This is a genomic window from Dyadobacter flavalbus (genome assembly GCF_006149045.1).
Taxonomy (GTDB): domain Bacteria; phylum Bacteroidota; class Bacteroidia; order Cytophagales; family Spirosomataceae; genus Dyadobacter; species Dyadobacter flavalbus.
Genome location: NZ_VBSN01000069.1, coordinates 1 through 57,671 on the forward strand (window position 1 = coordinate 1; position 57,671 = coordinate 57,671).

General features: G+C 44.9%; 46 protein-coding genes and 1 pseudogene (1 of these 47 running past the window's edge). 14 read left to right on the forward strand and 33 right to left on the reverse strand.

Going from position 1 to position 57,671, the window contains the following annotated elements:
- Positions 1-126 precede the first annotated feature (126 nt).
- From FEM33_RS21895 to FEM33_RS21905, 3 genes and pseudogenes are all read right to left on the reverse strand, one after another.
- Positions 127-744 (reverse strand): annotated as a pseudogene (locus tag FEM33_RS21895) (response regulator transcription factor); the annotation flags it as partial.
- A 9-nt stretch (positions 745-753) separates the two neighbouring features.
- Positions 754-1,914 carry a trans-sulfuration enzyme family protein gene (locus tag FEM33_RS21900; protein WP_139014122.1) on the reverse strand — a complete coding sequence of 387 codons (1,161 nt, stop codon included), beginning with the start codon at positions 1,912-1,914 and terminating at the stop codon, positions 754-756.
- A gap of 27 nt (positions 1,915-1,941) precedes the next feature.
- Entirely contained in the window at positions 1,942-2,979 is a 1,038-nt protein-coding gene (locus FEM33_RS21905) for an App1 family protein phosphatidate phosphatase (RefSeq protein WP_139014123.1), read from the reverse strand.
- Positions 2,980-3,024: 45 nt separating this feature from the next.
- On the opposite strand from FEM33_RS21905, the gene FEM33_RS21910 reads away from it, so the two are divergent.
- From FEM33_RS21910 to FEM33_RS21920, 3 genes are all read left to right on the forward strand, one after another.
- Positions 3,025-3,900 (forward strand): diacylglycerol/lipid kinase family protein, encoded by an 876-nt coding sequence (locus tag FEM33_RS21910; protein ID WP_139014124.1) that lies wholly within the window; start codon positions 3,025-3,027, stop codon positions 3,898-3,900.
- Positions 3,901-4,004: 104 nt separating this feature from the next.
- Positions 4,005-5,156, forward strand: a complete 1,152-nt coding sequence (locus FEM33_RS21915; protein ID WP_139014125.1) for an alpha/beta hydrolase family protein — start codon at positions 4,005-4,007, stop codon at positions 5,154-5,156.
- 14 nt (positions 5,157-5,170) lie between these two features.
- Positions 5,171-6,505 carry a GntP family permease gene (locus FEM33_RS21920; protein ID WP_139014126.1) on the forward strand — a complete coding sequence of 445 codons (1,335 nt, stop codon included), beginning with the start codon at positions 5,171-5,173 and terminating at the stop codon, positions 6,503-6,505.
- A 95-nt stretch (positions 6,506-6,600) separates the two neighbouring features.
- Here the strand turns inward: FEM33_RS21920 and sucC are convergent, their stop codons facing one another.
- A complete protein-coding gene (gene sucC / locus FEM33_RS21925; RefSeq protein ID WP_139014127.1) occupies positions 6,601-7,827 on the reverse strand; it encodes an ADP-forming succinate--CoA ligase subunit beta in 1,227 nt (408 codons plus the stop codon).
- A gap of 88 nt (positions 7,828-7,915) precedes the next feature.
- Between sucC and FEM33_RS21930 the strand changes: the two genes are divergently transcribed.
- Positions 7,916-8,578: an ABC transporter ATP-binding protein gene (locus FEM33_RS21930; protein WP_139014128.1), complete on the forward strand. Its 663-nt coding sequence runs from the start codon at positions 7,916-7,918 to the stop codon at positions 8,576-8,578.
- A 210-nt stretch (positions 8,579-8,788) separates the two neighbouring features.
- Here the strand turns inward: FEM33_RS21930 and groL are convergent, their stop codons facing one another.
- Both groL and FEM33_RS21940 read right to left on the reverse strand, forming a co-directional pair.
- The gene (gene groL / locus FEM33_RS21935; protein ID WP_139014129.1) at positions 8,789-10,420 is read right to left on the reverse strand and encodes a chaperonin GroEL; all 1,632 of its coding nucleotides are present in this window, start codon (positions 10,418-10,420) and stop codon (positions 8,789-8,791) included.
- Between the two features lie 56 nt (positions 10,421-10,476).
- Entirely contained in the window at positions 10,477-10,773 is a 297-nt protein-coding gene (locus FEM33_RS21940; protein ID WP_031526862.1) for a co-chaperone GroES, read from the reverse strand.
- Between the two features lie 228 nt (positions 10,774-11,001).
- Between FEM33_RS21940 and FEM33_RS21945 the strand changes: the two genes are divergently transcribed.
- Complete coding sequence (locus tag FEM33_RS21945; protein ID WP_139014130.1) at positions 11,002-11,709, forward strand: hypothetical protein; 708 nt, start codon at positions 11,002-11,004, stop codon at positions 11,707-11,709.
- A gap of 144 nt (positions 11,710-11,853) precedes the next feature.
- Here FEM33_RS21945 and secG read toward each other — a convergent pair whose 3' ends face one another.
- From secG to tamL, 6 genes are all read right to left on the reverse strand, one after another.
- Complete coding sequence (secG, locus tag FEM33_RS21950) at positions 11,854-12,234, reverse strand: preprotein translocase subunit SecG (RefSeq protein ID WP_139014131.1); 381 nt, start codon at positions 12,232-12,234, stop codon at positions 11,854-11,856.
- Positions 12,235-12,298: 64 nt separating this feature from the next.
- Positions 12,299-12,961, reverse strand: a complete 663-nt coding sequence (locus tag FEM33_RS21955) for a DUF8458 domain-containing protein (RefSeq protein ID WP_139014132.1) — start codon at positions 12,959-12,961, stop codon at positions 12,299-12,301.
- 60 nt (positions 12,962-13,021) lie between these two features.
- Positions 13,022-13,582 (reverse strand): LptE family protein, encoded by a 561-nt coding sequence (locus FEM33_RS21960; RefSeq protein ID WP_310588832.1) that lies wholly within the window; start codon positions 13,580-13,582, stop codon positions 13,022-13,024.
- Positions 13,572-14,867, reverse strand: coding sequence for a sigma-54 interaction domain-containing protein (locus FEM33_RS21965; protein WP_139014133.1), 1,296 nt, complete (start codon positions 14,865-14,867; stop codon positions 13,572-13,574). The genes FEM33_RS21960 and FEM33_RS21965 overlap by 11 nt, the downstream gene beginning before the upstream one ends.
- A 74-nt stretch (positions 14,868-14,941) precedes the next feature.
- On the reverse strand, positions 14,942-16,432 hold the full coding sequence (gene miaB / locus FEM33_RS21970; protein ID WP_139014134.1) for a tRNA (N6-isopentenyl adenosine(37)-C2)-methylthiotransferase MiaB: 1,491 nt from the start codon (positions 16,430-16,432) through the stop codon (positions 14,942-14,944).
- Positions 16,433-16,578: 146 nt separating this feature from the next.
- Positions 16,579-19,059, reverse strand: a complete 2,481-nt coding sequence (tamL, locus tag FEM33_RS21975) for a translocation and assembly module lipoprotein TamL (RefSeq protein WP_229214361.1) — start codon at positions 19,057-19,059, stop codon at positions 16,579-16,581.
- Here tamL and FEM33_RS21980 point away from each other — a divergent pair.
- Positions 19,050-19,814: a TrmH family RNA methyltransferase gene (locus tag FEM33_RS21980; protein WP_139014135.1), complete on the forward strand. Its 765-nt coding sequence runs from the start codon at positions 19,050-19,052 to the stop codon at positions 19,812-19,814. The genes tamL and FEM33_RS21980 overlap by 10 nt on opposite strands.
- 7 nt (positions 19,815-19,821) lie before the next feature.
- On the opposite strand, the gene FEM33_RS21985 is transcribed toward FEM33_RS21980, so the two are convergent.
- The 4 genes from FEM33_RS21985 to FEM33_RS22000 all read right to left on the reverse strand — a co-directional run bounded on the left by FEM33_RS21985 (position 19,822) and on the right by FEM33_RS22000 (position 26,742).
- Positions 19,822-20,610 carry a queuosine precursor transporter gene (locus tag FEM33_RS21985; protein ID WP_139014136.1) on the reverse strand — a complete coding sequence of 263 codons (789 nt, stop codon included), beginning with the start codon at positions 20,608-20,610 and terminating at the stop codon, positions 19,822-19,824.
- A 51-nt stretch (positions 20,611-20,661) separates the two neighbouring features.
- Entirely contained in the window at positions 20,662-21,906 is a 1,245-nt protein-coding gene (locus tag FEM33_RS21990) for a pyridoxal phosphate-dependent aminotransferase (protein ID WP_139014137.1), read from the reverse strand.
- A 139-nt stretch (positions 21,907-22,045) separates the two neighbouring features.
- A complete protein-coding gene (locus tag FEM33_RS21995; protein ID WP_139014138.1) occupies positions 22,046-23,485 on the reverse strand; it encodes a SusD/RagB family nutrient-binding outer membrane lipoprotein in 1,440 nt (479 codons plus the stop codon).
- Between the two features lie 8 nt (positions 23,486-23,493).
- Positions 23,494-26,742 carry a SusC/RagA family TonB-linked outer membrane protein gene (locus tag FEM33_RS22000; RefSeq protein WP_139014139.1) on the reverse strand — a complete coding sequence of 1,083 codons (3,249 nt, stop codon included), beginning with the start codon at positions 26,740-26,742 and terminating at the stop codon, positions 23,494-23,496.
- A gap of 437 nt (positions 26,743-27,179) precedes the next feature.
- Here FEM33_RS22000 and FEM33_RS22005 point away from each other — a divergent pair, with 437 nt between their 5' ends.
- Positions 27,180-28,490: an amidohydrolase gene (locus FEM33_RS22005; RefSeq protein ID WP_139014140.1), complete on the forward strand. Its 1,311-nt coding sequence runs from the start codon at positions 27,180-27,182 to the stop codon at positions 28,488-28,490.
- Positions 28,491-28,502: 12 nt separating this feature from the next.
- Here FEM33_RS22005 and FEM33_RS22010 read toward each other — a convergent pair whose 3' ends face one another.
- The 7 genes from FEM33_RS22010 to FEM33_RS22040 form a co-directional block, all read right to left on the reverse strand.
- The gene (locus FEM33_RS22010; RefSeq protein WP_139014141.1) at positions 28,503-29,303 is read right to left on the reverse strand and encodes an SDR family oxidoreductase; all 801 of its coding nucleotides are present in this window, start codon (positions 29,301-29,303) and stop codon (positions 28,503-28,505) included.
- Positions 29,304-29,314: 11 nt separating this feature from the next.
- Entirely contained in the window at positions 29,315-30,250 is a 936-nt protein-coding gene (locus FEM33_RS22015; RefSeq protein WP_139014142.1) for a S66 peptidase family protein, read from the reverse strand.
- Between the two features lie 40 nt (positions 30,251-30,290).
- Positions 30,291-30,617 carry a DciA family protein gene (locus FEM33_RS22020; protein ID WP_138281172.1) on the reverse strand — a complete coding sequence of 109 codons (327 nt, stop codon included), beginning with the start codon at positions 30,615-30,617 and terminating at the stop codon, positions 30,291-30,293.
- A gap of 50 nt (positions 30,618-30,667) precedes the next feature.
- Complete coding sequence (locus FEM33_RS22025) at positions 30,668-33,637, reverse strand: serine hydrolase domain-containing protein (protein WP_139014143.1); 2,970 nt, start codon at positions 33,635-33,637, stop codon at positions 30,668-30,670.
- 111 nt (positions 33,638-33,748) lie between these two features.
- The gene (chrA, locus tag FEM33_RS22030) at positions 33,749-34,891 is read right to left on the reverse strand and encodes a chromate efflux transporter (protein ID WP_139014335.1); all 1,143 of its coding nucleotides are present in this window, start codon (positions 34,889-34,891) and stop codon (positions 33,749-33,751) included.
- A 51-nt stretch (positions 34,892-34,942) separates the two neighbouring features.
- The gene (locus tag FEM33_RS22035; RefSeq protein ID WP_139014144.1) at positions 34,943-35,899 is read right to left on the reverse strand and encodes an isopenicillin N synthase family dioxygenase; all 957 of its coding nucleotides are present in this window, start codon (positions 35,897-35,899) and stop codon (positions 34,943-34,945) included.
- A gap of 127 nt (positions 35,900-36,026) precedes the next feature.
- The gene (locus FEM33_RS22040) at positions 36,027-36,884 is read right to left on the reverse strand and encodes a sugar phosphate isomerase/epimerase family protein (RefSeq protein ID WP_139014145.1); all 858 of its coding nucleotides are present in this window, start codon (positions 36,882-36,884) and stop codon (positions 36,027-36,029) included.
- Between the two features lie 362 nt (positions 36,885-37,246).
- Here FEM33_RS22040 and FEM33_RS22045 point away from each other — a divergent pair, with 362 nt between their 5' ends.
- A complete protein-coding gene (locus FEM33_RS22045; protein WP_139014146.1) occupies positions 37,247-38,062 on the forward strand; it encodes an endonuclease/exonuclease/phosphatase family protein in 816 nt (271 codons plus the stop codon).
- A gap of 11 nt (positions 38,063-38,073) precedes the next feature.
- On the opposite strand, the gene FEM33_RS22050 is transcribed toward FEM33_RS22045, so the two are convergent.
- A complete protein-coding gene (locus tag FEM33_RS22050; RefSeq protein WP_229214362.1) occupies positions 38,074-39,759 on the reverse strand; it encodes a VRR-NUC domain-containing protein in 1,686 nt (561 codons plus the stop codon).
- 318 nt (positions 39,760-40,077) lie between these two features.
- Between FEM33_RS22050 and FEM33_RS22055 the strand changes: the two genes are divergently transcribed.
- Entirely contained in the window at positions 40,078-41,268 is a 1,191-nt protein-coding gene (locus FEM33_RS22055) for a phosphoglycerate kinase (protein ID WP_139014148.1), read from the forward strand.
- Positions 41,269-41,389: 121 nt separating this feature from the next.
- Here FEM33_RS22055 and FEM33_RS22060 read toward each other — a convergent pair whose 3' ends face one another.
- Positions 41,390-43,834: a TonB-dependent receptor gene (locus FEM33_RS22060; protein ID WP_139014149.1), complete on the reverse strand. Its 2,445-nt coding sequence runs from the start codon at positions 43,832-43,834 to the stop codon at positions 41,390-41,392.
- Positions 43,835-44,189: 355 nt separating this feature from the next.
- Positions 44,190-44,381 (reverse strand): cold-shock protein, encoded by a 192-nt coding sequence (locus FEM33_RS22065; RefSeq protein WP_026628253.1) that lies wholly within the window; start codon positions 44,379-44,381, stop codon positions 44,190-44,192.
- A gap of 179 nt (positions 44,382-44,560) precedes the next feature.
- Between FEM33_RS22065 and guaA the strand changes: the two genes are divergently transcribed.
- A complete protein-coding gene (gene guaA / locus FEM33_RS22070; RefSeq protein ID WP_139014150.1) occupies positions 44,561-46,090 on the forward strand; it encodes a glutamine-hydrolyzing GMP synthase in 1,530 nt (509 codons plus the stop codon).
- Positions 46,091-46,167: 77 nt separating this feature from the next.
- Here guaA and FEM33_RS22075 read toward each other — a convergent pair whose 3' ends face one another.
- Positions 46,168-46,332: a DUF1328 family protein gene (locus tag FEM33_RS22075; RefSeq protein ID WP_138281181.1), complete on the reverse strand. Its 165-nt coding sequence runs from the start codon at positions 46,330-46,332 to the stop codon at positions 46,168-46,170.
- A gap of 281 nt (positions 46,333-46,613) precedes the next feature.
- On the opposite strand from FEM33_RS22075, the gene FEM33_RS22080 reads away from it, so the two are divergent.
- Entirely contained in the window at positions 46,614-48,470 is a 1,857-nt protein-coding gene (locus tag FEM33_RS22080) for a M1 family metallopeptidase (protein ID WP_139014151.1), read from the forward strand.
- 12 nt (positions 48,471-48,482) lie between these two features.
- Here FEM33_RS22080 and FEM33_RS22085 read toward each other — a convergent pair whose 3' ends face one another.
- The 3 genes from FEM33_RS22085 to FEM33_RS22095 all read right to left on the reverse strand — a co-directional run bounded on the left by FEM33_RS22085 (position 48,483) and on the right by FEM33_RS22095 (position 52,609).
- Positions 48,483-51,047 (reverse strand): DUF5686 and carboxypeptidase regulatory-like domain-containing protein, encoded by a 2,565-nt coding sequence (locus FEM33_RS22085; protein ID WP_139014152.1) that lies wholly within the window; start codon positions 51,045-51,047, stop codon positions 48,483-48,485.
- Between the two features lie 185 nt (positions 51,048-51,232).
- Positions 51,233-51,940 (reverse strand): DsbA family oxidoreductase, encoded by a 708-nt coding sequence (locus FEM33_RS22090; RefSeq protein WP_139014153.1) that lies wholly within the window; start codon positions 51,938-51,940, stop codon positions 51,233-51,235.
- Between the two features lie 36 nt (positions 51,941-51,976).
- Positions 51,977-52,609, reverse strand: a complete 633-nt coding sequence (locus tag FEM33_RS22095) for an NAD(P)H-dependent oxidoreductase (protein ID WP_139014154.1) — start codon at positions 52,607-52,609, stop codon at positions 51,977-51,979.
- A 95-nt stretch (positions 52,610-52,704) separates the two neighbouring features.
- Between FEM33_RS22095 and FEM33_RS22100 the strand changes: the two genes are divergently transcribed.
- Entirely contained in the window at positions 52,705-53,112 is a 408-nt protein-coding gene (locus FEM33_RS22100; RefSeq protein ID WP_229214363.1) for a winged helix-turn-helix transcriptional regulator, read from the forward strand.
- A 74-nt stretch (positions 53,113-53,186) separates the two neighbouring features.
- On the opposite strand, the gene FEM33_RS22105 is transcribed toward FEM33_RS22100, so the two are convergent.
- From FEM33_RS22105 to fbaA, 3 genes are all read right to left on the reverse strand, one after another.
- On the reverse strand, positions 53,187-53,411 hold the full coding sequence (locus FEM33_RS22105) for a carbohydrate binding domain-containing protein (protein ID WP_139014155.1): 225 nt from the start codon (positions 53,409-53,411) through the stop codon (positions 53,187-53,189).
- Positions 53,412-53,597: 186 nt separating this feature from the next.
- A complete protein-coding gene (locus tag FEM33_RS22110; protein WP_139014156.1) occupies positions 53,598-53,942 on the reverse strand; it encodes a hypothetical protein in 345 nt (114 codons plus the stop codon).
- 286 nt (positions 53,943-54,228) lie between these two features.
- Positions 54,229-55,308 carry a class II fructose-bisphosphate aldolase gene (gene fbaA / locus FEM33_RS22115; RefSeq protein WP_139014157.1) on the reverse strand — a complete coding sequence of 360 codons (1,080 nt, stop codon included), beginning with the start codon at positions 55,306-55,308 and terminating at the stop codon, positions 54,229-54,231.
- A gap of 468 nt (positions 55,309-55,776) precedes the next feature.
- Here fbaA and FEM33_RS22120 point away from each other — a divergent pair, with 468 nt between their 5' ends.
- Positions 55,777-56,982, forward strand: a complete 1,206-nt coding sequence (locus FEM33_RS22120; RefSeq protein WP_139014158.1) for a hemolysin family protein — start codon at positions 55,777-55,779, stop codon at positions 56,980-56,982.
- A gap of 206 nt (positions 56,983-57,188) precedes the next feature.
- On the forward strand, positions 57,189-57,671 hold the 5' portion of the coding sequence (bla, locus tag FEM33_RS22125) for a class A beta-lactamase, subclass A2 (RefSeq protein ID WP_139014159.1). The gene runs 423 nt beyond the window's last position; 483 of the gene's 906 nt are visible here — the first part of the coding sequence; the start codon lies at positions 57,189-57,191; its stop codon lies beyond the right edge, outside the window.

A 57,671-nucleotide genomic window follows, 5' to 3' on the forward strand; every position in this document is an offset into this window, starting at 1 on the left:
CCTGTGGAAGGCAATGTTAATAAACTAAAGACTATAAAAAGGCAGATGTATGGAAGAGCAAGCTTTGAATTGCTCAGAAAAAGATTGGTACTTGCTCCTGCTTAACCACCAAAAGTGGGGAAGAACCACTTTCTTCCGGAGATAATTGATATATACTTCCACGACGTTCGTGCCGGGATCAAAATTCAGGTGCCAAACATGCTCGGCCAGATCCATTTTGGATACCACGCGGCCTCTGTGCAGCATGAAATATTCAAGCAGCGCAAATTCCTTGGCAGTAAGGTCAATGATGTTCCCGCCCCGGCTTACCTGTTTGGTGCCGAGGTTCATTTCCAGATCGGCAATTCTCAGGATTTTATCCGGCAATTCGGGATTAAGCAGTTCCGAAACCCGCAGTGCAGCATGAATACGGGCCAGCAGTTCCCGGAAATCGAACGGTTTTACAATGTAGTCGTTGGCTCCGCGGCTCAGTCCTTCCACTTTGTCTTCAATTTCGCCGTAAGCCGTCAGCATGATAATGGGCAGTGAAGGCTTGTAAGCCCTTACCTGCTCGCAAACGTCGTACCCTTTCATGCCCGGAAGATTTACGTCCAGCAGCAGCAGATCAAATTTCTTTTCCAGCGCCAGCTGTTTTCCGGTAATGCCGTCGTAAGCAATTTCAGCTTCCATGTTTTCCGACGCAAGTCCGCGAAAAATATTCTGAGCAATACGGCGGTCATCTTCTACAATCAGGATCTTTTTCATTTTTACAAATCATAAAACGGCAAGTGCCTGATCCAGATCACGGATAAGATAATCGGCATTTTCAAGACCAACATAAACGCGGGCCATACGGTGTTTTTCGATAGCCGGATCAAACAACTCCGGTGCCATGCCGGCTGCCTGCGGAAGTATTAAAGACTCGTGCCCGCCCCATGAAACAGCCACCAGAAAATGTTTCAATGAATAGGTAAACCGTTCAATCTGCTCATGCGAACCGGCTTTCAGTACAATGGTAAAAAGGCCGCAAGCGCCTGTCATCTGCTTTTTTGCCAGTGAAATCTGCGCAAAGTCGTCGTCAAAAGGAAAAATAACCCTTTCAATCTTCGGATGGTTTTTCAGAAATTCAATAACCTTCACCGTTGTTGCCGAAATATGTTCCAGCCTCAGCGGCAGCGTACGGATTCCGCGGAGAATCAGCCATGCATTAAACGGCGAAATCCCCGAACCGTTGTTCAGCAGCTGTTCATTAAAGATTTTGTTCAGCATGGCTTTGGAGCCCGTCAGCACGCCGGCAACCGTATCGCTGTGTCCGCCGAGGTATTTGGTCGCTGACTGCAGGCTCAGGTCTATGCCGAAAGCATGCGGTTTCTGGTGCAGCGGCGTGGAGTAGCTGTTGTCGATAATGGTCAGAATGCCGCGTTCCCTGGCCAGCTTTGCAACCGCTTCCAGATCCTGCAGTTCGAACGTATTCGAATTGGGCGATTCCAGATAAATGATCCGCGTTTCCGGCCTGAGTGCCTTTTCGAAATTTTCAATCCGGGTGCCGTCCACATAAGTGGTTTTTACATGGAAACGCGGTAGCATGTTGTCAAACATCCGCCATGCCCAGCTGTATGGTTTGTCCACGGAAACGATATGATCGCCTGCACCGACATTGGCAAGCACGGCGGCAAATATGGCAGAAGCGCCGCTGTTAAAAACCAGTGCATCTTCCGCGTCGTCCAGCGCAGCCAGTTTTTTGCGGAGAATTTCAATCGTCGGGTTTTTTCCGCGTGAGTAAAGGAAAGCCGAATCTTCATCTTCAAAAGCTTTCCTGATTTCTTCAAAGGAATCAAAAACAAAATTGCTCGTCTGAACGATCGGAGGCGCTACTGCATTAAAATAAAGGCTGCGGTCTTCGCCAAGTTCGTTCAGTATATGGGAAATATCCATTGGTTGTTTTAATGTAACAAAGATTGGTTACTGGTTTTCAACCGGCGGAGCAACTGCTTCCAGTATTTCCACAGGCGCTTCAAATACAAGTCCTTTTTCAAGCGAATGCATGATGGCTTTGTTGCTGTGCGCAAAATAGCACGTATCAATGCCCATATCCTGAATGTTTTTTATTAATGCAGTTGCTTCGGGTTTGCTTCTTCTGGTGGTTTGCCGAAGGTAAACTGCGCGTACTTTGTCCGGATAAGTCCTGCATATTTCCTCATAAATCTGCGGATCTTTCTGCGCATCATCGCCTAAGAGAATGAACTGAAGTTCAGGATAAAACTGGATGATATTCTGGATTTTTCTCAACTTGTGATCGTGAGAACCGGCTCCGGTCATGACAAAATCGTCCAGGCCGGACTTGATCTTTTTCAGCTTCAGAACGGCTTTGGGCAAGCCGTTGAGTTCGGCGAAGCGTACAATCATATCATACAGATTCCATTCACTGCTGGAAACGTAAAAAAAGATATTGCTTTCTTTCTGCGGATGCGTGCGGCTTGCAAACGAAAGCAGCTGATAATGCTTCACCACGTCATCAAACGGTTTGCGCGCCTGAACGTTTCTGGACAGCAGTGTAAAAAGCTTTTTGAACGAACGGCGGCTGTGCGAAATCAGGAACGTATCGTCTATATCCGAAATAATGCCGTACGACGTTTTATACGGAAGAAAAAACTCCTCCTTGCTGGAAGCATGATACTTTTTTCCGTCCACTTCATCGTCAACAGTAACTTCATACGTATGCCAGCCGCTTGCCATAGCTTCCTTGAACGGAACCTGAAAACGGAAATAACCATCTTCCTCGGCCCGCGTTTCCACCGTAAGATCGCCGATGCGCAAAACCACTTTCAGAAAAGGAAGCGTCTTGATCGAAAAAAGTTCAATGATCGTTTTTGCATATCTGAAACCGGTACGCGTGTATTTACGGTCGCCTGAAGGGTATTTTTTTACAACATGCCCGAATACGACCAGTTCTTTTTTATTCGCATAACCGCGATACAATTTTAAGTCACAACGTTTCATAACTATCTTTATCCACTTAGACTTCAAGTCCCTAATTTAGACAATATGTTTCCAGAACGAAAAGTTTTGTTGGTAGTAAATCCCATATCCGGCGATGTGGATAAGGATATTGTTTTTGAAAAAGTAATTGAAATTTCAGAAGCAGAAGGATATGACCTCCGCATTTATTCTACTACGGGTAAAAATGACATGGAAACAGTACGGGAAATGGTTGAGAATATTAATCCGGAAAGAGTACTTGTAGCGGGTGGTGACGGCACCATTTCACTGGTTGCACAGGCTATTCATGGTACTGACGTCATTATGGGAATCATTCCGGTGGGTTCTGCCAACGGACTTGCAATGGATTTTGGCGTTTCCGGTTCTGTGGCACAGGCTACGGAGGTTGCATTTGGCGGCAATTTCGTGGAAATAGATGCCGTTTCCATTAACGGTGAAATCAGCCTGCACCTGAGCGATATCGGCCTGAATGCTTTGCTGGTAAAAAATTATGAAAACAGTGACATCCGCGGCAAGCTGGGTTATGCGCGCGAAATGCTCAAAACGCTCAGCGAACATGAAAATTTCCGGGTCCAGATTAAAACGGATCAGGAAATCATTGAAACAGACGCGCTGATCGTGATTATTGCCAATGCGCAGAAATACGGAACCGGCGTTACCATAAATCCTGCAGGCGACATGTCAGACGGCTTTTTTGAACTCGTCATTGCCAAAAAACTGGACTTTATTGAAACGGCCAAAATACTGGCGGGAAATACCGATTTCAATCCGGAAATCATGCAGGTCATTTCTGTTCAGAAGGCGGAAATAAGCTGTCCGGACAAAGAAGCGCATTTTCAGATTGACGGAGAATACAAGGGTTTGGTCAGGAACCTGGAAGCGCATATCATCAGTAAATACATTAAAGTAGCAATTCCGTAAGGCTTTGTTGTTTGTATATATTTTTTTGAAAAATTGGCTGAACAAGTAGTAGCAGCGGTTTTTGTCCTTTTGTCAGAAACTTGTTTATCTTATTACTGTTCAAGATGAAGACGATTTCTCTGTTGCTGATCCATACTTTTTGCCTGGCCGCAGCGGCTTTCGGGCAGCAAGCCGAATTATGTCAGGGCGCTTATTTTACTGAAGCGCAAGGAAAAGAATTTCTGGAAAAACATGCGGTTTCATCCAGACTGGAATGGGAAACGCGGGCAGCAAAAATAAGAAAGCAGATCCGCGAAGGCATGGATCTGCAGAGTTTGCCTGCAAAACCAGCTTCTGCTCCGATCATACACAGCAAAAAGGAAATGGACGGCTACACAATCGAGAATGTCGCTTTTGAAAGCATGCCGGGCGTTTATGTCACAGGAAATTTGTATAAACCTTCCAAAAAACAAAAATCTTATGCCGGGATTCTATGTCCGCACGGCCACGGTGAGAACCCGCACGGAAGGTTCCGGGAACAGACTCAGAAACGCTGCGCAACGCTGGCCAGAATGGGCGCCGTTGTTTTTGTCTGGGATATGGTCGGGCAAGGCGATTCGCGCCAGTGTGAGCACAAAATGCCGAAAGCATTGAAATTACAGACGATCAACAGCATCCGTTCACTGGACTTTTTACTTTCGGTTCCCGGCGTTGATCCGGAAAGAATTGCTGTTACCGGCGAGTCGGGCGGAGGAACGCAGACCTTTCTGCTGACAGCATTGGACGATCGTATAAAGATATCAGTACCGGTGGTGATGGTTTCTGCGTATTTCTTTGGCGGCTGTGTTTGCGAAAGCGGCATGCCGATTCATAAAAACGGAGACTTTCAGACCAATAATGTAGAAATCGCCGCACTTGCTGCGCCAAAGCCCATGATCATGATTTCGGACGGCGGCGACTGGACCAAAAATACGCCGGAAGTGGAGTTTCCTTTTATTCAGAAAATTTACGGTTTGTATGGGAAAAAGGATATGCTGGAGAGTTTGCACCTTGCAGATGAACAGCATGATTTCGGCCCTTCCAAAAGAAAAGCGATGTACGCGTTCATGGCAAAACATGCCGGATTAGACCTGAAAGCAGTAACGGACGCTCAGGGAAACATAAATGAAGCGCCTTCAAAAGTACTGGAAATAAAAGATCTGGAAGTTTTTAATGCTGCACATCCACGCCCGGCAAATGCGGTGATCGGAGATGAGGCGATACTTGGGCTGTTGTAGCAAAACCGGAATCCATGATTATTCTAATTGTTCTGGCTGCTGTTGTCTTTATTGTACTCAGTTCCACGGTTCTGAAAATGCATCCGCTGACCGGATTGCTTCTGGCTGCCCTGGGCGTAGGTATTTTTGCCGGCCTGCCGATTGACAAACTGGCCGAAACCATTGGCAAAGGCTTTGGTGAACTGATGTCCAAAATTGGTCTGATGGTGATTCTGGGCTGTGTGATCGGTGCCATTCTGGACAAATCCGGAGCTGCGATCAAGGTGGCCGACGTTATTTTAAAACTGTTCGGGGAAAAAAGGCCTGCGCTTGCCATGTCCGTGATCGGCGGGATTGTCGGGATTCCGGTGTTTTGTGATTCCGGTTTTATAATCCTTCACAAGCTGAACCAGATCGTAGCCAAGAGAACCGGAAAGCCATTGGGAACCATTGCTTTGTCGCTTTCCGGCGGACTTTTTGCGACGCATACGCTGGTACCGCCAACACCCGGGCCGCTTTCGGCAGCAGGAAACCTTGGCATTGCCGATTCCGTCGGACTTGTAATTCTGATCGGTCTTGTTGTATCCGTTCTCAGTCTTTTTCTTTCCACGTGGTTTGCCGGAAAATATGCCCGCCATGTTGAAATAGCTGAAAGTTCAGCAGTTGAGGAACCGGTTATCATTCCCGAACGGCAGCTTCCTTCCGCCTTGAAATCCTTTATGCCCATTCTGCTGCCCATTGTTTTGATTACGCTTGCATCTTTTGCAAGAATCCTGAACTTTCCTGAAGTATGGATAAAATGGCTGGGATTTTTTGGCAGTCCCCTGGTTTCGTTTCTTCTGGCTATATTTTTCAGTTATTCATTATTTCCGGAACATCCGGCAGAAAAAATGACAGCCTGTTTTAAAAGCGGTATTGAGCATTGCGGTACCACGCTGGTTCTGGTAGGAGCGGGGGGCGCTTTCGGAGCGATACTGAAAGAAACGAGCCTGAAGGAAATGGTCAGTTTGTGGCTGATCAACAATGAAATGTCCGGAAGCTATTTGCTGCTGATTGCTTTCGTCATTGCCGCTTTTTTCAAAACAGCGCAGGGATCAACGACTTCTTCCATGGTTTTGACGACAAGCATTCTGGCACCGCTACTCGGAACACTGGGATTTGTAACGCCGGTACAGATTACATTAATTGTCATGGCCGTTGGCAGTGGTGCCATGATTGTTTCGCACACCAACGACGCATGGTTCTGGGTTGTGTCGCAGTTTACTGGAATTTCAACCAGAGATACTTACCGCACGCACACCATCCTGACCGGTTTGCAGGGACTTGCAAGTTTTGCCGTAACGATGATGCTATGGTTTCTGCTAAGCTGATTTTACTTGATTGAAAAGCAAAAAATCAGCCTGAGCAAACGGACTGCTCAGGCTGACAAAGCTGATTTATATTAATCTGGTCTGGCTTCAGGACATTATGAAAGTCCCAGATCTGCCAAAACTTCTGAAACTTTCGCAGCTGCTTCCTTGAATTCAATAGCAGAATAAACTTTAAGTCCGGATTCGTTGATGATACGGGCACCTTCCTCAGCATTTGTACCCTGCAGACGAACGATAATCGGAACAGGAATTTCGCCGATTGCCTTATATGCTTCCACAACACCCGCAGCAACACGGTCGCATCGAACGATACCGCCAAAAATGTTGATCAGGATTGCCTTTACATTAGGATCTTTCAGAATGATACGGAAACCGGCTTCCACCGTACGTGCGTTGGCACCGCCTCCAACATCCAGGAAGTTGGCAGGCTCACCGCCAGAAAGCTTGATAAGGTCCATGGTTGCCATGGCAAGCCCGGCACCGTTCACCATACAGCCTACGTTTCCGTCCAGCTTTACATAGTTCAGGTTATTGGCTCCGGCTTCTACTTCCAGAGGATCTTCTTCGTTGGTATCGCGCATTTCTGCAAGTTCGGGATGACGGTACAATGCGTTATCATCCAGATCCACTTTTGCATCAACGGCAAGGATTTTATTGTCAGATGTTTTTAAAACCGGGTTGATTTCAAACATGGACGAATCGCTTTCGACGTAAGCCTTGTAAAGGGAAGTGATGAATTTCACCATTTCCTTGAAAGCGTCGCCTTCCAGACCCAAAGCAAAAGCTACTTTACGCGCCTGAAAAGGCTGTAAGCCCACTTTCGGGTCAATCCACTCCTTCATGATTTTTTCCGGCGTGTGCTCGGCCACTTCTTCAATGTCCATACCGCCTTCTGTACTCGCCATAATCACGTTACAGTTTCTGGCACGGTCCAGCAGAATGGAAAGGTAATATTCTTTCGGCTCGCTCGGACCCGGATAGTATACGTCTTCTGCAATAAGGACTTTGTTTACGCGCTTTCCGTCTGCGCCGGTCTGATGCGTAACCAGTACTTTGCCCAGAATGTTATTGGATATTGTACGTACATCTTCAACCGATTTTGCAAGGGCAACGCCACGTTGTTCTGTTCCGACAATCCGGCCTTTTCCACGTCCGCCGGCATGGATCTGTGATTTTACAACATACCATTTGGTACCAGTCTGCTGGCTAAGCTCACGTGCAACTTCTACCGCCTTGTCCGGCGTGTCGGCTACGAGTCCTTCCTGAATACGCACACCGTATTTTTTTAGGACGCTTTTGCCTTGATATTCGTGAATATTCATGAGTATAAAAGTAAATTGGTATTTTCACGGCAAATTAAGGAATTATTCAAAACGGGCGTAGGTTTCCGTCCAATTATCTTTTCGGATCATGAATTTACTTCGGGCGCATGGGATCAGGCGTACATACGGGTCTTTACAAGTATTGAAAGGCATTGATCTGGAAGTTGAAAAAGGTGAAGTTGTGGCCATTGTAGGCGCTTCCGGAGCAGGAAAAAGTACTTTTCTTCATATACTCGGCACGCTGGACAGGCCGGAAGAAGGACAGGTTTTTATTGAAGATACAAATGTTTTTACACAGAAAGACAAAGACCTTGCCCGGTTCAGAAATGAAAAAATCGGGTTTATATTCCAGTTCCATAATCTGCTTGCCGAATTTACAGCTTTGGAAAATGCATGCATGCCCGGCTATATCAACGGTTATATGAAGGAAGCGGACATTCTGAAAAGAGGGAAGGAGCTCCTGGAAATGCTCGGGCTTTCGGGAAGAGCGGATCATTTGCCGTCACAGCTTTCCGGCGGTGAACAGCAGCGTGTTGCCGTTGCAAGGGCTTTGCTGAACAAGCCGTCGATTGTACTGGCGGATGAGCCCAGCGGAAACCTAGACTCCCATAACGCACTGGAACTGCATCAGCTTTTCTTTAAACTGAGAGATGAATTCGGGCAGACTTTCATAATTGTTACGCACAATGAAGACCTTGCCGAAATGGCCGACAGGCGGCTTGTCATGCAGGATGGGCTGATGCTGGGATAAAATGAAAAATATTTTTTACTTCATGTGTGACCTGAGTAAACTTCTGCGTCTAAACAATGAAGTTTTTCATAACGTTGAGTAAAGCAAATAGCCGCCCGGATTTTCTGAGCGGCTATTTTTTATAATAATGATTTGATATTCAGTATAAGTTCAAAAGCCGTCCGGAGTTCCGGACGGCTTTTGAACTATATAAAATGGAAAGAGCAATTATTACATCATTCCACCCATTCCGCCGCCGTGTCCGTGACCGGCAGGAGCTGCATTTTCTTCAGGCTCGTCAGCAATTACGCATTCTGTTGTTAACAGAAGACCTGCAATAGATGCTGCGTTTTCAAGCGCCAGACGGGATACTTTCTTAGGGTCAATGATACCAGCTTCCAGAAGGTCTGTGTATACATTGTCTTTTGCGTTGTAACCGTAAGCACCTGCTCCTTCTTTTACTTTCTGAACAACTACGGATGGTTCCTGACCAGAGTTGGAAACGATTGTTCTCAACGGAGCTTCCAGTGCAACACGGATGATGTTGATACCGGTTTTTTCGTCTTCGTTTGAGCCTTCAACACCGTCAAGAGCAGCAGTAGCGCGGATGTAAGCAACACCACCACCTGCTACGATACCTTCTTCAACAGCAGCGCGGGTTGCATGCAATGCATCATCCACACGGTCTTTTTTCTCTTTCATTTCAACCTCCGTTGCTGCACCGATGTAAAGGATTGCAACACCGCCAGACAATTTGGCAAGGCGTTCCTGAAGTTTCTCACGATCGTAGTCAGAAGTTGTATTTTCGATCTGCGATTTGATCTGGTTAACGCGGCCGCTGATTTCTTCAGGAGATCCGCTACCGTTTACAATCGTCGTGTTATCCTTGTCGATAATCACTTTTTCAGCAGTTCCAAGGTACTCCAGCGTAGCATTTTCCAGTTTGTATCCTTGCTCTTCGCTGATTACTGTTCCGCCAGTTACTTTGGCGATATCTTCCAGCATGGCTTTACGACGGTCACCGAAACCTGGCGCTTTAACAGCCGCTACTTTCAATGCACCACGGATTTTGTTCACTACCAATGTAGCAAGTGCTTCTCCGTCAACATCTTCTGCAAGAATAAGCAAAGGACGGCCAGTCTGAGCAACTGCTTCCAGTACAGGAAGAAGCTCTTTCATAGAAGAAACTTTTTTCTCAGAGATCAGGATGTATGGACGTTCCAGTTCTGCTTCCATTTTCTCTGTATTGGTAACGAAGTATGGAGAAAGGTATCCACGGTCAAACTGCATACCTTCTACAGTTTTAACTTCTGTTTCGGTACCGCGTGCTTCTTCCACAGTAATTACGCCTTCTTTACCTACTTTTTCCATTGCCTCAGCAATCATCTGGCCGATTTCCTCATCGTGGTTGGCCGAGATCGTTGCAACCTGTGCAATTTCTTTTGAAGTAGAGATATTTTTTTTCTGCGATTCAAGGTCTTTAACGATGATGTTAACCGCCTTGTCAATTCCGCGTTTCAGATCCATCGGGTTTGCACCGGCTGCTACGTTTTTAACACCGATCGAGTAGATAGCCTGAGCAAGAACAGTTGCAGTTGTAGTACCGTCACCCGCTGAATCAGCCGTTTTGGAAGCTACTTCTTTAACCAGCTGAGCACCCATGTTTTCGATAGGGTCTTTCAGTTCAATTTCTTTTGCTACGGTAACACCGTCTTTTGTGATGCTTGGAGAACCGAATTTCTTGTCGATTACAACGTTACGGCCACGAGGCCCCAATGTAACCTTAACGGCGTCAGCCAATGTGTCCACACCGCGTTTTACCTTGTCGCGTGCTTCGGTATCAAAAAATATTTTCTTAGACATAACAATTAATGATTTGAATTAACTTTAAGAGAAACTATGAATTAAGATCAGACAGATTAGCCGATTATTGCATAAATGTCTGACTCACGCATGATCAGGATATCTTTTCCTTCGTATGCTAATTCAGTACCTGAATATTTACCGTACAAAACGGTATCACCTACTTTTACTGTAAGCGGCTCATCTTTTTTACCGGGACCAACGGCTACCACGGTTCCACGCTGAGGCTTTTCCTTTGCAGTATCAGGGATAATGATACCAAATGCTGTTTTTTCTTCGGCTGGGGCTGGTTCTACAAGAACACGATCAGCCAGAGGTTGTACGTTCACTTGTATTTCTGCTAAAGTTGACATAAATATTAAACGTTTGTTTTTTGATTGTCAGTAATTGATTTGACTGATTAGAGCTAAGCACAATCTGTGCCAGCAGATTCTTTCTGACATTTTTTCCGGCAAGTGTGACAAATTTGTATCTAAACCTGCCGTTATATAATTATAAAAGCTTTTGCATGACAGTAAAGCAAATAATTGTTTTCGGCTTTGAAAATGCTTAAATTATACCGGCACCAAACCTGAATTCTTATGACACACCTGCAGAAAAACTGGTTAACGGAAGGAACTTTTGATTTTGAGTACAAGAAATATACCTTGCTCGCTTACCTGCAGCATATTGATAACCAGTTTAAAATGAACCGGCTGCATCCGCACTTGCCGGATCTGGAATTACACCGCAATGCATGTCTGGCCATTCGGAGTAACAAAAGTCAGATCAGAACTTCGTTTCCCAAAAACCTGACAGGCATCAATCCCAGAACCTGGACGCTGGAGTATGAAGAGCTGCATCAGGACGATCCGTATCTGGAGGAGCTGAATTATATTCTGGATTTTTCCATTCCCCGTCTTACCAGATCGCTTGAATCCGGAACCGAGCGGTTCAGTGAAGTAAAGGAAAATATACAGATTTCGCCGGTCGGAATTGTGCCTTTACGGCTGGAAGAAGGCTATCTGCTGTTTTTGCATACCTTTCAGCCGATGGTCAGTGTGTTTGCCTATCAGCTGGCTTTGTACAATGAAATGAAGGAAAGGTATCTCAAAACTACTTTTCTGGAAACAGTCCGTGTTGGCATCGGAAACACGGTATCGCAGATCAAAGTGGATCTTACCAGAAAAAACAGGTCACTTCCGAATCCCGCCACTTATGTCGTGGAATCCAAATACGATTATCCTTTGCATGAGGCATTGCTGCCAGTTGCCAAAAAACTGATGCTGAAGGAAATGAATATTGCCTGAAAGTATTTTACTGAATTGTCTTATACTAAAAAAGCGTCTCCAACGAATTGCAGACGCTTTTTTTAGTGTAACATACATTTAAATCCGGCCCGGAGCCAATCGCTAAAAGCCAATGGCTAACAGCTGCTTAAACGCTTTCAATATTTATTTTGCACTGTCAGCAGGAGCTGCTGCAGGTGCAGCCGGCGTAGTTGCTGCGCCGCCCGGAGCAGGTGCCGGTGCAATGTTTCCACCCGGAATAACGGTGTTTTGGGCTTTTTCTACGTTAACGCTGTTAATGCCGCCACCTTGATTGCCGCCGCCGACAATGACATAAGACGCAAGTGAAATGAAGATAACAGCGCCTGCCAGTCCCCACGTGATTTGTTCCAGCAAATCCGTGGTTTTCTTTACACCAAACATCTGTGTAGTTCCTGCGCCGCTAAATTCGCTTGAAAGTCCTCCGCCTTTTGAATTTTGGACCAGCACCACCAGAATCAACAATACTGCGACAATCGCAACCAGAATAATCAAACCCAAATACATGCCTTAGAATAATATAGAATGAATGAATGTGAGAGTTAACGCGTTTGACAACCTTTGAATCTGGTTACTTTACATCCGAATAAAGCTCACTTAATTTTTTCGCAAAGTAATTGCTTTTTTCCGGTTTTTTCAAGATCAATTTTTGATAGAGATCAATTGCTTTCTCAATTTTGCCCTGACGCAGCAGAATTTTTGCAAAAGCTTCGGTTTCAATGCTTCCCGAACCCGATTCCGCCACTCTTCCGCTCAGATCGATGGATACTGCTTCCAGGTTATTTTCCTGACGAATGATCCTCGGGTTTTTCTTCATAAAACCCTCGATGATCTGCTGCTGCTTTTTCTGCTCCTCTGATTTCTGCTGCTGTGCCGGAACAATTTCCTCTGTAACAAGCTCGGTAAGAACAACTTCATTATTATGTTCGGCAAGCGGCTTTTCCAGCGCTTCAATGGCTTCTTCTATATTTACAGTAGCATCGTAACGCTCCGTATTGCTTTCGACCAGTTGCTGCAGGGCAATGCGGCTCAGCGCATAAGCCGCAGCACGCGGGCGTGTTTCTTCCAGTTTTTCAGTTCCTGCCAGGCTGGATGCCTTGGCCAGCAAAGAATAGGAAATCTGGCAGTAAGGAAATGCCTTGATCGTAGCTTCCAACTGCGGAATGATGTCTGCATTGATTCCGCTCGGACGTTTTACCAATTGGCTGAATGCTTCTTTTTCAATAATGGCCATGACTTGCTTTTGTTATTTTTACCGGAACCGGGGATTGAAATTAGATAAAAATAAATTCTTCTACCAGTCCGCAGCCGATTTATTAAAGATCTGCTGTACTAAATTTTCCCGGATTGTAGGCAAAAGCCGCGCTTCGTTCTGGTTAAGCGTTTGATCCTGTGGAAAGTCTGCGTAATAGGTAAATGACTGGTCAAAATTCTTGGTTTCATCCTTTGCATTCGTAAAACGCACCTGTACGGTTACATTCAAACGGTTTAATCCGGCCTGATCGTTTGCCGTCGGCGCAGCTGCCAGTACGTCGTATCCGGTAATGGAACCTTCCAGAATCAGGTCTCCGCCGCCCGGCTGACTGATCAGACTTGTGTTTCTCTGAAAATATTCTTTCAGTTCTTCCGTAAGCCGGAGCGGAAGATCGGCCGGGCCGCCGGCTGTTCCGGTTGTAAAATTAAGAACACTGAAAGTCTTGATGTCCGGCGACAAGCTGGTGCCGGTAAATGAGTACACGCCGCATCCTGAGATAAAAACGGTGCAATGCAGGAAAAAGAGTATAAGCACAAACTTTTTCGCGAATGTCGCCATGCTGTTTTTCAGATACGGATCTGCTTTTAATTTATTCTTCAATGTCGTATTGCTTGATCTTTCTGTATAACGTTCTTTCCGATATGCCCAATGCACTGGCTGCGTACTTTCGTTTATTGTTGTTTTTTCTCAATGCCTTAATGATCATTTCCTTTTCCTTGTCTTCCAGAGAAAGCGATTCTTCTTCTGCCGTTACATGCACAACATCTTCTATTTCACTTCTTTCGTCTGAATACCGGTCAAGATCCACCGTTCTGGAAATGGGCGGAGGCAGTAAGCGTGCGGGCTCGGTTGCCGGCGCAGTAACAGTTGGTTCCGCATTGGTGAGGGAGCTGAAAAGTTCCTGATGATCTTTCAGGATATCGCCTCCGTATTTTTCATTTTCAAGTACATTGCGGACCAGTTTTTTCAGTTCCGTCATATCCCTGCGCATGTCAAACAGAACCTTGTAAAGCAGTTCTCTTTCGGAAAAGGATTCGGCCGTATTTTCTCCCTGGCGCAGCGTGACCAGTGCTTTTCTGCTGGAAGGCTGTACGGGATTAAGGTAATTGTTCAGTGTATCATGACTGATCGGCAGATCTTTGTCGGTTTCAAGAATGGTGATCTGTTCGGCGATGTTTTTCAACTGGCGGATATTTCCCGGAAATGCATACTGCATCAGCAGATCGCGTGCCTCCACATCCAGCCTGACCGGTTTTGTACGGTATCTTTCGGAAAAATCATTTGTAAACTTTCTGAAAAGCAGCAGAATATCTTCGCCGCGGTCGCGCAATGGCGGAACGTAAATGGGAACGGTATTAAGCCGGTAATAAAGATCTTCCCGGAACTTGCCGTTATTTACTGCATCCAGCAAATTTACATTGGTCGCAGCCACTACGCGGACATTGGTTTTGAGCACTTTGGAAGATCCTACACGGATGTATTCCCCGTTTTCCAGAACACGCAGCAGCCTTGCCTGCGTACCGATGGGCATTTCACCGACTTCATCCAGAAAAATTGTTCCGCTGTTGGTGGTTTCAAAATAACCTTTCCTGGCGTCCAGCGCACCTGTAAAAGAACCTTTTTCATGTCCGAAAAGCTCTGAATCAATAGTGCCTTCCGGAATGGCGCCGCAGTTGATGGCAATGAACGGTCCGTGTTTACGGGAGCTGAGGCTGTGTATGATTTTGGAAAATGATTCTTTTCCGCTGCCACTTTCTCCGGTAATCAGAACGGTAAGATCGGTTGCTGCCACTTGTACGGCTACATTGATCGCATGGTTCAATCCGGGTGAATTGCCGATAATGCCGAAACGGTTCTTTATTGCTTGTATTTCCGCTGAATTCATGAAAATGGCTGTTGGCCTTACTGTAAGCCTTTAATACATTTTTAAAATAATAGGGTCTGAATTCTCATTTCAGATCACTGCAATACTTCTGTGGCGACAACAGCATGGCCGCGTAGCGTTGCAGCAGTACAGTCCGTGATCATGACATCAACATAATCACCGACTTTGAAATTTTCTCTTGGGAAAACCACTCTTTTGTTCTGATCATTTCTGCCGCTGAAATCTTCATCCGAACGTTTGGATGTGCCTTCAACCAATACTTTCTGAACCTTTCCGACAAGCCTCTGATTGCGTTCCAGAGAAATACGCTGCTGTAAATCTATAATTTCAGCCAGTCTTCTTTGCTTTACATCCGCCGGGATGTCATCGATGAATTTTTTGGCAGCCAGCGTTCCGGGGCGTTCGGAATAGGCAAACATATAACCAAAATCAAATTTTACGTATTCCAGCAATGAAAGGGAATCCTGATGTTCTTCTTCGGTTTCTGTACAAAATCCGGCGATCATATCCTGAGAAATACCGCAATCGTCGCCAAGTATGCGGCGTATGCTGTCAATTCTTTCCAGGTACCATTCTCTGTTATAAGTCCGGTTCATGATTTCCAGAACCCGGCTGTTGCCGCTTTGTGCGGGTAAGTGAATGTATTTACAGATATTATCGTGTTTTTTCATCGTATAAAGCACTTCATCCGTAATGTCTTTTGGATGAGAAGTGCTGAAACGTACACGGAGTTCAGGACTGACAAGCGCAACCATTTCCAGAAGCTGTGCAAAATTGACCTGAGTCTGCGCAGAGACATTTTCGGTATGTTCTTCTGTTACAGCAGAAATTCCGGGTTGTCCAAGCCATTTATAGCTGTCCACATTCTGTCCGAGCAGCGTCACTTCTTTATATCCGTCGTTAAATAATCCCTGCGCTTCTTTTACGATGGAATACGGGTCCCGGCTGCGTTCGCGGCCGCGTGTAAACGGGACTACGCAGAAGCTGCACATGTTGTCACAGCCGCGCATGATGGAAATAAATGCAGTTACGCCGTTGGAATTCAGGCGTATCGGTGAAATATCGGCATAGGTTTCTTCACGGGATAAAAACACGTTGACTCCTTTCTGCCCGGTTTCGGCTTCCTCAACAAGCCGCGGAAGATCGCGGTAAGCGTCCGGCCCGGTTACGATATCGACCATTTTTTCTTCTTCCAGCAACTTGGCTTTCAAACGCTCGGCCATGCAGCCCAGCACGCCGATAAGTGTGCCCGGCCGTTTTTTCTTGAGAACGTTCAGCTGCCGCAGACGTGTTCTTACGCGCTGTTCGGCATTGTCGCGTATGGCGCAGGTGTTCAGAAATATCAGATCAGCATTTTCTGCTTCCGACGTTGTTGCAAATCCGGCTTCACGCATGACAGACGCCACGATTTCACTGTCCGCAAAATTCATCTGGCAGCCATAGCTTTCAATAAAGAGCCTTTTCTTTTGGGAAACAGGTTCGTTTTCTGTTATATGGACCGTTTCACAGGCTTCCTTGTCTGCATCGGTCAGTATTTTTAAAGTCTCGGTAATTCTGTTTTCCATCTTGAAGGGAAAGTCTTAAACCCGTATTATAAATGACAAAGCCGAAGGAAAATAGATGGATCCGGCCTCTGCAATGAATTACAAATATAAAAAGAAATCGGTGAAAACTGACAAACTGTCATAGCATGATCGCCAAAATGCAATTACTAGAACGGATATCCGACACCTAAGTTGATATTCAGGAAATTGGACTGGGTACGGTTGAAAAGTTTGTTGAATTCCAGTTCATCCAGTACAAAACGTTGCAGGGCCGGATCGTAAACTTTTATCCCGAAGTCAAATCTCAGAATGAAGAAAGAAAGGTCATAACGTATTCCGAAGCCGGTCCCGACTGCGATTTCGCTGAGAAAATTACTGGTTTTCAGTTTTTGTTCCACCGGCGCATTGCTGTTCAGGTTCCAGACATTTCCGGCATCAATAAAAAGAGCGTAATTGATATCCCCGAAAAACTTGGCCAGAAATCCCCGCCATTCCAGATTTCCTTCCATTAAAAATTCGCCCGGCGACTCAAAAGACAGATTGTTGGAAGTCCGTCTTGGCTCTGAGCGGCCCGGTCCGAGCCTGCGCGGAAGCCATGCGCGCAAGCTGTTTGACCCTCCGGCGAAAAAGTACTTTTCATACGGCGGAACCTTGTTGTTTCCGTAACTGTAAATAGCACCCGAATTTATCCTTGCCACAAACGCTGAACGTCTGCCGACCGGCCAGTAACGGCGATAATCGGCATTCCAGCGCAGGTATTTGTAAAACTGCAGATCTTTGTCATTAAATACATCTTTGATAACCCGCTCCTGATTTGGCAGAATATTCAGGGAAGTTCCGCCGGATTCCAGTGCAATGCGCAGGTAACGGGCATTTTTTGGCGGACCGATGAGCGTATTGGTATTGTAAACGAAGTTGAAATTAATATCCGACACAAAGGATTTGTTGAAACTGTTGATCAGGTTATTTCCCTGATCTCGCAGTGTATCGAGCAAACTCGCAAAATCAGCCCGGATATTCTGCGTGTTCAAAACGTTAAGGTCAATCAGGGAAAGATTGAACAAGGTTGTGTTGCTCGGCTGCCAGGAATACGTCATTGCAGCTTTAAGGTTTGTACGCGTGTATTCCGGTCTGTTTACATAGTTATAGCCCAGCCCGAGCTGTGTTCTCGGGTTATATGCCGCCGTTTGCTTTTGTAACAGGCTGCCGGGCGTCAGCAATCTTGGAAAAATGAGCGAAGTATTCAGTCCGACTTCCTCACTGCGGTAGATGGGATTGTTACCGCCCAGAAAACCCGGAACCAGTTCAATGCCGCCGCGCAGGTTGGCCTCAAAATTTTCAAGTCCGTTGAAAACATTTCTGATTTTATACGAAAGATTGGCAAAAGGCCCCGGTGCGCCCTGAAGCTGGATAACGTTCAGACCGAGATCGGTTGAAATCTGATATTTTTCCAGAGGAATAACCTTGAAAAAACTGTTGATTCCTTTTCCGGTAGAATCAAGCGTGTAGCTGTAATTGACAAAACGGAACTGATCCGTAAGCGACAATTGCTGCTGCGTATCCCTTTCTTTCTTCTGGCTGTAAAAAGCGCCCGGACGAACCTGAATCTTGCTGTCAAGGATTTTTGTGGCAAATCTTTTATCCGAAAAAACATACTGAATGCCCTGATAACGAACTGTGTCTTTTCTGAAAAGCGAATCGGGTAATCCGGACGGCGGCAAAACTTCAAAATGGATCGAATTGATCTTGTAACGATCCGGCTTGTTGGCCGGGCCGGGCAAATCCACACGGACCTGCACGTCAACTGACTTGAAAAAAGTGTCCGTAGCTGCGTTGGTTATCGTGTCATTGATAAGGTAAGATACATTCTGTCTGGAAAAACCGAAGTAACCTTCATTTCTGAGCAAAGTTTCCAGCCGGATCCTTTCTTCTTCAAAGGAATCACCGTCGTACCTTTTTTTGCTGACCAGCGCGGCACCTTTTCCGTTTGCGTTGATGATGCTGTCGACAAGCACATTTTTGATTTTGTACTGAATATCCTTGATCATCGTCGGCCGGTTTTCCGTCACCAGATAATTAACCCTGACTCTGTTAAAAGTCGTATCCGGCTTGAAAGTGACAACGGATTCAAAGAAACCGTTGTTATAAAGGTATTTCTGCATTTTTTCTGCATTCTGCAGAACCTCGTTTATGTTGAAATAAACCGGCGCTTCACCCAGAACACGCATGAAAAAATTTCCCTGATTTACTTTTACCTGCGCCCGTTTGAGTTTTTTTGCATACTTGCGCTGAATTTTGTCGAGCTTTCGTGGCGAATTTTCTTTATTAAGGCTTTCTTTCTGATAATTTTGCGTGATTTCAATGACATTCCGCTGTTTTTCTTCCTTGTTATAAAACAGCTCCCCGAATCGGTACAATCCGACATACGGGAAAAACGGCAGGCCGAGAAGCCGCCGGTTCGGTTTTTGAGGAATCAGCGCATCCAGTTCGGAATCATTGATAACATGATTTCCTTTGATGGAAGAATTTCCTAGGTAATAGCTTCTTGAACTGGAAGGTGTTTTAGGCGCACAGGAAAATGATCCCGACAAAATCAGGAAAACAAACCAGCTATATATAATCCTGTAATTACTGTTCAATGCTGTCAAAAAGTCGTATTAAATATATTAATGCTCTTAAAATCAAAAAGTACCGGCAACTGCACCAGTCTTTTATCGTAGAAGGTGCCAAGAGTGTGCTGGAACTGCTTGATTCGGATTTTAAGATAGAGTTTGTTTTATCAACATCAGAGTTCCGGCAAAAATACTCAAGTAATTTATCCCGGCATAATGCTGTGACAGAAACCGTGACTTTACAGGAACTCAAGGGTTTGGGTTCATTTCAGACCAACGATTCCTGCCTGGCCGTTGCTAAAACAAAGGATAACGTTTTTTTGTCTCCGGATGCGGCTGAATATGTGCTTATTCTGGACGATGTGCGCGATCCGGGCAATCTCGGAACGATCATACGTGTTGCCGACTGGTACGGAATCAGTAAAATAATCTGTTCTGAAGATACAACGGACATGTACAATCCGAAGGTTATTTCGGCCAGCAAAGGATCTTTTACAAGAGTGAATATTTTTTATACGGATCTGGCTTCCTACTTGTCGGCCAATGCAGCGGGAAAGGAAGTTGCCGGCGCTTTTCTGGGCGGTAAATCCATTTACGATTACCGTTTTTCAAATTCCGGCGGGTTTATTGTCATGGGCAACGAGTCCAACGGAATCAGTAAGGAAATTGAAGCTTTTGTAACGGACAGGATTACGATTCCGAGGATCGGAGAAGCCGAGTCGCTGAATGTCGGAATTGCCACTGCCGTTATGCTCGATAACATGCGTCGCCAGACTGCGATCAAGCAGTAGTTTTCAATTACTCGTGTGCAGCTTTATGCGACAGTTCTTCCGCATATTCTTTTCCAAGGTAATTATCTATAAAATAATGTGCGATGTAGAGAAGCGGCGTTAGTAAAATGGCAACAATGCCTTTGTAGACATAATTAATGCTGCCGACGGAAAAAACCTGATCCAGACTCCAGTTGCCGAAAACGTAAAACGCAATGGTGATCACGACAAAGCTGTCGACCAGTTGCGAAAACATCGTGGAACCTGTTGCCCTGAGCCAAATAAAGCGGCTTCCGGTTCTTCTGCGCAGCCATGAGAAAACAAACACATCCAGCAGCTGTCCGAGCAGAAAAGCCACGATGGAACCGATCATGATGCCAAGCCCCTGATTGAAGATTTTGGTAAATGCGTCGTTGATATTAAACACATTTCCGTGACTGTCGGTATTGTTGATGTCCAGCCAGAATTTGGCGGGAGGCAGCTTGGTGGCAGCCAGAATGGTAATGAACGTGTAGGCTATGAAGCAGGCCGTCAGAAATGAAATGCGTTTCACACCTTTCCGCCCGAAGTATTCATTGATGATATCCGACGTAATAAATACGACCGGCCAGTTGATAACGCCGGCAGTCATGTTAAAATCGAGTTTCTGGCCTGCAATCGGCAATTGTGCCGGTGAAAGTCCGAGCAAGGTTTCAACAGAGAATATCTTTCCGCCGATGATTTCGGCAATGAGCGCATTGGTCAGGAAAATACCGCATAGCAAAAGGAACAGGCGTTGCCTTTTGGCTTCCTGTACCGAATTATCCTGTATTGTCATTTAAAAGGTTTGATAGTTTACTGACAGAGGAGGAAATTACAAAGATCGGTTTCAGACAATCACGTTCTCAATGGTTTTGGCGGATAATACCCTGTGGTTTTCAAGAAAGTATTCCAGCTTGTCCATCGCCTGATTCAGTTCATCAATAGTGGGCAGAAACACAATCCTGAAATGGTCATTGCTGATGTAATTGAATCCGGTTCCGGCAACAACAAGTACTTTCTGGTCACTCAAAAGATCGTAAACAAACTGCTCGTCTGTTTTCAGCCCGAATTTTTTCAGGTCAATTTTCGGGAACACGTATAAAGAACCTTTCGGGCGCACGCAAGTAATGCCGGGAATGGAAGTCAGCCGGTCATAAACGAGGTTCATTTGCTTGTGCAGCCTTCCTGTGGGAACAACCAGTTCCTTAATGCTCTGATAACCGCCCAGTGCCGTCTGAATGGCATATTGCGTCGGGACATTGGCGCAAAGGCGCATACTGGCCAGCAGCAGCAAGCCTTCCATGTAGGATTTTGCTTTTTGTTTTGCACCGCTGAGAATCATCCATCCGCCGCGGAAACCTGCTGAGCGGTAATTTTTGGAAAGTCCGCCATAAGTAACGCACAAGGTATCCGTTACAAAAGAGCCCATCGGATAATGTACCGCTCCGTTGTAAAGAATCTTGTCATAAATTTCATCTGAAAAAAGGATCAGCCCGTGTTCTTCGGCAATTTTTGCCATGCGTTTCAGAACGTCCTTTTCATAAACGGCACCGGTCGGATTGTTCGGATTGATCAGAACAATTCCTTTGGTACGCGGCGTTATTTTCTTTTCAAGATCATCCAGATCAGGATTCCAGTCAGAAGCTTCATCACATACATAATGCACAGGCGTTCCGCCGCTGAGTGCAATAGCTGCTGTCCAGAGCGGATAATCCGGAGAAGGAACCAGGATTTCATCACCGGGGTTCAGCAAAGCCTGCATGGAAAGCAGGATCAGTTCACTTACACCGTTTCCGATAAAAATGTCATTAATTTCAACATCCTGTATCCCGATTGTCTGCGTATAATGCATCACAGCCTTGCGTGCCGCGAACAAACCCCTTGAATCTGAATATCCCTGTGCATTGCGGATGTTCATGATGATATCATGGACAATTTCATCCGGAGAATCGAAGCCGAAAGGGGCGGGGTTCCCGATATTCAGGTTGTGGATTTTATAACCCTGGCTTTCAAGTTCAAGCGCTTTGTGATAAGTAGCACCGCGAATTTCGTATTTGAGATTGTTAAGGCGCTGGCTTTTTAGAATTTCCATTGTGTATGATCAGGATAACTTTTCAAAGTTAAAAAAAAACGGCTGTAAAGCGAATCAAATTGACATTGCAGCTTTTACAGCATAAAAAAAGGCGGACATAAATGAATATGCCCGCCTTTTTCAGAATCTTAATTGTTTATCAGAACTTGTCCCACCATAATTTGGTCGTTACAAGGTCACCTCCGATTGCAGCTGCGGCAGCTTCGCGGTTTGCACCGTTCAGCGTTTGCTCGTTAATCGGGTAAATCATGCGAACAGGAATTGCAAGACTTCCGGCAGGAATATTACCGCCAGACGGTGGAGATAGTTTTGGGAAATCCAGCCTTCTCCATTCTACCCATGCTTCCCATCCTCTGTTATAAAGGGCCAGCCATTTCTGGAAACCGATTTTTTCTTTCCAGTTGGTTGCAGCAGTAGCATAAGCAACTTTTGGCTGAGCAAGATAAGTAGCAGCGGCGGCTGCATCGCCCGTCCAGTAAACAATGGATGCTGTTACGCCCTTGTTATAATGCTCAGCGGCAGAACCTGTAATAAAGCCTCTTTCAACTGCTTCTGCCAATAAAAATTCAACTTCCGAATAATCCAGAAGAATGCCTTCCAGACTTGGCGTAATGATTTTTTCACTTACGTGTGAGAATGCAGAATATGTGTTCAGAAATCCGTACTGGCCGCCAATGTATTTGCCATCCACAGAAGTGAAATAAGAAGATCTTCTAGGATCATTCAGATCATTCATCGGATTGACGATTGTTGAAGCAGCTACAAAATCCTGACGGCTTGAATACAACGGATTCAAATTCTGTGCAATCGGGTTGTAGTTTGGTGGCGTACTGATGTATGGAAATGCAGCTTTATCGTCATTAGAGGTAAATACATTCGGTGCAGCTTCTGCTACGAGTGTTTTTGCCTTTGCAGGATCACTGTCAGCAATAATCATTGCAAGTTTCAATTGCAGCGAATTTCCAAATTTGAACCATTTGTTCATATCACCTTTATAAATCAGATCTCCGCTTGTAAATGCTGTTCCTCCGCTTTTTAGATTAGGCAATGCAGCATGTAAACGATCAAGAAGAGAATAATACACGGTTTTTGCATCATCATACTTTGGCAGCGGATTTTCAGGATTCAATGCTTCGGTGTAAGGAATATCACCAAAAGTATTGACCAGTACTGACCATGCAAGTACTTCCACCACTTCAATCTGTGCCAGTTGCACTTTCTTGGTAGCATCTGAAAGCAGTGGATCTGCATTGACAATACTACGGGATTCATTCAAATCTGAAATAACACCTTTGTAAATTCCCTGCCAGAAAGCCTGTGGAATGGTACGTGCCTGAACATTGTATCTCGGCTCGTCCAGGTACGTAGTTGTAGACCATTGCTGAACATACAGACGATAGTTATTAACGTTTACGTTCGGCGTTGTAAGTGTATCCGCCAGACCTTTCAGTGCATTGGAGAAAAGTGTAACCGCAGGCACTACGGAAGGACGCTTTTGATCTACATTGTAATCATCCAGACTGTCAACACAGGATGCCAGCAGCAGAATGGGTAAAAAGAAAACGATTATTTTTTTCATAATAATTTTTAGAAACGGAATTTAACATTGAAACCATAGCTTCTTACTGCCGGATATGCACCGCTTTGGTATCCACCTGCACCGCTGGAAACACCTGAGCTCAAACCTTCTTCTGGATCCGAGTATTTCATGTTTTTATGAATGATCCAAAGGTTACGGCCAATAACTGAAAGGTCGATTGCTTTGAATGCACGCAGTTTGGAAACAACATTCTGAGGCAGGCTGTAAGTCAAGGCTACTTCTCTCAGCTTGATGTAGCTTCCATCATAAATGTACATGGCTCTCGGTGGGTTGGCAGGGTATCCGTAAGCAGTTGCTCCGTTACCGTCCAGGTTTTCAGCTCTGATTGTATTCGGAGTTCCGTCAGCCTGTACGCCGGGGAACAAAACACCTCCGCCTTGTGCAACCGGGCTTCTTTTAGGATTTCCAAGCTCGTTCAAACCTGCTGTAATCGGATACATACCTGTTCCTTCTCCATACCATTGATCCAGTGACCAGATATCTCCTCCATGACGCATATCAAGCAAGAAGTTCAATGAAACGTTTTTGTATTTCAAATTATTGCTTATACCGCCGATCCAGTCTGGGTTCGGGTTACCGATGATTTCGGCAGAACTTGCAGAAGCCTGGTACATACCATTTGTTTTAACAATTTTCTGACCATTTTCGTGGTAAACAAAGTTGGTGCCTCTGATTATTCCAAAAGGTTGTCCTTCGGCAGCATTCAGAGAAACACCTCCCTGCAGAGAAGCAATAGGTACGTTCGTTACTTTACCGGCACCTTCCCCATATAAGCTGATTACTTTATTCCTGTTACGTGCAAAGTTAACATTTACAGTCCAGGAGAAACTTCCTGTTCTTACAGGCGTAACATAAGCCGAAACTTCAACTCCTTTGTTTTGTACCTCTCCGGAATTTACATAAATGAAAGAATAACCCGTTGCAGCAGTAGTAGAAACTGGAAGAATCTGGTCAAGCGTGCTTGAACGGTAATAAGTGACATTCAATCCAAGTCGGTCGTCAAGAAACGCTGTTTCCAAACCAAATTCATAGTTTTTTGTACGTTCCGGTTTCAGATTCGGATTGTTCATGGTGTTACGCAATGTAAAGTAAGGAACAGAACCGATGCCCGTAGGTTTGTCATAAACTTTACGGGTACTTCCCCATGGTGCGTCATTACCTACTTCTGCGTAGTTGGCACTGATTTTACCCATTGTCAGCCAGTTGGTCTTGAAAATTTCCAGGTTGGAAAAGTTAAAGTTTGCACCGATTGCAGGATAGAAGTAAGTGTTGTTTCCTTCACTCAATGTTGTCGATTTGTCCTGTCTTGCAGTAAGGTCAAGGTTAACCAGTTCTTTGTAACCAAAAGACGCCTGACCGTAAATACCATCCACACCGATTCTTCTGTAAATTTCAGACGGTGCTTCAATTGGGTTCACAGAGTTTGACAAAGAGTACAGGTTCGGAACAACCATACCGCCGTTTGTTTTTGCTCTGATCGCATCTTCTGTGGATCTGCGCATACTTCCTCCAAGCAAACCGGAAAAACTGATATCTTTGGTAATGCTCTTGCGGAAGTTAAAAATTACGTCAAGGTTAGTCTCGTTGAACGAACGGTTATAACGCATGTATTCTGCGGGATCAGCGCTTCCGAAAGCAATTCTTTCTTCCTGCATATCATTGGTGCCGTTGTAAGCAAACCGGCCGGTCAGGTCAACCCATGAAGCAATTTTGTACACAGCCTGCGCATAACCGAAGAAGTTGTTGCGGCTGTCGTTGGAGAAATTCTGGTATCTTGAGAAATACGGGTTTTCAGAATATATCGGTCCGTTTTCTTCCAGAGGAGCCGTCGGGTCTCTCCAGTTCCACGTAATGTTCTGCTCGTTTCTGAAGTATGCTTCTTTTTGTTCAAGCAAGTCCACGTTGGTCTGAAACCATTGTCTGAACTGCTGGTTAGGGTTTTTACCATTATAACCCGTTCCGTATCTTCCTAGACCTTTGATGTTCGAAAAGTTGGCGTTAGCCGAAACAGTCAGTTTTTTGCTCAAATCGTAAGAAGCAGAAAAGTTGAACAGGTTTTTTTCAAGCTTGCTGTTTGGCAAAACACCTTTGTCATCTGCTCTTGTAAAACCAAGTTTGAAAGTAGAATTTTCACCACCGCCGGTTACATTAACACTCTGGTTGGAAGTAACAGCAGTTTCGTAGAATTTGTCCGGGCCATTCTGGGCAGCAACCCACGGAGTCATTTTCCCGTAGTTAGGGCCGGAAGGATCGATGGCATTCCACTGATAAACCATACGGCTTGGATCAAATTTTGCACCGAAAGAAGCATCCGCGTCAAAAACAACAATGTCGCCTTCTCCTGAGCCAAGATCGCCTCTGTAAAATTCGTCCGCAGAACCTGCACCGCCATAACCGGCACCATATTCTTTCTGGTATTTGGCAAATGTCGTTTTATCGATTTTACCCCATGTTACACCGCTGTTTACGGTTACATCGAAACTGTTTTTACGACCTTGCTTTGTAGTGATCAAAATAACACCATTGGAAGCACGTGAACCGTAAAGAGCCGTTGCAGCTGCACCTTTCAGAACGTTAACGGAAGCAATGTTGTCCGGGTTGATATCCGAAGCAGCATTACCATAATCTGTTCCTGAACGGCCTGTCTGCTGATCAGCAGTATTGGTATTGGCATTGGATACCGGCACACCGTCGATAACCCACAGAGCCTGGTTGTTACCTGTAATGGATTTGTATCCGCGAATGATCACGTTTGTGGATCCGCCAAGGTTGTTGTTGGTTTTGATGTCAAGACCTGCCACTTTACCGGAAAGGGAATTCATGACGTTTGTGCCGCGTGCCTGCGTGATCTGCTCGGCGCTGACCTGTTGGGCAGCATACACAAGCTCGTTTCTCTTTCTTTCCTGTCCAAGTGCCGTTACAACAACTTCCTGCAGCTGGCTTACATCATTTTTAAGGGAAACATTAATCGTTGACTGGCTTCCTACATTTACTTCCTGAGTCTGGAAACCAATAAAGCTGAACACAAGCGTTGCACCTGTTTCGGCATTGATTGAGTATGTGCCCTCGCTGTCCGTAGTAGTACCCCGATTAGTACCTTTCAAAGAAATGTTCACACCCGGCAGCACTGAGCCGTCTTCGGCACTGACTTTACCAGTCACTGCACGATCCTGGGCATGTATTTGTGCACTCAACAGCAGCAAGCATCCCAGTAAGGATAATAGAATCTTCCTCATACGTTAAATTAAAAAGTTAGGTTGTTATGTTAACATAATATTGCAAAATTAATTATTAGTTTAACCATTACAACGTTTTAATTGCGAAATTCCAAAATTTACTTTGGTATCAGGGGTAATTTTAGCAAATTTTATATATATACTACATCATTTTTTGCCATTTTTTAAATTGCCAGAAAAATCTTAAAAATTTAGCAAGCGTTATATAATTGTTAACAGAATACCTGTTTTATTAACTTTTTTGTATTATTACGTTCTGCTGGTTTTAAGATTGATAATGAAAATTTAACTTCACACCGGGTTTCGGCGTGAGCGTTATCAATAATTTTTCTAAATTAATTTAGCCAAATTTTTTTGAAAATATACGGCTAAAGAATGACTGTAGTTTTAAGTTGTATGGTATTATTTCAATATAGATTATCAAATCAGGAATTTCAATGAGACTTCTGCTACTTCCTTTATTTTTGATTCCGGTTGTATTTAAAGTACATGGACAAACTTCGCTTGCTGCCGGCATTGACGACAAATCCCGGTCGCTGGAAAAGAAAGTGGTCGAATGGAGACGTGATTTTCACCAGAACCCGGAACTGGGCAATCGCGAGTTAAAAACCTCCGAAAAGGTTGCTGCCCATTTGAAACAGCTTGGCCTTGAAGTACAGACCGGCACTGCGCATACCGGCGTGGTCGGAATTCTGAAAGGCGGCAAACCCGGTCCGGTTGTTGCTTTACGCGCCGATATGGATGCGCTTCCGGTAACCGAGCGGGGCGATCTGCCCTTCAAATCCAAAGTCATTGCCGACTATAACGGCCAGAAAACGGGTGTTATGCATGCCTGCGGCCATGATACGCACATTGCAATCCTGATGGGCGTTGCAGAAGTACTGTCTTCTATGAAAAGTGAAATCAAAGGAACAGTCAAATTTATATTTCAGCCTGCGGAAGAAGGTGCTCCGGAAGGGGAAGAAGGCGGCGCAAGGCTGATGGTGAAAGAAGGCGTTCTGGAAAACCCGAAAGTAGAGGCCGTTTTCGGATTGCATATTGATTCACAAATTGAGGTCGGAAAAATTGCTTACCGGCCCGGCGCAACCATGGCAGCCGTAGATTTTTTCAGTATTGATGTCAAAGGAAAGCAGACGCACGGCGCATACCCGTGGTCGGGCGTGGACCCGATCGTAACTTCATCGCAGATTGTAACGGCGCTGCAGACCATCGTCAGCAGAAACCTCAATCTTACGCAGGCGCCCGCTGTTGTGACGATTGGTGCGATCAATGGCGGTATCAGACAAAATATTATTCCGGAATCCGTTAAAATGATCGGAACGATCCGCACCTTTGACGAAGGCATGCATACGTATGTCCATAAAAGGGTCAATGACATTTCCACGCACATTGCCGAAAGCGCAGGCGCTTCCGCTCAGGTAAAAATCGATGTGCTTTATCCGGTTACTTACAACGACGTTCCGCTGACCGAAAAAATGATCGGTACGCTGCAGAATGTGGCCGGAAAAGAGAATGTCACGTTGATCCCGGCCAAAACAGGCGCAGAGGATTTCTCGTATTATCAGCAGAAAGTGCCGGGATTTTTCTTCTTCCTGGGCGGAATGCCCAAAGGGAAAAATGCAGCTGAAGCGGCTCCGCACCATACGCCTGATTTTTATGTGGATGAAGGAAGCCTTGTACTGGGCATTCGTTCGCTCAGCCGGCTGGCCGTTGATTATCTTGACAAAAGCGGTTCAAAGTCAAAATAGGTATTCCGGATTTTATTCCGGAATATTCTTTCTGATCTGGTCAAACAGAAAGGACGGGAAAAATCGTTTCAGGTAAATGGCGGCGACTTCCTTCATGCCGCCGATGTAAATTTCCTTTTTATCATTTTTAACCGCTTCCAGAATTCTGGCAGCACATTCTTCGGGAGCAATTCCTTTTTCCTGATTCGAGTCCATTTTACCGAACTTGCTTCCGTTTTCGTTCAGCGCATTCAGGGAGATATTCGTGCGGATATAGCCGGGGCAAATTGTTGTTACTTTTATGTTGTCCTTGTAGCCTTCGGCGCGCAGTGAATCGTAAAATCCCTGCAACGCATGTTTTGAAGCATTGTATCCCGAACGCATAATGGTCCCGATTTTACCGGCAACGCTGCTGATGACAATAAAATGGCCGCTTTTCTGCTGGATCATATACGGCAAAACAGCTTTGGTAATGGCTACAGTGCTGTAAAAATTCACATTCATCAGCATTTGATAAACGTCAAGATCGGTATCCTTGATGTACGAACGCTGGCTTACGCCGGCATTATGGACCATGATATCAATTCGTCCGAAGTAACTCATGACCTTTTCTGCCGCCGGTTTTGCTTTTTCAAACTGCGTTACATCCATCGGAAGCACCAGAACGGAAGTGTCGGGCAAGCCGGTTCTTTTTTTTACCCTCTGCAGTTCTTCTTCCCTGCGTGCAGTGAGCACCAGTTTGGCACCTTCAACGGCAAAGGCCATGGCAATTGCTTCTCCGATCCCGGAAGATGCGCCGGTAATCCAGACAACTTTATCTTTAAATGATGGCATGACAAATAAGCTTAAATAATTGTTGAGGCAGCATGTGAAAATTGAAAACCGACCAGATTTTCATTTACTTCAAGAGTGGCATGCATCCCGATTCCCATTGCCCGGTTATCCGCAACATGGCCTACGGGAAAATCAAAACAGACCGGATAGCTGTAACCGGCAACATGCTCCTGAATGATTTCGTTTGCATTTTTCCCGAAAGTCGGTTTGCTGTTGTCTTTCATTTCGGTAAACTGTCCTACAATCAGCCCGGCAAGTTTGTTCAGTTTTCCCGAACGCTTCATCTGGATCATCATACGGTCCAGATTGTACAGGTATTCGCCGATATCTTCAATAAAGAGGATTTTTCCGCTTGTATCCGTTTCGGTTTCCGTTCCGATCATATGTGCCAGCATGCACAGGTTTCCTCCGGTAACTTCCGCATAAGCTTTTCCGGTACGGTTCAGAAAATGAGCCGGAACAGAATAGGAGGGAAGTTCTCCAAAAAGCATCTGTTGCAGCGACCCGGCAGCAATTGTTCCGCCTTCAGCCGTTATGGATTTTGCCATCTGGGCATGAATGCCGGCAAAACCAAGCTTGTGAATTCTGGATAAAAAAACAGTAAGATCGCTGAACCCGACGATCCATTTCGGGAATTTCATAAATCCGGTAAAATCAAGCCTGTCCACAATCCGCGAGCAGCCGTAACCGCCGCGTGCTGCTATAATGGCCTTGATGGAAGGATCATCGAGCATTTGCTGAAACTCTGCAAGCCGGGCTTCATCCGTATCCGAAAACTGGTTAAAAGCACTTTGAAGCGTTTTTCCTTCGATTACTTCAAGGCCCCATTTTTTTGTAAAAAGATCGATTCCGGGAAGCACATCTTCGTATCTGACTACACTTGCGGGCGCTGTGATTCCTATTTTATCCCCGGTCTGCAGAAAAGGCGGAAATTGAATTTCATTCATTACTCGGAAAGCAAGATACGAATACTGTGTTTGGCTGATTTCAGATAAATACTACATCTTCAACTAGATTTGTACCGATTTCTCTGTTGATCAGCTCTATAATTTTTGGTTTTGCCCTGACCAGTTCATTGCGAAGCGGCGCGGATTCAATCTGAAGGAAAAGAATCTGGTCTTTAATGTAAACTTTCTTTGTTCTGGTGGCAATGGCAGAACCCATGATTTTGTCCCAGTGCGCAACCACAAATGACTGATCAAACCTGTTTCGCAGGCTGTATTTGTCCAGCATCATGTCAATAGCCTCTTTCAGAGGCGTAATGCCGGGACGCCGCGAAGCTTTTTCCCTGTCAAAGCGGTAATGTTGTGCCATACAAAAAATGTTTATTGCAAATATAGAATTATATGCCGCGATACAGCCGCTTATTGCTTTTTTAATAATTCCTGATAAACCACATCCATGATCGCAGTCCGGATGTTGAGTGTTGAAATTCTGGAATTTTCCCGCGTCGGGTACACGCGGTTGGACAAAAATACATAGTTCAGTTTCCAGGCAGGATCTGCCCACGTCATAATGCCGGTGTAGCCCGTATGCCCGAAGCTGGACGGACTTGCATACCGGGGCGCATTGCCGGAGTATTTGAACGTCGGTTTGTCAAATCCGATTCCTCTGCGACTGCCTTCTTCCGGATACTGATAACGTGTGAATTCAACAAGCGCATCTTTGCTGAGCAGCTGCTGACCGCCGTAATATCCCTGCTGAAGATACATTTGCCACACTTTCATCACATCATTTGCGTCACCGAAAAGTCCGGCATGCCCGCTCAGTCCGCCCAGCATGGCTGCGGCTTCGTCATGAACCTGGCCGTGCAGCTGCGCCATCCGGAAAAAAGTATCGCGTTCGGTCGGGACAATGTCTTCCAGTTTGTAAAATCTTTTCGGGTTGAAAGTCAGTGAATTGGCGCCCAGTTTATGATAATAATGGTTTTTGAGATAATCTTCGAAATTTTCTCCTGAAAGCGACTTTACGATCTGCGGGTATAAAATAAAAGACAGATCGCTGTAAACATAGCCTTCCTTTTCATTCAGCGGCGAGTCGCGAATGGATTTGAAAATCGTTTTGTCATAATCTTTAAAGATAAAAAGACTGTCGCCGACAACGGAAGTCGGGTACCTCTTTGACATTTTGGTACTGAACGTTTTCTTTTTCCAGGAACCGTCCGGATTCTGCGCTTCTTTCCATAAAACAATGAATGCTTTCAGCCGTGCACTGTGCGTCAGAACGCGGCGCCATGGCAGATCGGCCTTGTTGGAATTTTTAAAATCCGGCAAGTAATCCTTCATAGTCGCATCCAGATCAAACTTTTTCCGGTCCCAAAGGCTCATCAGTGCCAGCGTGGAAGCCGTAATTTTCGTTACCGAAGCCAGGTCGTAAAGGTCTGTCAGCCTGACCGTTTGCGGTCCTTCGTATGTATGCTTTCCATATGCTTTTCTAAAAAACACCTTTCCGTCTTTTGCAAGCTGAACGACACAGCCGGGCGTTGCTTTTTGCGTAATGGCCACATTGGCAATGGAATCAATTTTAAATGTAATCGTTTTTGTGTCCAGCCCAACTTCTTCCGGAATCGTATATTTCAGGCGGCCGATTGCAGGCGTATCCATTCCGCTGTTATAAGGAAACAATTTATTGACCGTCACCGGAAGTTTCCCGCTTCCCGGAATGGCTCCGAAAATGAGCTGTGCGGAAAGATCCTGCGTATACGGCGTCAGCTGATAAGCCATGATCAGTGCTTTTGCACCTTCGGGTTTTTTTATTTTGTTCAGTGCATACGGGTTTCCGAAAACCGAAACAACGGCTTTGTCCGTAGCAATCAGCGATTCCAGGACTGCATTCATCGGCTCGGTAAGACCATAATTCGAACGCGGCGAAATGCTTCCCAGATGCACGCCGACAAGCAGTAAATTGTATTGGTTCAGCTTTGCTTTAAGCTCCGCAATTTGTGATTCTGTTGCTTTGGCCGGAATAAAATAATGGTCAACCGAAGTATAAAGCTGCAAGGTTTTCTGAAAAGTAGTAACCGTGTCAGCGCCCAATGAAACCGATGCAATTTTCAAAGTGTCCAGTTCCCGGAGCGGCAGCAGGTTATTGTCGTTTTTCAGGACAGTGAGTGCTTTTTCCGTTAGCAGCCGGTTTGTCAGTTCGGCAGCTTTCGGGTTAAGGTCTTCATACAGATTATTCAGATCCACGGGCTTGTAACGGTTCAATCCGGTCCAGGCTTTGGCTTCCAGTACTTTTCTGCACCGGAAGTCAATTTCCGCCTGCGTGATTTTTCCTTCGGCAATGCTTTTCTTGATTTCAGCAATGGATTTGTTCACATCTTCGGTAAATTCCAGAATATCCATGCCCGCTTCCAAACCCATTGCATCCGCTTTTCCATCCGGAAAATACTTTGTAACGCCTTTCATGTTCATGGCATCCGAATAAACCAGACCTTCAAATCCGAGCTGGCTTCGCAGTAAATCCGTTACAATCGGTTTGGAAAGGGTAGAAGGAAGATTCGGCGTTTTGTCCAGTGCCGGAATGCTCAGATGCGCGATCATCATGCCGCTCAATCCATTGTTCATCAAAGCCCGGAACGGATACAGTTCCAGCGAGTCAATTCTTTTGGCATCGTGTGCAATTACGGGCAGGTCAAAATGCGAGTCCGTGCCTGTATCGCCATGGCCGGGAAAATGTTTGGCGCTAGTAAGCAACCCGTTGTCCTGCATTCCTTTCATGTAAGCCACGGCTTTGTCCGCCACTTTGTATTTGTTTTCGCCAAAAGAACGGAAACTGATGACGGGATTGTCCGGGTTGTTATTTACATCGGCAACGGGTGCAAAATTAATGTGCATGCCCAGCCGGCGTGCCTGCTTGGCAAGCTGTGCACCCATTTCATAAATCAGTTCATTGTTTCCCTGAATGGCACCCAGCGTCATTTGATACGGGTACCTTACTGTACTGTCAATACGCATGGCAAGCCCGAACTCGGCATCCATGGCGATCAGAAGCGGAACTTTGGAAATAGACTGGAAATGATTGGTAAGTCTGGCCTGCGGAACGGGGCCGCCCTGAAAAAACACGACGCCGCCGACTTTATTTTCCCGGATGAGTTTTTCAACCGCAGCCGGATTGCTGGTTTTAGGATCAATAACCGCCCTTTTAACATCGGAAACGGCTGCGACCATAATGAGCTGTGCAATTCTTTCGTCGGGTGTCAGCGTTGCAAAAACGGAATCGACCCATTGCTTGTTTTTGTGCAGAAAGCCGGGCGGTGTGCTGATCTGGGCATTTGAAAAATGTACACAAAGGTTAAGCAAGGAAAGGCAAAGAATTACAATCTTATTTTTCATGAATCGGGAAATGAAAGGAATCAGTCTTCAAAGTTTGGAAAACCATTTGACTAATGCAATCGAACCCGCAAGGTAATGCCTTTAAAAAATGTGCGGACTTTTAAACTGATCCTAAAATACAATTCCCAAAAGCAGTCCTGCAATGATAATGATATACGAAGGAACTCTGGCAAAAAACAGTAGCAGCAACGTGCCGACTACGGTCAGTAACGGCTGCCAGCTTGCAGCCATGGGTTCCAGAAGCGAAATGGCAGCTGCAATCGTAAGTCCGCAGCTTGCAGCGTGAATGCCTTCCAGCGAAGCGCGGATGCCGCGGTATTTTTTTAGCTGATCCCAGAATGGATAAGCAAAAAAGATAAAGAACGTTCCCGGCAGGAAAATGCCGGCGGTTGCCACAAAGCCGCCTAAAATCTCTCCAGGTACGCCGTCTGCCTGCAGTGAAACGCTTCCTACAAAAGTCGCAATCGAGAAAACCGGGCCGGGCACAACCTGCGTGAGCGCCATGCCGGCCAGAAATTCCTGATCGGTCAGATAATGCTTGAACTCGACAAACTCGTTGTAAAGAATGGGAATCAGCACTTGTCCGCCGCCGAAGACCAGGCTGCCGTTCCGGTAGAAATTTTCAAAAAGACGAACGGGAAGGGAATTGGTTATTTTACCCACAACCGCCGCTGCAATCAGAACCGAAATCCAGAAAATAAGCGGCCGCCAGCGGATCCGGATCGGGCCTTTCTCCATTTTCTCATGCTTTTTGAAATTCAGTGAAGCCGCAATGCCGCCCGAAACGATCAGAACCGGCGTCATGTACGGCGAGGGATACAAATAGGCCAGAACAGTTGAAAAAATAAGCAAAGTCCAGCCCAGCGCATTATGGATCACTTTTCGTGCAATGGCGTAAGCGCCGTACATCAGAAATGCAACGGCCATAGGCCCCACAAACCTTGTAAAAGACAGTGAAATCGCATTTTGTTCAAGGTAATGAATGCCGATGGCGGCCGTCGTCATGAGCACCATAGCCGGCAGCGACCATACAAGCAAGCTCAGATAAGCAAGCGGCTGCCCGCCAATTTTCAGTCCGATGGCCGTAACCGTCTGCGTGGAACTCGGCCCCGGCAACACCTGGCAAAGCGCCTGAAGTTCGAGCAGTTCTTCTTCGGTAATGTAGCGCCTTTTACGCACCAGCCTTTCGATCATCATCATCAGATGCACCTGCGGACCTCCGAAAGCCGTCAGCGATAACAGCAGGATATCCATCAGATAAATGATGTAACGGAAGCGGCGGATAGATGGGCTGGACAACGGTTCTTATTTCTTTAATCCGAGTTCTCTTAACCGTTCGTCCAGAAATTCTCCGGCGGTCATGTCAGTATAAAGCTTTGGTGTTTCGGGTGTTATGCAGCTTTCAAGACTTTTGAGGTTCATATCGGCCCGTGGATGCATAAAAAACGGAATGGAGTAACGTGAGGTGCCCATTTTTTCACGCGGCGGATTGACAACCCGGTGAATCGTGGATTTTAACTTATGGTTTGTCAGGCGGTCGAGCATATCGCCTACGTTCACAACGATCTGATCGGGAAGCGCGGTAATGGCAATCCACTCGCCGTCTCTTCGGAGTACTTCCAGCCCTTCGGCACTGGCACCCATCAACAGCGTAATCAGATTGATATCGCCGTGCGCAGCTGCCCGTACGGCTCCTTCGGGTACAAGTTCGGGATTCGGGATCGGGAAATAATGCAGTGCCCGCAGCAGGCTGTCGCCGTTTTTCACCTTGTCTTCAAAATAATCTTCCGGCAATTCCAGGTATAACGCAATGGCGCGCAGCAGCGTTTTTCCGGTATTTTCAAAGGTTTTGTAAACTTCCAGCGTATATTTTTCAAAATCTGGAAGTTCATCGGGAAAAATATTGGAAGGCATGTTGCCGATTGGCTCGGGCTGCCCGACATGATAAAACTCTTTCAGATCGGCTACTTTAAAGCCTTTCGCCGTTTCTTTTCCTTTTCCTATATAACCCCTTTGCCCGAAAAGTTCTGCAAATTCGTATTTCTTCTTGACTTCATCCGGCAGTGAAAAGAATTCCTTTACTGCATCGTAAAGCTCATTGCGCAGATTCTCGTCAAGGCCGTGATTTTTGATGGCTACAAATCCGATGTTGGTAAAAGCTTCGCCCAGGGCTGCAACAAATTGTTCCTTTTTCTGTATTTCTCCCGAAGTGAAATCGGCCAAATCCAGCGACGGGACCTGATTCAACAATGCTGGTTCCATAGTTTGTATTTTCTGAATTGTGTAAAACGGACCATTTTTCCTGCGAAAATCTCAAACAGACCTGTCGTTCTGATGACAGGTCTGTTACTTACTTGATCATAAAAAAACGGCTGTACTGACAAAAATGCTACTCTTTCAAACCTTTTATGTACGCAATGGTCTGCGGAATCTGTTTCAGGTAAGAAGGACTTTCGTCTTCAATAAAATAATGCTTGATCCCGACTTTGTTCGCTGCTTTCAGAATGGAAGGAATGTCAATGGAACCGGTTCCGAGCGCCACGTCATTGGTCGTAGGCGTGCCGCCTGACAAGTTGCCTTCAACGCCTTTTCTCAGATCTTTCAGGTGCATCAGTTTCCAGCGCGTAGGATATTTCAGCAGCAGTTTGGCAGGGTCCTGTCCCGGAAAAGCAGCCCAAAGCACGTCCATTTCAAAAGAAACATATTCCGGATTGGTGTTTTTTACAATGTAATCAAAAAGCGTTCCGTCTTCGTACGGGTAAAATTCGTAACCGTGATTATGGTACGTAAGCGTAATGCCGGCTTCTTTCAGTTCTTTTCCGGCCTTGTTGAAATCGGCTACTGCTTTTTTTGCCGTTTCCAGGTCAAACGTTTTTCCGTGAGGAATCCACGCAACCATTACGTAATTAGCGCCCAAAGTTTTGGCATCCTTGATCGTCTGTTCGGTACTTTGGCTCAGCGCATTGTAATCCGCACCGATGGAAACCATTTTGATGCCTCTTTTATCCAGCTGCTTGCGCAGTTCTTCCGTAGTCATTCCTTTGATCGGGCCGCCTTCCATTTCCGTTACGCCCAAGGATTTGATCGTATCCAGCGTTGCTTCAATGCCTTTGGGCCAGCTGCCGCGGAACGTATACGCCTGAAGACCGATCGGATTGGTGTATAAAGGTTTTCCCTGCGCAAAAAGATTGCTGCTGCCGGTGATCAGCGTCAGTAGAAAGCAGCAGAAATACACTGTTTTTTTCATGTAAATAATAGATTAATGTTGGATAAATGTAAAAGCATCATCCTTTTCAGGAACATAATGCAGGTAAATGTACTTCCTCTTTTCAATACTAAAAACCGGCATTTTCTATTTGTCGGCCAAACGGCCTGTTTTCAGCTTGTAAACATTACTTTATACTTTTTTGTCTGTATTTGTTTGATTGCCGTAATTCCGTTTACAAGCCGTATTTAACAAAAAGGGTTCGTTGAAGTTGCCGGAAGTTCTTTAAGAGAAAGTTTCCATATCAAGTTCATTGGCGATGTAATGTTAGCAAAATCTGGAAAATACAGGCATAGAATCTGATGTAAACACTATTTTTGAAATCGTAAAATCCTAAATTCCTTATGTATACGACAAAAAATTTTTTGTTCAGTTTTCTGATTTTTCTTTCTTTATCTGCTTTTGCCAAAGATGATAACGGCAAGAATGTTTCAAAGTTCAGAAAACAGGGTTTCAGGGTAATGACCTACAATATTCATCATTGCAATCCGCCTTCTGCCGGCGATAAAATTGATGTGGAAGCCATAGCAAAAGTAATCAATGCTGAAAAACCCGATTTAGTGGCGCTTCAGGAAGTGGATGTGAACACGGAGCGTTCGGGAAAAGGAAAAAACCAGGCGCAGCAATTGGCCGAACTGACGGGCATGCAGTTTTACTTTTCAAAGGCCATTGATCATCAGGGCGGCGAGTACGGCGTTGCCGTTCTTTCCCGTTTTCCGGTTCTGGATTCGGTAAAATACAGCCTGCCGGTCCATGCGGACAAACCGGAAGAAAACCGCACGATTGCTGCAATTACCGTTAAGCTTCCATCGAAGCAGAAAATGATTTTTGCAAGCACGCACCTCGGCCTCAAAGAACCAAACCGGCTTTTGCAGGCGGAAACGATTATCAGTCATTTTGGAAAAACAGCAATGCCGATGATTCTGGCAGGTGATTTCAACGCCGTTCCGGAAAGTCCCGTTATGGCTGTTTTCAATCCGTATTTTACAAGTTCGTGTTCTGACTGCAAACCAACGATTCCGGTTGAAAACCCTTCAAAAACGATTGATTTTATTTTGCATAAGAAAGGAAGCAAACTGAAAAGCCTAGAAACGCGTGTCATGGATGAAAAATACGCGTCCGATCATTTGCCGGTTGTTGCCGATTTTGTATTGAATTAAAAGAAAATCTTTTAATCCTTGATCCAGTTGACACGAACAATCCGGCTTTGTACTGCGTGTTCCGCAAAGAAATGCTGCCAGTGCAATTGCCGCGACGACAAATGATCCGTCGGCGATTTGATTTCGATAAAAGCATACTCGTTTTCATTCCATACGAGCAGGTCCGGAAAGCCGCGCGTGTTTTCGCGGAGATTTTGTGCAATCTCGATCATTACATCATGCAATTGCTGCGGGCTCAGCAGCGATGTAAGCGTAAGTACTTTTTCCAGTGCGCCTTCATACCACGGAACCAGCACGTTCGTCATGCCGAATTTTTCCATGTACGTCTGCGAGACAATCTGATCTATAATTTCCTTCGTACTTGCCATTTTCAGGCGTTCATGGAGCTGTCCGGATCTTTTGTAATAAAAGTCCGGAAGAAAAAAATCAGACGGAACGCGCTGCATGGGATTGTGGATGGTTTTTACGTTCGTATCGTAAATAATATCCCAGAATAGCAGCCCGAACAACGCACGCCAAGGTTCGTTTTCACTGAAAAAAGCCTGAAATCCCTGCGCACGGTAATAATGCAGCGCACCCAGCTCGACCTGATGGCGGTACATAACCGGAATTTCAATGGCATCCGCCGCTTTCAGCGCCTGCGTCGTTCGCTTTACGACACGCTTTTTCTTGTTGCTGATTTTTTCATAAAAATCCTGACTGAAATAGCGTTCGTCTGCGTTCTGCGGGTTTTCCGCAATTTCTTCACAAAGTGCTAGCGCTTCATCCGTTTCGCCCAGCGTATACAGAAGCCGTACTCTTCGTTCGCGTGCCGGCGCGTCGTTGGTCAGCTGATAAATCGTGAGCGCCTGCGACAACATCTTTTTACGTTCCAGCCATGCGCTTACCCGGAGTATGAAGGCATTGTAAGCAGGCATGGCCTTGCTGCTGAGCCCGATTCCGTTTACGGTTTGCCAGTTCATAAACCAGTCAAATATTTCTTCCGGCGGCAGCTCGTTTTTAAGGGCGTCAAACGTTTCCTTCATCAGTGAAACCATCAAAGTATCGTCCACATCTTTTCTGGAATCAAAACGGATGGCCAGATGCTGTTCATCAAAGGACTGGAAACGGACATGGCCGAGGTCGCGGATCACGAATTCGGTCATATCGGCATTCCGGTTGCCGAAAAACAGGAATTTCATCAGCATAACTTCCGCTTCATAACTTACTTTGACAACCGGTTCCGATCCGGAAATCAGTTTCAGCAACGTGGAACAGTCATATTCATGAACGAGCCAGCGCACAAGGTCCGGCTTCCGGATGCTTTTGGAAGGCATGATTTCCGGTTCAAGCTGTTTTGTGAAAATCAGATGTTCTGGCTTTGTGAAAAGATCCATAATCTCTTCCAGGCGGTCGGAATGATGTTCACAAACAGATTCAATAAAATGCTTTTCCAGCAGTTCGTTCAGAACCGCAGGCAAGTCGGAAATTTCGGAATAGGCGAGGCTGTTTACCCTGAAAAAGGATTTGCTGCGGTTACTGAAACGGATAAAAAGGCATTGTGCATCCTCGGAAAGTGCGTAGTAATTGTCCAGAAAAGCCGTTTCGTTTTCATTCAGGACATGCGCGTACCTTTTACGTACGAAATCCAGCACATAACAGAAATAATCATGATAATATTTGGGAGGAAGATCCGTCGGAAACCCTGTATTCTGCACTGTTGGATTCGGAAGCACTTCGTTGTAAACGGATGAAACTGATTTTACGTAAAGTTAAAATTAACAAAATAAGTTCTTTGAACAGAAACAGCCTGTGACTTTTTACAGGAATATTTCCATATAATTGGAATAAATGCAACGGGAAAACGGAGCCAAATGAAGCTTGATGAAAATTTCGCAAATTTATCAAATAATAGAAAAATTAGAATCAATAATTGGATTATACTTATTATAAATGCTTGCTTTTCTGATTTATATAGTATATAATAAAGAATTTAAATTACATTTGTTACCTATGGAAAACAATTTTACCTGCCCATGACAACATTAGATTCCTATGATTTCTCAGGCAAAAAAGCCTTGGTCCGCGTTGACTTCAATGTTCCGCTAAATGAAAAATTCGAGATTACGGACGATACACGTATCCGTGCCACGATTCCAACGATTACTAAAATCCTTAATGACGGAGGCGCTGTTATTCTGATGTCTCACCTTGGACGCCCGAAAGATGGCCCGACCGAAAAATACTCTTTGAAGCACCTTGTAAATCCTCTGTCGCTGATACTTGGAAAAACGATCAAGTTCGCCGACGACTGCATCGGGGAAAATGCAAAGGAAATGGCTGACGCGTTGCAGCCGGGAGAAGTATTGCTGCTGGAAAACCTGCGCTTTTACAAGGAAGAGGAAAAAGGAAATGAGGAATTTGCGGAGAAGTTATCCAAATTAGGTGATGTGTGGGTAATGGATGCATTTGGAACCGCGCACCGTGCACATGCGTCTACGGCGGTTATCGGCAAATTCTTTACCGACAAGGTTTGCGGGTACGTTATGCAGGCGGAGCTGGACAATGCAGAAAGATTGCTTGAACATTCCGAAAGGCCGTTTACGGCCATTATGGGCGGCGCCAAAATCTCTGATAAAATCCTGATCATCGAGCGTCTGATCGACAAAGTGGACAACCTGATCATCGGCGGCGGCATGTCCTATACATTTGCCAAAGCAAACGGCGGAAATATCGGTCAATCTCTTTTGGAGGCAGACAAGCAGGAACTTACGCTTGAACTGGTGAAAAAAGCAAAAGACAAAGGTGTAAACCTGATTTTGCCCGTTGATACTGTGATTGCGGATAAGTTCAGCAACGATGCAGAGCGCAAAGTAGTGAAAGCAGGTGAAATTCCGGATGACTGGCAAGGTCTGGACATTGGTCCGGAAACGATCAAGGTTTTCTCCGAAATCGTGAAAAATTCCAAAACCGTACTCTGGAACGGACCGATGGGTGTGTTTGAATTCCCGAACTTTGCACAAGGCACCAATGCCATTGCTGAATCCGTTGTGGCTGTAACCGAAGATAACGACGCATTTTCGCTGATCGGCGGTGGTGACTCGGCTTCTGCGATCAACAATGCAGGATACGGCGACCGTGTAAGTTATGTTTCCACCGGCGGCGGCGCTCTGCTCGAATACATGGAAGGAAAAGTACTTCCCGGCGTTGCGGCACTGGAAAATTAAAAGCTGAAATTTTATATAATACTGATAATAAGAAATCCATCCCTCACAGCGGGGGATGGATTTTCTGCATAACAAACCTAACTAATTATGAAAAAGACTTTTTCAAGCCTATATTCCTGATTTAACCGCCGCTGTTGGCACGTTTCTGCAGATCGTCTGAGCCGGTATTGCGCTCGCGTGCACCTTTTACGTTCTGATTTCCGAAATTGTAAGTAAAAGTAAGCCTGAACTGGCGGCTTGGCCATTCTGAACGGACTGAAAAGTCGATGTCCTTGTAAACCGCTTTTCCGCGGAAACGGTTGGTCCAGAAAATGTCGTTCACATTCAGCCGGATTGTTCCTTTTTTGTTCAGGATATTTTTCTGCAAACCCGCATTGAGCATACCCATTGGTTTTGCAGCATACAATCCGTAAAAAGCTCTGCTGTTATACCAGCCGGAAAGCTCTGCAGACCAGCCTTTCGGCATTGTAAACTGGCTGCTTGCGTACATATTCCATGACGTTTGCTTGATTTCCAGTTTTTCAGCCAGATAAATAGAATTATAATGATTGTAAACTCCCGTAAAGTTGGTCTGCAGCTTCCACCATTTTGTGATCGGAACAGGAAATGAAATGGTAAGACTTACATTATCCTGATTGTCAAGATTATCCGAGGTAACAAAAGTCTTGTTTTCAGAAGCAATCTGTTGCGGAAGCTCATCTGCGATCATATCCTTAATCCGGCTGTAAGCCAGTGTCGTGTTCAGGAAACTTTTGTAAACGTGCACAAGCTGGAATGAATTCGTGTACTGCGGTTTCAGATTCGGATTTCCGCGCTGGAAAGTATAAGGGTCCAGATAAAATTCAAACGGATTAAGCGACTGGTAATTCGGGCGGTCAATGCGGCGGCTGTAAGAAATATTGATTACGTTATTGGTATCCAGCTGATTGGAAAGAAATATGCTTGGGAAAAGGTTGATATAATTGCGGTCGCGCTTCTGATTCAGTGTTACCGAATTGCCGATGGAATGCGTATGTTCCCCGCGAAGCCCAAGCTGATATTTGATTTTTTTGCTAATGCTTCCGCCATAATTAATGTATGCGGCATTTACATTCTCGGAGTATTTGAACTGGTTGGAACGCTTCGGATCCAGGTTCCAGTCATCCGTTTTTATTTCAAAAATCATATTGTTGTCCGAAGCCACAAGGCTGGATTTTAATCCGGTTTCCAGTTTTCCTTTGCCCAATGGCTGTGCATAATCCAGTTTGGCCACGCCGATATTGATGTTCGATGGCATGTTGTTCCTTACAATTTCAGGATTTCCGTCCGGCTGTCCGTCCGGTTTGGCATAACGCGTATCCAGCGTGCTTTTCTGCTTGCCGTCGTAATTAACGTAGTCCAGATCAAATGTCAGCTCTTTTCCTTTGTCATTAAACTGATGCTTGAAATTGATGTTGGAGCTTATGTTGTTCATTTTGCTGCCGTTATAAACATTCGTCCTGAAAGTCCGCTGAAGAACAAGGTCTTCATTCAGGATCCGCGTGTTGGTTACGCCGTACGGATTGCTCCAGTCGTTGTGAAAACCCGAAACCAGTATGCCGATTGTGGTTTTGTCCGTTGCAAAATAATCGACGCCGGCTCTTACATTGTAATACTGTGATTTGTTCACACGATCCGTTCTCTGGTCGAAAATGGTCACTTTGTTTTCATACGGAATCTTGCGGTAAATGTCGTTGTTGTTAAAACCTTTGTTGAAAAAAGCGCCGCCGCTGATAAAAGTGCTGATTTTGCCGGCCCTGTGATTAATCGTAGCCGTTGCGCTCGACCTTCCGTAACGGGCGTATGCAGCGCCAAGATTCACGTTTCCGTTGGTTCCGTAGTTTTTGTTGCGTTTCATTTTGATATTGATGATCCCGGAATTTCCCGCCGCATCATATTTTGCCGAAGGATTTGTGATCAGTTCAATTTTTTCAATATTGTCGCTTGGCGTGTTCCGGAGCAGCGTAATGAGTTCCTGCTGCGATAAAAAAGTCTGTTTTCCATCAATCTGAACAATGACGCCTTCTTTTCCGCGCAGCTTCAGTTGCTCGTTCTGCTGGTCAACGGTAACGCCGGGCGCACGTTCAAGCACTTCCAGCGCCGTAGCGCCTGCCGAAACAATGCTGTTTTCCACATTTACGACGGTGCGGTCAATTTCCTGTTCTATAAATGGTTTTTTAGAAACAACCGTTACTTCATTCAGTGACTGCGTGTCTGTTTTTAATGTAAAGGCCGGAAGATTTACAGAATTGGATGCAACTGAAAATACATCGCTGTATTTTTTCTGGTAACCGACCATGGAAACCAGCGTCAGGTATTTTCCCTCTGCAACCTGATCAAACAAAAACTTGCCGTTTTCATCTGCTGCAAGTCCTTTTACAAGCACAGAATCTTTTGCATGAAGCAGCAGAATGTTGACAAACGGGAAAGGCTGGGATTTTTCATCAAGCACTGAGCCGGAGACTTTTCCATTGCCGGAAGATGTTTGGGCGGATGCAAAAATCCCTGTCAGCAGCAATGCTGCAGTTAGGTTAATAAAGAATTTCATGGCTAACAGATTAAATGTTTATCGTTAATAACTGTCAGGAAGAGGAGATGAGAAGAACGAAATCCTGTAACCCGGCCGTTAGTACAATGTAAAAGTAAGTACTTTGTATAACATAGAACCTTAGATTACATAAAAGGTTTTTAATTTATATAAACGGCGGGTGTGTACCGGTGTTCGTTTTATAGATACAAAGAGAATAAACAAAGTTGCTCAAGTGCAGAAAAAAAGTTTCAGCGGTTGCTTTGCCGTATGAATGAGCAGCGGAGGAAGGAAAGAGGGGCGAAGAGGCAGGGCATAAAAAAACCGTTTCGCAGCTTATGCCTTGAAACGGTTTGGAATTTTATATTAAGGGCCCTCAGGCAAGCTTAACATTAATCGCGTTAAGTCCCTTACGTCCTTCCTGAAGGTCAAAAGTTACGTCGTCATTTTCGCGAACTTCGTCAACAAGACCGGAGATGTGTACGAAATAATCCTGTCCTGTTTCTGTGTCTTTAATAAACCCGTAACCTTTTGAGTCATTAAAGAATTTTACTGTTCCTTGATTCATATTGATATTATATTGAAAATTTTGGTAAATATACACATAAGCAGTCGTCTGAACAAGGCCGCCTTAAAAAATTAAATTTTAGCACCGAAAAGTACTGTTGAACTGGTTTATAGTACTTGAACATATTTTTTTCATTTCGGGCAATCTGGCTACCTTTGCGTTTTAGATAGCATATATATATGACTGAACAAATTCTGATTTTAGATTTTGGTTCACAGTACACTCAGTTGATTGCACGCCGCGTCCGTGAACTTAATGTTTATTGTGAAATCCATCCTTATAACAATTTCCCTGAACTCACTCCCAATATAAAAGGTGTCATTCTCTCCGGAAGCCCTTGTTCCGTGCGGGATGAAAATTCTCCCAGTGTTGATTTAGGCAAGTTTCGCGGCATCGTGCCTGTTCTCGGGGTCTGCTACGGAGCGCAGCTGATGGCCAGTGTACTGGGCGGCGACGTAAAGCCTTCGCAGTTCCGCGAATACGGACGTGCACGCCTGGAAATCAATGATGCTGATTCTTCCTTGCTGACGGGAATTTCCGATTCTTCGCAGGTCTGGATGTCGCATGGGGATACCATTGTGCGCGAGCCCGAAAACTTCCGCATCATTGCTTCCACCGAGTCGGTAAGGGTTGCGGCGTTCAAGATTGAAGATGAGCTGACGTACGGAATCCAGTTCCATCCGGAAGTAACCCATACGACGGAGGGCAAAACGCTGATGCAGAATTTTGTCGTCAACATTTGCGGATGCAGCCAAGACTGGACGGCAGAATCATTTGTGGAACAGACTGTACAGCATCTTCGGCAAAGGCTGGGAAACGACCGCGTTGTAATGGCACTTTCAGGCGGCGTCGATTCCACGGTTGCAGCTACGCTTGTGCATCAGGCGATCGGGCCGAACCTGTTCTGTATTTTTGTGGATAACGGACTTTTGCGCAAAGACGAATTTGAGGAAGTGCTGCATTCTTATCAGGATATGGGGCTCAATATCAAAGGCGTTGATGCAAAAGAACATTTTTATAAAGCACTCGCAGGATTAACCGATCCGGAAGCAAAAAGAAAGGCAATCGGAAAATCCTTTATCGATATTTTTGATCAGGAAGCACACTTGATCGAAGAAGTCAAATGGCTCGGACAAGGAACCATTTATCCGGATGTAATCGAATCCGTTTCGATAAACGGCCCTTCTGCTACGATCAAATCGCATCATAACGTAGGCGGTCTGCCGGATTTCATGAAACTGAAAATTGTGGAACCGCTGAATACCTTGTTCAAGGACGAAGTAAGGGCTGTTGGGAAAACGCTGGGGATTGATCCTAAAATTCTGGGACGTCATCCGTTTCCCGGACCCGGACTTGCCATTCGTATTTTAGGAGAAATCACACCGGAAAAAGTAGCCATTCTTCAGCAGGTCGATGCCATTTTTATCGGCGGTTTAAGGAAATGGAATCTGTATGAGGATGTGTGGCAAGCTGGCGTTATGCTGCTGCCTGTTCAGAGTGTGGGTGTTATGGGCGACGAAAGAACGTATGAAAGCGTTGTGGCCCTGCGTGCCGTAACTTCCATTGACGGAATGACAGCCGACTGGGCGCATTTGCCTTATGTGTTCCTGGCAGAAGTTTCCAATGAAATCATTAATCGCGTCAAAGGTGTGAACCGGGTTGTATATGATATTTCATCCAAGCCGCCTGCAACGATCGAATGGGAATAAAAACAGAACCGGAATGAACGTATAGCAAAAAAGCGGATGAAAATCCGCTTTTTATATTTGTGGTGTTTTTCAATATCTCAGGATCGGCCAACTCCGCGGCTGATCAGGCTCAATACAAATAATACCAGAAAAACAAAGAATAGAACCTTAGCAATTCCTGCCGCTCCCGCAGCGATACCGCCGAATCCAAGTACTCCGGCTATGATTGCAACTATCAGAAAAATTACAGTCCATTTAAGCATGATTGACAAATAGTTTAAGTTTCAGATGAATTGTTATGCTTAGGTATTTACCAATAATATGCCAAAAGCCTGTTGTTTATGTATTTCCGTTTAAAATGCCTTAAATCAGATATGAATGCGGTTTTTGCACAAATCCGGTGTAGAGAATGATGCCCAGATCGGCAAATTCCCGTATTCTTTTTGTCAACAAAGGATAAAACCTGTGTCCAGTAATTATTTTTTACCGCAAAACCGAGCAAATCTGCTATTTTGCATGACTATCTATTATATTAATGTTAAGAATGAAAGTTAAATTAGTAGTACTGTTTCTTGCTTCTGTTACAATATCCGTTTCCGCACAAAGTAATCGCTGGCAGCAAAGGGTTAAGTATCAAATGAATGTGGATTTTGATGCTGTAAAGCATCAGTATAAGGGAACGCAAAAGCTGACTTATACCAATAATTCTCCGGACACGCTGACGAAGGTATTCTATCATTTGTACCTGAATGCATTTCAGCCGGGAAGCCAGATGGATGTCCGTTCCAGAACAATCAGCGATCCGGATTCTCGGGTTAAAGACCGTATTTCAAAGCTGTCGCCTTCCGAAATCGGATATGAACGTATTACTTCTCTCAAACATAACGGCAAGGCGGTAACGTACAAGGAAGTCGGGACGATTCTGGAAGTGACGCTCAATGAAAAAATCCTTCCCGGAACGCAGCATACTTTTGACCTGGAATTCGATGCGCAGGTTCCGGTTCAGATCCGCCGCACAGGACGCGACAACAGCGAAGGCATTGACTATTCCATGGCACAATGGTATCCTAAGATGTGTGAATACGATTATGAAGGCTGGCATGCAAACCCGTACATCGCAAGGGAATTCTATGGCGTCTGGGGCGATTTTGATGTAAAACTGACTTTGGACGCGGCCTATGTCGTTGCTGCGACGGGCTATCTTCAGAATCCGGACAAAATCGGGCACGGCTATTCCAAAAAAGAAGTAAAGCATAAAGCCGGCGATAAACTGACGTGGCATTTCATTGCTCCTGAAGTCCATGATTTCATGTGGGCGGCCGACCGTGGTTATCAGCATGACGTTATGAAAGTGGACGATAATCTGGACATGCACTTTTTTTACCAGACGGATACGCTTGCCAGCGTCTGGAAAGAAATGGAACCGCTTGCCGTGCGCTGTTTTAAAATCATGAACGAAAAATTCGGACGTTATCCTTACAAGCAGTATTCTGTGGTTCAGGGCGGAGACGGCGGTATGGAATATCCGATGGCTACGTTGATAACCGGTCGTCTGAACCTTCCGGCATTGATCAGCGTAACGGTTCACGAATCTATTCACAGCTGGTTTCAGGGCCTTCTGGGAACGAACGAATCCAAATATTCCTGGATGGACGAAGGTTTCACTACCTATGCGCAGAATCTCGTGATGGCCGAGCTGTTTCCTTCCAAGTCCGATCCGCAGCGGAGCACGACGCAGAGTTACATCAATCTTGTTAAATCCGGCCTTGAAGAACCTTTGACAACGCATGCCGATCATTACAATACCAATCGCGCTTACAGTGTTGCGAGTTACTCCAAAGGAGCTGTTTTTCTGAACCAGCTTGGTTATATCATCGGAAAAGGCAAACTGGAAAGCGGAATGAAGCGGTATTTCAACGAATGGAAATTTAAACATCCTAACCCGACCGACCTGAAACGCATCATGGAAAAGGAATCCGGCCTGGAACTGGATTGGTACTGGGAAGATTTTGTGGGAACAACCAAAACCATTGATTACGGTATTAAAGAAGCTGTTGCAAACGGAAGCAATACGGACATTGTGCTGGAAAGAAAAGGACAGATGCCGATGCCGCTGGATGTTGTAGTAAGTTATAAGGACGGAACGCAGGAAAACTTTTACATTCCGCTGGAAATGATGCGTTGTGAAAAAAGTGAAAACCTGTATACAAAAACAACGCTTTTATCGGACTGGGGCTGGACTTATCCGGAATATTCCTTTTCGATTGAACGAAATCTGGCCGATATTCAGCGCATTGTGATTGACCCGAGCCAGAGAATGGCGGACGTGAATGCAGAAAACAATTCCTATCCGTCCATGACCAAAGGATCGCCGAGGTTAAAAGCGGAAAAAGTAAGGTAAATTATTCAGGGATTATCTTCCGAATTTGAGCGACGTTCCGATTCGGAAGCCAATCCCTTTATAATGACTTCCATGAAACTGAACAACGCCTTCCAGACGGATAACGCGCAGAATATCATCAATTCCGTAAACAAGTTCTTCATAATTGTTCATCGTCGGAACACTCAGATAATGAAACTGCAAGGTTTCTGAAATACCCGTAACGCGCAAGGCCTGAATCCTCGTCAGTGCAAAACGCTGTAAAGTCCAGACGGCATGAACCTGAAAAAAGCGTTTGGATGTGCTGTACAGATAATAAGGCAGCATCCTGAACTGATCCGGCGGATAAGCGTACTGAAAGAAGAATTCATTGCCCATAAAATGCCGGTAATCCGGAAAGTAAATCTGGTTTTTGCTCAGAAATGCGCCTGCGTTCACAAAATATTCGAGATTGCTGCGCGGGCCGAGGTTCAGGTTCTGACGGATATTTGCCTGTAACATGGAATAATCCACATCTCCGACGACCGGCAGCCCGGATTTGTAACTGATCCCGAAAGAAGGGCCTTTGCTCCGTAAATATCTTTTTTCACCGTTTCGGATGAGGTATCTGCGCCACGGACGGATATTAACCGTTAAATCAAGCAGCAAGGCATTATGTTCGTTGAATCCGGTATTTGCAAGTTCGCGGTTAACCGGCCGGTTTGGCGTGTAACTGAATTTGTCCCAGAAGAAAATAGGCCGGGCCGTTTCCTGATTGAAAAGTTCCTTTCGGTGCTCGTACTGCAGATTGCCCGTCAAACTGAAAATATCGCCTATATTATAAAGTGAAAATTCGGCCATTGCATATTGCTTCTGATAAAGTTTCATAAAACTGCGGTCGAAGAAACGCGCTGCAATGCTGTTTGGAAGCGGCGGAATCGGATTGTTCGGATTGATCTGGCTGGCCATTTCACCGCCGGAAAGCATGAAGCTCCATTTGTCGTTGCCAATGCTTGTCTCCAGATTGCCATAAACGCGTTTTCTGCCGAACGAGTAACGAACAAGCGGACGTACACTCCAGAAATAACCTTTGTTCCATTTTCGCTGCCATTCGGTAAGCAGGTTTATGGCATTTCCCTCAACGGTATTGTAAGTAATGGAAAGCAAAGGGCTTTTGAAATAAAAAGTTTTGCCGGAACCCAGCGAGTATGTGTTGCCGGTTACAATATGAAAAGGTTTGAAATACAATGAATCCGGCTTTGATTTTACCTTTTTTGCTTCTTTTATTTCCTGAATGCTGTCCTGCAAAACATAGCTTGAAACCTCGGATTTTGTGAGCGGAATCGGGCGTAGCGCTTGCCAGTAAGTCGTATCCCTTTTATTCGCCATGGAATCAATTGTAATGGAATCCTGGCGCACGAGGCGGTTGCTTGCTGCATTTTTGTTCTCCTTCTTCTGTTCCTTTTCAAACTGCTTGGTCAGCTTTCTGAAATTCTTTGTGGAAAACTCCTTTTGGTCTTTAATGAGTTCTTCAAGATCTTTTTTGCGCTGGCCGTTTGTTGCAACCTTTTCTTTTTTGTGATCTGCAATGACGATGTCTTCACGCAAATTGGGATCAACATCCAGATCATTGTATTTGATCGAAACCAGATACCTGAATTCACCCGCAAAGCCAAGATAACTGCCATCGATACGAAATTGCTGATTGACAGGAATCCACACATTCTGGACAGGGCTGAAAATCTGTTTGGCCGAAATGTTCAATCCGCTTGTTGTCGTCTGCAGGTCATAGCTGTGAATCGACCAGCGATTTTCCAGAATGAATAAACTTCCTTTGAAAACGCCTTCGCCGTAAGCCTTCGGAATGACCTTGATTTTGTTTACAATCTGGCCCTGATCTTCAAAGAAACCTTCATACTCAAACCGGTAATAACTGAATGCCTTCGGCGAAAGCGGCGTAATGGTATTGGCGATTTCCGGACTGTACAAACTGGCCAGAATGTATTCATTCGGAGAAGGAATGCTATTATCGAGACTGTTGCGCGTTGATATTACCCTTTGATGATAAGTATTTGGCCTGCGGTATTTTATTTCGGCCACACTTTCATTCAGAATTGCCTTTCCTTCCTGAATTCCTTCCTTTTTCAGTCTGCTTTCCACAAGGTAAGGAATTTTTGTAGGCAGTGCCGTACTCCTTGAATAAACTTTGGCCGTGTACCCGCGCAATTGCAGCTGGTGAAAACGCGCTTTGGCAATGGCACGGCGCATAATGGAATAAGCCGGATCTTCCTTGCCGTTTCCTACAGTCGCTTCCTGCAGATTAAGCGCCTGTTCTTCCAGTTGTATGTTAATTTCTGAAAAATCATTGCCGACCGTTACAGTTCTGTTAACACTTTTAAATCCAAGATATTGAAATATAATTTCGTAAGTGCCTGGCGATAAGGTAAATTCATAAGCGCCTTCTTCATTGGCCATGGTTCCGTTGCTCGTGCCTTTTACCGCAATGCCTGCATAGGGAAGCGGTTCTCCGTTTTTTGTTGTGATCCGTCCGCTGATACCTCCGGCATAAGATGTATTGATAATGGCAAAAAAAGCAATCAGGAATAAAGCTGAGCGCATAAAGTCAAGTGTATGGTTCGGACGAAATTTTTTTACTGATGCTAATTATACGTATATAATTGTACCAGATATGGTTCCGTCCGGCATTTTTCACTTGCAGCCGGATTTCTGTGAGATATAAAGTCAATAAAAAAGCAGTGAACCTTCTGCTGCGATCCACTGCTTTTATCAATAATTTTTTGTTTTTACTTACATTCTCCGTCCGGCGTACAGGCGGCGCCTTCGGCAAATGTCAGTAACGGAGCAGGATTTGCTTTCTCCCATTCTTCAAAGGATTGTTCCAGCGCACCGAGGAAAGTTTCGGGCTGCTGAGCGCCGGAAACGGCATATTTACGGTCCAGAACAAAAAACGGAACGCCTCTTGCGCCAACTTGCTGTGCTTCATAAATATCTCTGCGCACTTCATCACTGAAACGCGTTCCTTCCAGTACTTTCCTCAATTCCGATGCATCCAACCCGATTGCTATTCCGAGTTCAATCAATACTTCATGGTCGGCTGTATTTTTGCCATCCGTAAAATAGGCTTTGAACAACTGTTCTTCGGCATCATCGCCTTTTCCTTTTGTTTTTGCAAACTGAACAAACCGGTGCGCATCAAACGAATTGGCAACCACGGATTTTTCCATGTTGTATTCCAGCCCGACTTCCCTTGCAAGGTTCGTAACATGGTCCGTAACCTGTTCGGCATAATCCGGAGTCCAGCCCTTTGTTTCGGCAAGATAATCGTTAATACTCCTGCCCGGCTCGGTTTTCATCTGAGGATTAAGCTGAAAACTTTTCCATTCAATATTTATTTTGTCCTTGTGAGGAAATTGCTCCAGTGCTTTCTCAAACTTGCGTTTTCCGATATAGCAAAAGGGGCACATGACATCACTCCAGATTTCTACTTTCATAACCGAATGTGTTTAAGTCAAAGTCAATAGGGAATTCTAAATCCGGATGAAAAGTTCATCGTGCGGCCTTCTCACTTTTTTGGCGCGCACCAACGGATCTTTTTCCTCGTCGCGGTAACCAAGCGTCACAATGACAACACTGCGCAAACCTTTTTCCTTCAAGCCCAGCAGTTCGTCCAGAAGTTCGGCATTGAATCCTTCCATGGGCGTGGCATCCACATTTTCCGTTGCTGCTGCAACCAGCGCATGTCCGAGCGCAATATAAGCCTGCCTGGCAGCCCATTGGAAATTCACATCTTCCGACCGGCTCAGTATGCCGCCTTCGATGGCGGTCTGGAATCCGGCAAGCGATTCGACGGTGATACCGCGCGTCGCTGCAATCAGATTCATGTATTCCGTAATTTGTTCCGCAGTCACTTTTTCCCATGCCGCAAAAACCAGAATGGCAGAAGATTCAAGGATCTGAGGCTGGTTGTTGGCTATGGTGTGTATTTTTTCTTTTGTTTCCTTATCTTCAATAACGAGAATATTATATGGCTGAAGTCCTACTGAAGAAGGTGCAAGCTTGATCGCTTCGAGGATTGTATCCAGTTTTTCCTTTGGAACAGCTGTTCCGTTCATTCTTTTGACAGCGTACCGCCAGTTTAATTTCTCTATTAGATCACTCATTTTGTTTCTGAATTAATATTTTAGTGCACAAACTTAAATAAATAAACTATATATTTGTTAGTACTATACAAAAGGATAGTGTAAAAAGTTCGGTTATGATGGAAGATAGAGTAATAGCGGAAAATACTGAAGTAAGTAAAAATCATGCGTTGGGCGGATGCAGCAAAACTTTGGGCGAGTGTACCAAAAGCATACTGCCCGTGCGCGATGCATTGGAAGTATTGAGCGGCAAGTGGAAGCTGCCAATTATTATTTCATTAATGTTCGGTAACAAGCGTTTTTCACAAATCGCGAAAGAAGTGCCCGGCATTACGGACAAAATGTTATCCAAAGAGCTGCGGGATCTGGAAGCAAATGAACTCGTCAAAAGAAGTGTTTACAACACCATTCCCGTTGTCGTTGAATATTCACTGACAGAATACGGATTTTCACTTCAGAATGTCATTGCCGTTCTGCGGGATTGGGGCGCTGCGCATCGCAAGCGGATTATGGGGGCGGAATGAGGATATAAAAAGAAAGGTGCCTTTTTGAGGCACCTTCTTGCTGAAGAGTTATTTAATCCAAAACAGTGTTTATTTTAGTTTATCACCTTAATTGCATTCTTACCAACATGAATGTTTGTGTAGTTGGGGTAGCCATTTGAATTATGTTGATCCATACCTTTAAAATTCAAAGAGTAAGTTGTACTTTTTGCTACAAACTCTATGCTTTTGGTTATCCACTGTGCTTTTTTATTCGTTAAATCAGTAACATCTTCTATAATCTCATGTTCCGGTTCATACTCCGAATTACTTAATTTCATAGTAGCTTTTTGAGTATATTCGCTTGATTCATACAAACTGTATGATAAGCTTGTAGTAGATACGCTGTATGTAAATTTGTATTTCTTGCCTATTACCAAATTTTTTATACTTGTTTTAGCTGCATCAAGACTTCCATGATGATTAGTAACAGTAATAATATTTCCAGCACCAGTTGAAGGAATGGGTTATGGTACCCTCCATTTTGTAAGTTGATCCCCAGCAAATGCTGTTAAGTTCGAAGTGGCATTCGGCGATCCAGCTAATGGATCTGAAGCATAACATGGAAAAGTCCATCCATTAGGAGCAATTTTAAGACCAGTAGGTCCATCAGTAGTTGGAATAACAGCAGGTGTAATATTTGTATTAGCAGAAATTCCTCCGGCTAATACCCTTAAATTTGAACTTTGATTGACATCAGACTGCGGCGTTGGTGTTAACGCATCCTCTTTGGAGCAACTGCTCATGAAAAGCATTGTGGAAAAACAGGCTGTTGTCAAACCGACAGAAAGGCTTTTTGTAATTTTCACCATAGTAAAAAAGTGTGTTATGTAAATGACTCATTGAATTCTTGAATTCAAAGGTTATAAAATTACGCTCTACGTAAAATGGGATTATACCAAACGGCTGTATTGGCTTATTTTACGGTATTACACTAATGAAATACGGATTTTCACTTCAGAATGTCATTGCCGTTCTGCGGGATTGGGGCGCTGCGCATAGAAAGCGCATCATGGGGGCGGAATGAGCGCAAAATCAATGGATATAAAAAAAGGCAACCTTTCACAGTTGCCTTTTTTATAAATTCCTGATTGCGGATTATCCAAGCTGGTTAATGCAGTTCAGATCCTCGAATGCATGTTTCAGACGTTTGATCATGCTTTCTTCTCCTTTACGAAGCCATACGCGCGGATCGTAATATTTCTTGTTTGGAGCATCGCTTCCTTCCGGATTGCCCAATTGCGTCTGCAGGTAAGGTTCTTTTTCTTTATAGTATTGCAGAATTCCTTCCCATGTAGACCATTGCATATCGGTATCAATGTTCATTTTGATCGCACCGTATTCAATTGCCTCACGGATTTCTTCGCGTGACGAGCCTGATCCTCCGTGGAATACGAAGTTCACCGGCAAATCGCCCGTTCCGAATTTCTCTTTGATGTAATTCTGTGAATTGTTAAGGATTTTTGGCTGAAGCTTCACATTACCCGGCTTGTAAACACCGTGAACGTTTCCGAAAGCAGCTGCAATGGTGAAGTTCGGAGAAATTTTTGATAGCTCTTCGTAAGCATAAGCTACTTCTTCAGGCTGCGTGTAAAGCTTGGAACTGTCTACATCGCTGTTATCCACGCCGTCTTCTTCTCCGCCTGTAACGCCAAGTTCAATTTCCAGCGTCATGCCAATTTTGGCCATACGCTCGAAATATTTGGAAGAAATCTCGATATTTTCCTCGATGGATTCTTCTGACAGATCCAGCATGTGTGAACTGTATAACGGTTTGCCATACTGGTCAAAATAACGCTCGCCTGCCTCCAGAAGTCCGTCAATCCATGGAAGGAGTTTCTTCGCACAGTGATCGGTATGCAGAATAACCGGAACGCCGTAAAGCTCTGCCATTTGGTGTACGTGCATGGCACCGGAAATACCGCCTGCTATTGCAGCCTGCTGATTGGTATTCGGAACGCTTTTTCCTGCGTAGAATATAGCACCGCCATTGGAAAACTGGATGATAACCGGGCTGTTTACTGCCTTTGCAGTTTCCAGAACTGCATTTACTGAGTTGGTTCCAACCACGTTAACTGCCGGAAGGGCATAATTGTTTTCGTTGGCATGGCGGAAAATTTCGCTAACTCCGTCACCGGTTACGACGCCAGGTGCAAAGCGTTTTGTGGTTTCGCTCATAGTAAAAGGATATTTTTTCAATAAATTATTTTACAATTCATATATAAGCAATGAACTGTCTGTCAATCGATGCAAGTTAGGTATTTTAAAGAAAATGGCGGAAATATGTTCTACATATTATGAACAGGAACGAAGATTTATGCATGTACATCCGTTTTAACAAAACTGTGTATCTTTGAAATTCATAGAAATAACAAATGCAGGTTTCCATTTATATTAAAAATCCCGGTTTATGAATTCCAAACTGACAAGAACAATCTTACTTGCGCTTGCGCTTGGTTTTTTTGCAGTATGGGTTATGGAATTCCGCCGTACCAGCCTTTTTGAGAGTTACTGGCTGCTGCTGTTGAGTATAGTATGCTTGCTTTTCTTTCAGTTCAGCAGGCTAAAAGCTTCTTTAAAGGCGGGGAAATCAGAAAGTTCCGTTTCAAATCCTGTTAAAAGCAAATCCGGTAAAACAGTGAAAAAATGAGCATTGTCTATTTTGGTATAACCGTTTTATTTTTCATCCTGACCGGCTATTACGGAGCGGTACGTTCTGTTTTGCTGGACATCAGCATGGACCGCTATTCGTGGAGACACGAAAAAGCCGAGGAAATTTATCAGACGTTATACTGGCGCCGTATTCTCCGCATGATCCGCCTTGTAACTGTTGCATTCGGCTGCTTTTTTGCAGTGCAGGCGCTCTATCCGGTTCTTTCCATTCATACGACACTTCAGGAAGAACTTATTGTGTTGCTGATGTTTGCAGCGCTGGCCGTTACCTGGATGCTGTCTTACACCAGCTGGATCAAAATAGGCAGGAGTTTTCCGAAAATCCTGGACCTTACGGCTTTTCCTGTCCGGCTGGGCGAATGGTTTATGACGCCGTTATACTGGATCGTGGAGCCTTTTGTTAAAGAAAACATACTTTCCGCTTCGCTTCGCGACGATGCGGCTTCTGCTGACGACCCCGACTTTGATGATCACAGCATTGAAGAACGCATGTTTATCAATGCGCTTGATTTCAAGGATTTGCGGATCAGGGATTGCATGATTCCCAGGACCGAGATTTCTGCAGTGAATGTTAATGCCAGCATTGAAGATTTAAGAACCATCTTTCTGACCAGCGGGCATTCCAAAATCATTGTGCACCGCGAATCAGTTGACGACGTGCTTGGCTACTGCCATGCGCTCTCGCTTTTTAAAAAACCAAAGGAGATAAGCAACATCATTACGCCGATCCTGATCGTGCCGGAAGCCATGCCTGCAAGCGATCTGATGCTGCGGTTTCTGGAAGAAAGAAGAAGTCTGGCGCTGGTTGTGGATGAATTCGGAGGAACTTCGGGGCTTGTCAGTGTGGAAGATGTGGTTGAACAGATTTTCGGGGAAATACAGGATGAATATGACTCCACGGAAGACTGGACGGAGCGCAAGCTGGATGATGAAAGTTATATTTTCAGTGCCCGTCATGAGCTGGATTATCTGAACGAAAAATACGGATGGGAACTGCCGGAAGGCGATTACGATACTTTGGCGGGTATGCTGATCCATTTTTACGGTGATTTGCCGGATGTGAATGATACCGTAAGCATTCCGCCTTACATGTTTCAGGTTGTTTCCATGCAGGATACGCGGATTGAACTTGTCCGCCTGACGATTGAGGAAAAGGACAAGAATGCAGATAAAAGTTGATGGCTGTTGGCTGTCAGCTTTTAGCCGTTAGCTATTAGCGACTAGGTTCAAGTTTTAATAAAGGTTGATATTTATTCAGCAGTCAATTGAAAAACAGAGAATTTTAATAAAACAAAAAGCAATCCATTATATTATTTCATTTTCCTAAAAATATAAAAGCTAACCGCTAAAGGCCAACAGCTAACCGCTAAAAGCCAATCATCCAAATGAAAAAACACGTGTTCCGTATCCTTTTAGCCTCCATATTAACAGGTTTTGTTTTTTTACCAGAAAATTCAGTTGCCCAGAAAGACGAATTGAAAGCGAAAATAGACTCCATTTCAAAACTGGTGCAAGGCACGGTCGGAATCGGGATCATGGATTTGAAAAGCGGCGAAACGCTTTATCTCAACGAAAAGCATCAGTTTCCGATGCAGAGCGTTTTCAAATTCCCTTTGGGAATGGCTGTTTTGGATCAGGTCGATAAAGGCAAACTTTCGCTTGATCAGAAAATTCATGTTAAAAAAGAAGATCTTAATCCGGATACGTGGAGCCCGCTGCAAAAGAAGTTTCCAGAAGGAAATCTGGACCTTTCACTGCGGGAACTGCTGACTTACACTGTTTCCCTGAGTGATAACAATACGTGTGATATTCTTTTCAGGCTTGTCGGCGGACCTCGGAACGTTAACAAGTACATGCAAAGTATTGGC

Excerpts from the sequence above, each read along its gene's own strand:
- FEM33_RS21900 (WP_139014122.1), bottom strand. The coding sequence starts at position 1,914 with ATGGATATTTCCCATATACTGAACGAACTTGGCGAAGACCGCAGCCTT.
- FEM33_RS21905 (WP_139014123.1), bottom strand. The coding sequence starts at position 2,979 with ATGAAACGTTGTGACTTAAAATTGTATCGCGGTTATGCGAATAAAAAA.
- FEM33_RS21910 (WP_139014124.1), top strand. The coding sequence starts at position 3,025 with ATGTTTCCAGAACGAAAAGTTTTGTTGGTAGTAAATCCCATATCCGGC.
- FEM33_RS21915 (WP_139014125.1), top strand. The coding sequence starts at position 4,005 with ATGAAGACGATTTCTCTGTTGCTGATCCATACTTTTTGCCTGGCCGCA.
- FEM33_RS21920 (WP_139014126.1), top strand. The coding sequence starts at position 5,171 with ATGATTATTCTAATTGTTCTGGCTGCTGTTGTCTTTATTGTACTCAGT.
- sucC (WP_139014127.1), bottom strand. The coding sequence starts at position 7,827 with ATGAATATTCACGAATATCAAGGCAAAAGCGTCCTAAAAAAATACGGT.
- FEM33_RS21930 (WP_139014128.1), top strand. The coding sequence starts at position 7,916 with ATGAATTTACTTCGGGCGCATGGGATCAGGCGTACATACGGGTCTTTA.
- groL (WP_139014129.1), bottom strand. The coding sequence starts at position 10,420 with ATGTCTAAGAAAATATTTTTTGATACCGAAGCACGCGACAAGGTAAAA.
- FEM33_RS21940 (WP_031526862.1), bottom strand. The coding sequence starts at position 10,773 with ATGTCAACTTTAGCAGAAATACAAGTGAACGTACAACCTCTGGCTGAT.
- FEM33_RS21945 (WP_139014130.1), top strand. The coding sequence starts at position 11,002 with ATGACACACCTGCAGAAAAACTGGTTAACGGAAGGAACTTTTGATTTT.
- secG (WP_139014131.1), bottom strand. The coding sequence starts at position 12,234 with ATGTATTTGGGTTTGATTATTCTGGTTGCGATTGTCGCAGTATTGTTG.
- FEM33_RS21955 (WP_139014132.1), bottom strand. The coding sequence starts at position 12,961 with ATGGCCATTATTGAAAAAGAAGCATTCAGCCAATTGGTAAAACGTCCG.
- FEM33_RS21965 (WP_139014133.1), bottom strand. The coding sequence starts at position 14,867 with ATGAATTCAGCGGAAATACAAGCAATAAAGAACCGTTTCGGCATTATC.
- miaB (WP_139014134.1), bottom strand. The coding sequence starts at position 16,432 with ATGGAAAACAGAATTACCGAGACTTTAAAAATACTGACCGATGCAGAC.
- FEM33_RS21980 (WP_139014135.1), top strand. The coding sequence starts at position 19,050 with ATGCTGTCAAAAAGTCGTATTAAATATATTAATGCTCTTAAAATCAAA.
- FEM33_RS21985 (WP_139014136.1), bottom strand. The coding sequence starts at position 20,610 with ATGACAATACAGGATAATTCGGTACAGGAAGCCAAAAGGCAACGCCTG.
- FEM33_RS21990 (WP_139014137.1), bottom strand. The coding sequence starts at position 21,906 with ATGGAAATTCTAAAAAGCCAGCGCCTTAACAATCTCAAATACGAAATT.
- FEM33_RS21995 (WP_139014138.1), bottom strand. The coding sequence starts at position 23,485 with ATGAAAAAAATAATCGTTTTCTTTTTACCCATTCTGCTGCTGGCATCC.
- FEM33_RS22000 (WP_139014139.1), bottom strand. The coding sequence starts at position 26,742 with ATGAGGAAGATTCTATTATCCTTACTGGGATGCTTGCTGCTGTTGAGT.
- FEM33_RS22005 (WP_139014140.1), top strand. The coding sequence starts at position 27,180 with ATGAGACTTCTGCTACTTCCTTTATTTTTGATTCCGGTTGTATTTAAA.
- FEM33_RS22010 (WP_139014141.1), bottom strand. The coding sequence starts at position 29,303 with ATGCCATCATTTAAAGATAAAGTTGTCTGGATTACCGGCGCATCTTCC.
- FEM33_RS22015 (WP_139014142.1), bottom strand. The coding sequence starts at position 30,250 with ATGAATGAAATTCAATTTCCGCCTTTTCTGCAGACCGGGGATAAAATA.
- FEM33_RS22020 (WP_138281172.1), bottom strand. The coding sequence starts at position 30,617 with ATGGCACAACATTACCGCTTTGACAGGGAAAAAGCTTCGCGGCGTCCC.
- FEM33_RS22025 (WP_139014143.1), bottom strand. The coding sequence starts at position 33,637 with ATGAAAAATAAGATTGTAATTCTTTGCCTTTCCTTGCTTAACCTTTGT.
- chrA (WP_139014335.1), bottom strand. The coding sequence starts at position 34,891 with ATGGATATCCTGCTGTTATCGCTGACGGCTTTCGGAGGTCCGCAGGTG.
- FEM33_RS22035 (WP_139014144.1), bottom strand. The coding sequence starts at position 35,899 with ATGGAACCAGCATTGTTGAATCAGGTCCCGTCGCTGGATTTGGCCGAT.
- FEM33_RS22040 (WP_139014145.1), bottom strand. The coding sequence starts at position 36,884 with ATGAAAAAAACAGTGTATTTCTGCTGCTTTCTACTGACGCTGATCACC.
- FEM33_RS22045 (WP_139014146.1), top strand. The coding sequence starts at position 37,247 with ATGTATACGACAAAAAATTTTTTGTTCAGTTTTCTGATTTTTCTTTCT.
- FEM33_RS22055 (WP_139014148.1), top strand. The coding sequence starts at position 40,078 with ATGACAACATTAGATTCCTATGATTTCTCAGGCAAAAAAGCCTTGGTC.
- FEM33_RS22060 (WP_139014149.1), bottom strand. The coding sequence starts at position 43,834 with ATGAAATTCTTTATTAACCTAACTGCAGCATTGCTGCTGACAGGGATT.
- FEM33_RS22065 (WP_026628253.1), bottom strand. The coding sequence starts at position 44,381 with ATGAATCAAGGAACAGTAAAATTCTTTAATGACTCAAAAGGTTACGGG.
- guaA (WP_139014150.1), top strand. The coding sequence starts at position 44,561 with ATGACTGAACAAATTCTGATTTTAGATTTTGGTTCACAGTACACTCAG.
- FEM33_RS22075 (WP_138281181.1), bottom strand. The coding sequence starts at position 46,332 with ATGCTTAAATGGACTGTAATTTTTCTGATAGTTGCAATCATAGCCGGA.
- FEM33_RS22080 (WP_139014151.1), top strand. The coding sequence starts at position 46,614 with ATGAAAGTTAAATTAGTAGTACTGTTTCTTGCTTCTGTTACAATATCC.
- FEM33_RS22085 (WP_139014152.1), bottom strand. The coding sequence starts at position 51,047 with ATGCGCTCAGCTTTATTCCTGATTGCTTTTTTTGCCATTATCAATACA.
- FEM33_RS22090 (WP_139014153.1), bottom strand. The coding sequence starts at position 51,940 with ATGAAAGTAGAAATCTGGAGTGATGTCATGTGCCCCTTTTGCTATATC.
- FEM33_RS22095 (WP_139014154.1), bottom strand. The coding sequence starts at position 52,609 with ATGAGTGATCTAATAGAGAAATTAAACTGGCGGTACGCTGTCAAAAGA.
- FEM33_RS22100 (WP_229214363.1), top strand. The coding sequence starts at position 52,705 with ATGATGGAAGATAGAGTAATAGCGGAAAATACTGAAGTAAGTAAAAAT.
- FEM33_RS22105 (WP_139014155.1), bottom strand. The coding sequence starts at position 53,411 with ATGAAATTAAGTAATTCGGAGTATGAACCGGAACATGAGATTATAGAA.
- FEM33_RS22110 (WP_139014156.1), bottom strand. The coding sequence starts at position 53,942 with ATGGTGAAAATTACAAAAAGCCTTTCTGTCGGTTTGACAACAGCCTGT.
- fbaA (WP_139014157.1), bottom strand. The coding sequence starts at position 55,308 with ATGAGCGAAACCACAAAACGCTTTGCACCTGGCGTCGTAACCGGTGAC.
- FEM33_RS22120 (WP_139014158.1), top strand. The coding sequence starts at position 55,777 with ATGAGCATTGTCTATTTTGGTATAACCGTTTTATTTTTCATCCTGACC.